Origin of the sequence: Nostoc sp. 'Peltigera membranacea cyanobiont' 213 (genome assembly GCF_002245975.1) — a bacterium.
GTDB lineage: Bacteria > Cyanobacteriota > Cyanobacteriia > Cyanobacteriales > Nostocaceae > Nostoc.
The window spans coordinates 1-57,671 of sequence record NZ_NOLI01000025.1; the positions used below are offsets into that span (position 1 = coordinate 1).

The following is a 57,671-nucleotide window of genomic DNA, read 5'->3' on the forward strand; positions in this document are numbered from 1 at the left end:
GCCCCCTGCCCCCTGCCCCCAGATCCCAACAGTCGCCGGGTTTCATTAGCAGCAGCTTGCATTGCTCGTTCTGGATTTATCCGACCGGATAGTGCAGCGCTGAGATAACGCTGCAAAATATCTGATGTCTGGGCATATTGGGCAACTGGCGAACGTAAAACTGCATTGTCTACAACCTCCAGTAACTGCGGATAGTGAGGGTATTTGGCAACAATCTCTGGGTCTGTAAATAAATCCCGGCGGCTTGGCACATAGCCTGCACTCAAAATGAATCGGCGTTGTGCTTCCCGACTGGTAAAGTACTGAATTGCTTTCCAAGCTTCTTCAGGATGTTTAGAAGATTTAGAAATTCCTATACCCCAACCTCCTAAACAAGCTGCACCAGTTTTACCGGGAGCATGAACCATCGGTTTGATTGCAATTTTGCCTTTGATTGGCGAATTCTTTGTTTGGGCTAAAGGCCATGCATAGGGCCAACTACGTAAAAACGCTACTTGACCACTTTGGAACAAGCGCCGGGTGTCTTCTTCCTGGTAGGTTGTGACTCCAGGAGGAGAAACACCCCGACTGATGGTACTTTGCAAAAACTCAATGGCTTGTAATGTTTCTGGTCTATCCAGCCCAACCTCCAACGTTTGGGGATTAACCCAGAAGCCACCAAAGCCATTAAGGACTTCCACAAACATTGCCACAAGTCCTTCATATTGTCGTCCCTGCCAAACATAGCCCCAATTCACTTGGTCTTTCTTCTGCAAGGCTTGAGAAATTCGGAGCAAATCCTCAAAGGTTTCTGGTGGTTTGAATCCTGCTTCTTTAATTAAATCTTCGCGGTAGTAGAGCATTCCCACGTCAGAACGCACGGGAATGCGGTACAACTTGTTCTGGTAACGTCCGCCTTCTACATCCTTGGGTGAAAATACTGCCAACTCTTCCTTAGAAATGCGAGCGTCTAGGGGTAGCAACCATCCAGCAGCAGCAAACTTAGGTGTCCAGATAACGTCCATGTTCACCAAGTCATAAGGGGATTCACCTAAGATAAAAGATGAGGTGTACAGGTCTTCGAGCAAATTTGTGGCATTCGGCCCTTCAACCAAGTTAATGCGAATACCTGGGTTCTCAGCCTCAAAGTCTCTAATCAAACCCTGCTTCCAAGGCTGGGCATCAGGGGCAGTAATCAACATATTCAGGGTAACTGGTCGTTGCGAGAGTGCTACCCAATTGAACAATACGATCCCCAAAAGAATTGCTAGAAAAATCCCTATATGCAAAAAGCTTTGTTTTTGAATGAATTTTTGTAGCTTGTTGATTGGGTTTTGATACAACATTATCAATAATGTAGCGATCGCTATTGGTAATAATTATCTAGTTATCTCTGAAGGCAACTGTATTTACTGCCTGTTTGCGAAGCGTAGCCATTCCTACGACTTAATTTTTTCCGATTTTCTTCTTAGTTTATCCTCTCCTGGTATTAACAAGAAGAGATAAAGCAGTATTTAATGTTTCTATGCTGACAGTTTTAACAGATTGTAATAATTAAACCTCCCATGACAAAATGTCACGCGATTCCTGTTTCAACGCTCTGTGAGCTATTTTTTTAAATAGGAATATGGCTTGCCTAACTGATGAGGGACTTCCAACAAATAAATTACCCCACAAGAAGTAGTTGAATATTTTTTTATTTGGAAGTCCCTGACTGGAAGTCACCAGCGTGCAGCTTGCAGAAATCAATCAGGATTTTTATATTCCTGCAAAGCTCCTAATTTACGAATTCCCGGCCAAATCATGGCCGTAGCAATCACCACTACAATTGTGCCAATTCCACCACCGACAACGGAAATCACTGGGCCAAATAAAGCTGCTGTCAAGCCTGATTCAAAGCCTCCTAATTCATTCGAGGCACTAATAAACACGCTATTAATAGCAGCAACCCGACCACGCAAACGATCCGGTGTTCTAATTTGAACTAATGTATGGCGAATCACAACGCTAATACTATCTAGTGCGCCACCAAGGGTCAGCATTAACATAGACAGCCAAAATGAACGAGAAAGTCCAAAGATGATTGTGACAACCCCAAAGCCAACCACTGACCACAATAAGGCTGGGCCTGCTTTGCGTAACGGTGGTAAATACGCCAGGGAAATGGCCATAGTCAAAGCACCGATAGAGTGGGCTGCTTGTAAGTATCCCAATTCCACTGGCCCCACGTGGAGAATATCTTTGGCAAAGATGGGTAGCAATGCGATCGCACCACCCAACAATACAGCAAACATATCCAATGTGATAGCTGCTAAAATCAACTGATTCTGCCAGACAAATTTAGCACCAGCTGACAGCGCTTTAAGTGAGATTGGCTCAGTTGTGCGGATGGCTTTTTGCTCTTTAATCCCTACTGTTAAAAGAAAACACAGCAACGCGGCGATCGCTGCTACTACATATACTCCTGTAGCACTTCCCAGCAAAGCGATGCCGAATCCCCCGAAGGCTGGGCCAATAACAGCAGCTAACTGAAAGCTACTACTATTCCAAGTTGCCGCATTGGTAAACGCACTGATAGGTATCAACTGCCACATTAAGGCATCACTAGCAGGTCTGAGGAATGCCCTAGCGACACCTGTTAATACCAAGCAGGCGTAAATTAGAAAAATTGCACCTTGAGTATAAGAAAGCACTGCCAAAGCCAGCGAACAGAGAGCTAGCAGCATCACTGACAGTAACATGATGAGTTTGCGCTCGCGGCGATCGGCCACATGTCCGGTAATCAAGGTGAGAGCTATCATCGGCAAGACTTGCGCTAGTCCTACACCACCTAGAACGATCGCTGAGTTAGTCCGCTCGTAGAGTTCCCAGCCGATAGCTACAGTTTGCATTTGCGACCCCACGGACAGCACCAGCCGTCCAATGGTAAATAGCCGATAGTCTCGAAACTTAAAGGCTGCAAAGGGATCGTGCTGTGCAACCTCAGAGTTATGGGGATTTGAGTTCCGTTTGCTCGAAGACATTTTTTAGTAGAGTTAAGCCTTCTTCAATGTTAGAAATTTGCTCTTCTGTCAAACCTTTTAACAGGTCGGTAATATGAGCGCGAGTTTGATCTTGGGATTGCTTGAGATGATGCCTTCCATCTTCAGTTAAATTGAGCAGCACTCGCCGCCGCTCTTGAGGATGAGAGCAACGTTTCACGAAGTCGCGTTGTACTAAGCGTTCTACGGTTGCTGATGCTGTGGCAGAAGTGACACCTAAATGCTCTGCGAGGTCAGATAATGAAGCACCTGGATTGCGATTGATAAATGCTAGCGATCGCAACTGAGGTATAGATAAAAAGGCGGCACTATGGGCACGCATATCCGCTCGGATAAACCGCATCATTAATGGAACTGTTTCCATTACTCTAGCGGCACATTCTTCGGAAGTTGCACCTTGAGCAGGTTTATCCAAGGTCATGGGCTTGTTGTTCTCCTGATTACATGGCCACCCGGGGATAAAGTTTTCCACCAATGATGGCCAAAATTATGAATGTTAATAAGAGAATTGTACAATCCAGACCAAAGCCATAGACACTACTGCCATTCAGCAGCATCGTGCTGCGTAAGCCATCAACCTCATAAGTCAAGGGATTTAAATGGGAAATGAATTTTAACCAACTGGGCATCAACGAAATCGGATAGATGGCATTGCTTGCAAAAAATAACGGCATGGTTAACAATTGCCCAATACCCGTCATCCTTTCTCGGCTTTTCACTAAACAGCCAATAATTAATGAAAAAATGCAAAATGTTCCCGCGCCCAGTATGACTACTACAAGTACTTGGAGAATAGCTAGGGGATGAAGATTTAATTTTACACCTAATAAAAATGCCAATCCGTAAATCAATAGTACTTGAGATAAGCACCGCACCCCACACGCCAGAGCTTTGCCCAATACCATCGCCACGCGAGGTGTCGGACTAGCTAAAAACTTATGGACAATGCCTAAATCTCGCTCCCAGATTAGCGTCATTCCACCACTAAAAATTGCCACAAACAGAATACTCTGAGCCAAAATACCAGCAGAAATGAAGTCCAGATATGGTAAGTTACCTGTAGGAATCGCGTGAGTGCGGGCGAAAACTTGCCCAAAGATCAATAGCCATAAGGCTGGTTGCACAGCCCGAACTACTAAATCAGTAGGATCGTGGCGGAGTTTACGGATTTCTAATTCCGCGATCGCTAAGGTTTTCGTAACTAGCTCTTTAATTGCAGAGATGAAATTTACTCGCCCAGTGGGCGGTGCTTTAACCCAACCGTTGAGCAGTCCGTCTGGTTCTTGCTGTGTCACGGTAGTTGACTCCTGATGTTAACTGATCGCCTGTATAGTGAATAAAGACATCATCCAAAGTTGCGTTTGGTCGATCTAAAGAAGCTTTTAAGTCGCTTGGTGTGCCTGTAATTACGACTTCACCTTGCTGCATAATCGCCACTCGGTTACATAAACTGTCTGCTTCTTCTAAAAAGTGGGTTGTTAAAAATATAGTTGTGCCGTAATCAGCACAGAGTTGTAGCACAAGTTGCCATACTTGAGTCCGGGCGATGGGATCTAGTCCGACAGTCGGCTCATCAAGAAAGAGAATTTGGGGTTGATGTAAAACTGATAGGGCGATTTCTAGCTTGCGGATCATCCCACCAGAGTAGTTGCGTACCAAGCGCTTTGCTGCATCTTGCAAACCCATGTATTCTAGAATTTCATAGATACGGCGATCGCGTCCTTTGGCTGGTATTCCATAAAGCTTGGCGAAGATTAAGAGATTTTCGTAACCCGTGAGACTACCATCAGCAGAGAGCGCTTGGGGTACATAGCCGATAGCCCGTCTCACAGGATTGGGTTGACGAGTCACGTCATAGCCAGCTAAGGTTGCTTTCCCTGCACTCAGAGGTAGCAAAGTTGTCAACATCTTAATAACTGTACTTTTTCCTGCCCCATTAGGCCCAAGCAGCCCAAATACTTCACCCTGTTCCACAGATATACTCAGGTTATTAACAGCCGTTAACTTCCCAAAACGGCGTGTGAGTCCCTGAGTTTCCAAAATCAACGGTCTTGACTCGCTAGGAGATTCTGACCGATTTATTTTTCCAGTCAGTATTGTCACAAGTTTGATGCACTTCCATTAATTAGTTAAACTAACTATTAGTTTCTCAATATATATCCTGGAAGTCAATAGACTTGTTACAAAAATCTCAATCAGAGTCAAAATAATTGATGAGGACTGACGCAAAACTACCTCTCTCTGCGTGTTTTGAGCTTTGCGAGTTAGCGGGCGATCGCATTAGTGAACGCTTGCAACAGCACGCTGAAAGCCCTTCGGAGCAAAACAGCAGTTTTTTGAGCAAGATCAATAAAGTCACACTGAGATCGTAAAAAAACCCAATATTGGAGGCCGATCGCATTCTATGGAATCATAGAATGCGATCGCGATCGCCAAATCTAACGCACAGTTTCCCGCAAAGCCTCAGCATCTACAGGTTTGATTAGGTAAACTAACAGTAGATTCCAAACAATTGCTGCAATCAAAGGTAGTTTGCGAATTAGTTTCACAACTTTGGGTACAGAACTACTCTCAATCTCTGCAATTTTCATGTTGTAACCCGCACAGCGTTGTAGACGTGGGAAAAACTTCGGATGTTCAGTATTCAACATCACAGGAAAAGCTCGTCCAGCAGTTTCATTGGTGTTACGGACAACTTCGCGGTCAAATTCTGTCGCATCAAGTCCCAATGAGGTGTAAAAACCAGCCCGTTCATGAACTGTCAGGGTGTGGGTAGCAAATACCGATAACAAGAAAAAGCGACTCCACAGCCTAGCTTTCCAGTTGTTCCACAGTTGCGGTTGAGAACGTAAAAGCGCCTTGAATATATCTCCGTGGCGGTTTTCGTCCTGACACCAACTCTCAAAATATTGGAAGATAGGGTAAAACTGGTTTTCTGGGTACTTTTCTAGATGTCTGTAGATAATAATGTAACGCCAGTAGCCGATTTTTTCTGATAAGTAAACGGTGTAGAGTACCCACTCAATTGGGAAAAATGTATAGGTGCGGGTTTTAGTAACATTCCCTAAATCTAGGGAGAGTTTAAAATCGCCCATTGCTTTGTTGAGAAATCCGGCGTGGCGAGCTTCATCACGCGCCATCAGTTGAAATATTTCCGCTAGCAGTGGACTGCGATTTTTCAGCTTGCGGGATAATTCTTTGAATAGCAAGAAGCCAGAAAATTCTGAAATGCAAGAGCGTTCCAAATACTCAATAAATGCCTGCCTTGCTTCACCCTCAATGTGTTCCCAAGACTGGTTAAACACCTCATCCCGAACAAAATGATGACGGTTGTAGTCTGTCTGCATTTCTGTCAGCATTGCCTTTAACTCCGTCTCCTGGGCAGATAAATCCAGGTTGGCCGCAGTTTCAAAATCTGTAGTGTAAAACCGGGGGGTAAGTACAGTTTCTTTGCTGGGGGTTTTAATTTCTGGCTTGGGTAGGGTATTAACCATGTGCAATACGGTAAGCAAGTAAATAGTCCTATAGTTATCAAGTTATAATAAATATGATTCTTTTGCTATGCCTTTTTACAATCCTTCAGTAAAGCAAGAAATGCCCTATATACTAGATCCGCTAAAGCATAAAAGGACTTTAGTTGAAAAAATTTATTAAGTTTTTAAACTTCTCCAAGTCAAATAAATTTATAACTACAGAGTCCTTTAGTAGATAAAATTACCTTTACTGAAAGGCAGTAGATTGTTCCTCTGCAATTTCTTATTTTGCTTGTTTAGCAACAGCAATGAGTTTTGATTGTGTTCTCTAGAACGATTCATTCTATGTGATTTCATCTTGCAGATCGTCAATGTATTCCCGCAGATACTCTGCAATCCGATCTTGTACCTCAATAGGTAAAGACTCCATCATTTCGATCGCAGTAATAATTGCTGCTGACGACATGGTGAATTGCTCTCACGCAACGCTTTGCTTTTAAAGCTAACTATAATTGACTTTAAGTAAGTCGGTGAGAAGAAACCAAAGTACGTTAAGTAATGTAAAAAATATTGAGATTAGTTTGTAGTGAGGACTTTAGTCCTCATTTGAGGGCTTCAGCCCTCACTACAAACCTTGAATTATTCCGCAGCTAAGTAAGTCGGTGAGAAAAATTCAATGGGGACTTTGATTCCAGTTTCCCCTTATTAAGGGGGGTTAGGGGGGATCGCTAAGTGTCTAAAATCACGGCAAAATACTTTTCAAACATCCTCTTACAACTACCAAAATCGGCATAACACATCAAGCACGGAATTAAACCGTATTTTTGTGTGTTTTACAACCCCATAACCGTGCGATAATGGGCTTCAATTTGCGCGACAGTTTGAGACTTACGCTTTGTCTCCCATTGACTGCGGTTAAATAATTCTTGTCGCAATTCATCAACGTTAATTGTTGTGACTTTCCGATCGGCAACAATTTGCTTACCATTCACCCAAACACTATCAACAACATTAGTAGGACGACCTAAAACTAATAAGCCAATGGGATCTGTACGAGGAAGTAATGATAAATTAGTGAGGTCATAAAGTACTAAATCTGCTTGTTTACCTATAGTAATAGAACCGAGTTTGTCTGCAACATTGAATCCTTTTGCACCTCCTAAAGATGCCATTTCTACTGATTGTCGGGGTGTAATCCAATGCTTATAATCTATGTCTGTAACGTTATGTAAAATAGAACCAATTTTTATCGCTTCTAACAAATCTTGGGAGTCGTTACTAGAAGCACCATCGCAACCAAAAGTTACATTTACTCCAGCCTGACGATATTTTAAAATTGGGGCAATGCCACTGCCTAAACGTAAATTACTTAAGGGATTGTGAACAACTGTAGATTTAGTTTCAGCGAGGATGGCGATATCATTATCATTTAACCAAACACAATGGGCAAGTGTTGTGCGATCGCTCAAAAACCCGATTTTTTTTAAATGTTCCACAGCAGTACAACCATACTTCTCTTGGGCGAGTTTTTCCTGTGCCCTGGTTTCGAGTAAATGGGAGTGACGACAAAGATTATAGCGATCGCTTAACTCAGTACATCCCACAAATAAAGCATCAGTACATAGTTGTATCCCCGTTGGTGCAACTAAAATATTTATACCCTCATCCGGGCGATGAAATTGTCTCACCGCCTCTTCGATAATTTCTAATGTTGCCGCAGTTGAGCGAAAATAAGGTTCATGAGTTTTTGCTGATTCCCCAGATGGGATACCTGCGCTGAGGGATTCATCTTGAATTAAGGGGGCGATAAAGGCGCGAATTCCAACTTCTCGGTAAGCGCGAGTTGCAATGGCGATCGTTTCTAACTCAAGTCCGGGAATTAATACCAGGTGATCTACTACACTCGTCCCGCCGGAAAGCAAAGTTTCTACCGCAGTACCCAAGGCGCTGAGATAAACCTCTTCAGGATCGAGGGGCGCAAAATCATATAATTCCGCCAACCACAATTCTAAAGGCAAAGCTGACATAATTCCTCGTTGCCACATCTCTGATGAGTGAGTGTGGGCGTTGAAAAAACCAGGTAGCAAAAGCTTATTTTTGCCATTTATGACAGTTCCGATTACTGGTAGATTAGGGGCAATGGCTGCGATCGCACCATCTACAATCTGTACATCTACCGTTGCATAATCATCACTGGCGGCAATTAAAACATTCTGGATAGTGAAATTTATCATATTTAACCTTAATTAAGTAATTGTATTTTGAACTGAATTTCAAGTTACAAGATAGAAAATGTTGTAGGATATGGCAATTTTATGAATCAACCTTTTCGGACATTGGGAGTCTCACCAAATGCGTGGACAGTGAATGATGCGATCGCAGATATAACTCGTCCTCAAAAGACCTCACAACCCGTTATTTTATCAACAGATACTAAAACTCTGCGCCTAGACTTGGCAAAAGCTGCCATCCTCGTCATTGATATGCAAAACGACTTCTGTCACCCTGATGGCTGGTTAGCGCATATTGGCGTGGATGTAACTCCGGCGCGTCAGCCTATTGAACCTTTAAATAACTTACTTCCAGAACTCCGTGAGGCGGGTGTGCCAGTAATTTGGGTAAATTGGGGGAATCGTCCCGACTTGCTCAATATTAGTGCTAGTTCGCGTCATGTCTATAACCCTACAGGGGCAGGTGTAGGATTAGGCGATCCACTGCCAAGCAATGGTGCTAGAGTACTGATGGCAGGTAGTTGGGCCGCAGCAGTAGTAGACGAACTAGAACAGATATCTGAAGATATTTGTGTAGAAAAATACCGGATGAGTGGGTTCTGGGATACACCATTAGATAGTATCTTGCGGAATCTGGGAAAAACAACATTATTTTTTGCTGGTGTTAATGCCGATCAGTGTGTGCTAACCACCTTATGTGATGCCAACTTCTTAGGATATGACTGCGTGTTAGTTAAGGATTGTACCGCTACTACTTCTCCTGAATATTGTTGGCTAGCGACGTTGTATAATGTCAAACAATGCTTCGGTTTTGTCACTGACTCCCAAGGAATTTTAACAGCGCTGCAAAAGAGTGAGGAGTAATTCGATTTTATATTTTAGATTTTCCTGCAATCCCAAATTCAAAATTGACTGACTAAGGAATATTTAGTGTTTAGTAATTAGTAATTCGATCGAATAGAATATACAACTCAATATTCAAGGCTGGGATTTTAGAAATTTTCATACCCATCGATAACCTTAGAGGGAATAAGTAAATGTACGCTAGTCGTTGTGTAATTCCGGTTATCAAATCTCCCAAAGATTACCAAGTATATCGCATCAGTCCCGACGACTCTAATCGATTAGCTATTATCTTTGATTCGATCAATGCTAATACTTCCTTGACTTGCTGTATAGAAATTTTTGATGTTGGAGGACAAACGCCGCCAAATCGCCATCAGTGGGCGGTGGAAATGTTTTTTGTCCTCAAAGGGGAAGCGATCGCTATGTGTGACGGCAAGAGTGCCACGATCAAAACTGGAGATAGTTTATTAGTGCCTCCCACCGGGACTCATTTGATTAAAAATACTGGTTCGACTCGCTTGTATACGCTAACTGTTATGGTTCCCAATGAAGATTTTTCGGAATTGATTCGCAGTGGTATTCCGTCGGAGTTAGATGCAGAAGATATGGCAGTACTGGGGAGACTAAATGCTTTAATGCCTTGCTAAGGGCTTTCCAAAAAATAAATTATTCATTTGTGGGATGGGCATCTTGCCCGTCCCTTGTATTTCTGGGCGGGCAGGATGCCCGCCCCACAAGAATCATCCCTTAATTCAGCAACGCCAGAATTAATTACAAGGGTTCAACGCCTGTAGAAACGGGATGAATACAACCTAAAAACAGTAAGCGTTCTAGAAGCCTTACCAAGGTACAGAAAACCGAGTGTTTTTTTACACCAATAAATGCATCGTTGATGCATTTATTGGTGTGATGGGCCATGGAAATTGGTGGATCTAATATTTTAAGGTTCAAGCAGCACTATTTTGTCAATTCCAATGTTACATTTTGTATCCTGAGATACAAAAAGAATGTTTTATTAGTTACAAAATTTTATCAAAATGCTCTAGACACTTGACCATACTTTAAGCAATCATTGTATTGAACAATACTAGAGCTTTGGTATATAGCTGTTCTGTTGCCTAGCGGTTTAGGAATAATACTTTTGAAGTTAATCGCTTGGCTTCAGATTTAGTTACCTATTTCGAGATGCCAAAGTATAAAGCCAAGTATCTTATCTTAAGGAGAGTTTAAAATGTCTCAGCAAAGTTTTGTCGAATACTACGAAAGTTTTTTAGCGCAACCAGGCAATTCTCAGTTGCGTGAGGCTTTGGATGCTACTGAATCAGGCGAGTTTGCAAGAATTGCTGTTGAGCAAGGCCAGTCTAATGGTTTTGAATTTAACGCTGATGACGTTAAATCTGTAATGGTTTCTGCTGAAAGAAAGGTTCTCGGTTTGTCAACTGCTTCTCCATCTGTGAATATCCGATCTATTAATAGCGTTAACGGTATTAAAGCAAGACCAGCTAACCGAGAATTATCAGAAAATGAGTTAGAAAGTGTAGCTGGAGGAATGGCTTCATCCACAGTTAAAGAGACAGTTATGTGCTGCTGGTAGCCTTGTTTTCAGGCTTTTAGTGTCACTACGAATTGAATGTAGGGACTGAGGGCGTTGCTAAATAAAGATATGTTTTCGGCTGACAAAAGAACAGAATAATATTTGAGATAGTGCAGTAAAATCGAAGAGAATTTCTCAGTATTTTTTGCCTTTCGAATAGCATAGTGTTTTCTGATATTGACGAGCCAAATATCTCAAATGAGTATTTCTTCTCCGTTTATCTTGGCATATTATATGTCCAAGTGACAATTGGATGGCTATCAGAATTCACCTCAATTCATATTAATATTTTCATGCAACGCCTATCTGATAAATAAATATTAAGGCACTTCCAAAGAAACAAATGAAGATGCCTAAATTTTGTTTAAAAAAGTAGCATTAACAAACAACACCAGTCTGATAAAAAGTTAGTTCTAAATTCATCTTTTTTCGTGCAACGCTAACCTTTTACTAGAATGGTTTTGATATCGCAATTTTCCAAATTACTAGTCATGACTTAATATGCTATGTGCTTAATAGGACATACTGCAAATCACTGAAATACATTAAATAGAAAGTATTTATTAGTACTCACAGTAATGGTTGGAGAACGAAACAAGCGAATGTGGCAAAATCTGAATGCTCCTAAGCTGAATCTTAATGGCACGTTTCGGGCTGAAAAACCCAATTCTACTTGGGAGAAGCTACAAGAACTTCTGACTGTTTTTGGCATCACGCGGGTTGCAGACATTACTGGTCTTGACTGCATTGGTATTCCTGTCGCTCAAGCGATTCGTCCTAACGGAAAAGCCTTTTCTGGTTCTCAAGGCAAGGGAATTTCCCTTCTGCTGGCAACGATCTCGGCGGCAATGGAATCTGTGGAGTCTTATCATGCAGAAAACCTCCCAGAACCAGAGATGGTTGCTTCCTATAAAGAAGTCTGCCGACATCACCAGGCAATCGATCCTAGCGTTTTAGAGCCAGGTAAGCGATCGCAGTCTTATCATCCCGATCTGCCGTTAGATTGGATTTGTGGAACCGATCTATTTACGGGCGAACCTGTTTACGTACCGCAGGCATATCTTGATTTAGACACCACAACTGAAAAACGCGATACTCATCTGTTCGGCACTTCTAGCAATGGACTAGCATCAGGAAACCATTTACTAGAAGCGATCGCTCATGGATTGTTTGAAGTCATTGAGCGCGAAGCTGAGTGGCGTTGGTGGCGTTTTCCTCTGGAGGAACGGATTAACTGCTTGGTTGATAGTCAAACCATCCAGTCTCCTCTGCTGCAATCTTTACTCTATCAAGTCAGACTTGCTGGGGCGACAGCCGTAATTACTGACTTAACCTCGACTATCGGGATACCTACTTATAAATGCTTGATTAGTGACAGCGAAAACTGGCATGGACGACCCACAGCAGCAGGCTGGGGATGCCACAGTTCCAAAGAAATAGCCTTAGCACGGGCAATCACTGAAGCGGCTCAGTCACGAGTAACGGTTATTGCGGGTAGTCGAGATGACATTCATCCAGATAGTTATGCCCTGGGACGCATCAGGCTGCCAGGTAGCCCAGCGATGAAGTCTAGCAGCAAAAGACCGATCGCCACCCTGATTGATTTTGAAACTCAGCCTGAACTGGCCTTTACCCCAACCTTTGCAGAAGAAATTCAACAAATTCTCGATTGTCTGAGCGATCGGGGATTTAATCAAGCTGTTTTCGTCAATCATACACGACCGGAGTATGGCATTCCAGTAGTGCATGTCATTGTACCGGGTATGCATCTCCCTTCGTCTTTGTAAAATTTAATATGCACTCAAATTCTTTGGAACCTAGTCAAATTCTCGTCTTTCTTGGCCCTACCCTATCCGTTACCCAAGCCAGTCAAATTTTACCGGCCCGTTACCTTGCTCCTGTGCGTTGTGGCGATATTCTTGCTTGTCTGCGGTTACAGCCGCGTGTAATTGCCATTATTGACGGTTTTTTTGACCAAAGCGCTTCAGTTTGGCACAAGGAGATTCTCTGGGCATTAGAAGCAGGCGTGCGACTATTTGGGGCCAGTAGCATGGGCGCACTCCGAGCCACCGAACTGGAAGCCTTTGGTATGGAGGGATTTGGAGCTATTTTTGCAGCCTACCGAGATGGACGGTACATCGGGGATGATGAAGTGGCGATTTTACATAGCAACCCTGAATCCCAGTTCCAACCCTTGACTGATGCCTTAGTAAACATCCGCGCCACAGTTAACTTGGCGGTAGACAAAAACATTATTGATGTGGCGATCGCTAATTTAATTATCAATTGTGCCAAACGGCAGTTCTTCACTCAACGACATTTGAGGCAAGCAGTGGCTGATGCTGAGGTGCGGGGGGGCGATCGCCAGGTTTTAGCCCAGTTTTGGGATTTTGTGCAAAATGGCGGCTATGTGGATCAAAAACAGTTAGATGCCGTTGGACTGCTAAAACATCTGGCTACTATGGTTGGAGAAAGCGATCGCACTGCTGCCAATAACCAAGTAAAATTTCAACTCAACAAGTCCATTTTTATCGAGGAACTTCAAGCCAGAGTTGCTATTCGTCCATTACGGACAACATATTCCTGGCTGCCTCTGGCCGAAAAAGTATCCCAGGAAGCCAGATTTTTAGGTAGGGTTTATATTCAATTGCGTAATCTTGCGGGGCTACTGCGTTGGTGTGATGCTGTAGCCCAACAAAAGAACCTGCAACCGTCGGAAGCTGATTTAGCTGACGTTTACAATTCTCAAATATTGGGGTTGAGTTCTCTTAATGAACTAGAGTTAGAGCCAGCCCTGCTTGAACGTTTAGGTCGGATTCAGGCTTTGCTCAAACTTCATAGCGGACATGATGCCTTTGCCAAACAGGTAGAGCAACTGCATGAATTCATCCTGACAATTGTTGATAAAGATATCTCCTTTGCGAAGGAAGAGAATAGTGCCGAACAAATAACAGTTAGCGCATTAGCGAGTTGTGAACGGAGGTTATACCGTCAGGTTGCTATCCTCTGGGCTTTAGCCGAACAGACAAACAGCCAATCTGAAGCGAGTTTGAGAATTAGTATTACTCAAAAAATTACGCAACATTTTTTCCAACAAAGGGGAGTTACTAACGAGGCTGAATTTCCAGCTTGGCTATCAAGTAACTCCTTCACTGAAGCTGAATTTTCTCAGATGATGGAAGCGATCGCGCGGCTAGAGGGATTTGTGAATGTACCCCGATGGTGGGGGCGAGGCATGAGCAATTATTTTTCAGTCAGTGAGTGCTTTCTTCCCGATGCTTTGAGGCTGTCTGGATTTTATCCAATTTTAAGCAAAATAGTTCAGTTGGCTGAAGGAACACAAAGCGATCCTGGGGAAGCCGAACTGAGAAAGTGGTATCAGGGAAATGCCTTTCCACAGGAATGTGACATTACCCAAGTGGCTTTTTGGCTAGATTTTAGCGAACCAGAAGAATTTGTGAAAAAACTGCAAACCCGCCTGTAAATAAAGCTTATGTTTAGCGCTAACTTTGATTTTGAGAAATTAATTCAACCTATCGATACCGTAACCTTCTTTAAAGAATACTGGGAGCGGCAATGCCTTGTTGTTTCAAGGGGAGACACAGATTACTATTCAGGTCTGTTTTCTATGAAGGATCTTGACTCACTGATTCGCTTTACTGGCATTCGCTATTCTGACTTTAAGGTATCGAAATTGGGAGAGGATTTGTCCAATCAAGCGGATAAATCAGGGGGGAAAGGCTCTATCGATCCCAATGCATCTCCTAGTATTTATCAATTTTATGATGCCTATAATCAAGGCAATACTTTGTGTCTTTTTCATCTGCAACAGCACTGGGAAGCGATCGCCACACTTTGCAGAAATCTGGAACAATATCTTAATCATCCCGCGAATGTCAATCTTTACCTAACCCCTAAAACTGCTCAAGGATTTCCTCCCCACTTTGATACACACGATGTTTTTGTTCTCCAGCTTTCTGGAACTAAACTCTGGCGCACATATAATTCTTACTGGGATTTGCCAATGCCAGAAGATGCTCGGCGATTACCACAAGAAGTACTGCGGGAACAACTGAACGCACCCACTCATGAAGTTGAACTCAAGCCAGGTGACTTGTTATATATCCCGCGTGGTTTTGTGCATGAAGCTAAGACTTTGGATACTTCCTCACTTCATCTTACCGTAGGTATTCCTGTTTATCGCTGGGTTGACTTGATTCAGGAAGCTCTCACATCGATTGTGCAGCAAAATGTCGAATTTCGCAAAGCAGTTCCCGTTAGCTTTTTGCGTGAGGATGATGCCAAGACGCAGACCAAAAATCAATTGACAGATTTACTCAAAACCTTTGCTAGTAGCGCCGACATTGACGATGCGGTTGAACGGCTGACGATTAAGTTTATTGGCTCACTGTCTCCACTAGCAGATAGCCATTTCAGTAAATTGGACGAATTGCAACAGATTGACTTGGATACCCTCGTTGTTAAACGCCAAGGAATGATTTGTACAACTGTCACCAAAGGGGATGCAGTGATGATTCAATTTCCTCAAAATAGAGTTGAAGCGCCAGCCTATGTAGAGCCAGCTTTCCGCTTCATTGCTGAGTCAAAAGCTGCATTTCCCATCAAATCATTGCCCGATTTTGCCAGCGACAATAGCAAAATCGTGTTGGTGCGCCGTTTGCTCAAAGAAGGATTGTTAACGATTGTTTGAAAATTTCCGAGTTAGATGCTTATTAAATTGGCATTTTAACTTATATTCAGGTGATGCAATATTACCGTTTATATCTCTCTAATAGTCAATTCTTATTGCTATTTTCTGCAAGTGTCACATCTTCATATATTTCTGCGATCGCACAACGAAAATCAACGCTAGCTAAATGCACTTCTTGTTCTTTTTCATAAGGGTAAAGTACCCACTGTCCTTGTTCATTGCGACGGAAGCATTCTACACTAATTCGATCTGGTGAAATTAGCACATATTCTTGTAGCGATTCTAAGTGTCGGTAACTAGCAAATTTCTTCCCTCTGTCATAACCTTCTGTTGACTCAGAAAGCACTTCAATAATTAAGGAAGGATAGCACTTAAAATATTCAAATTCTTTATCTCGTGTATCGCAAGTAACCATCATATCAGGATAAAAATAGCGATTTATGACATCAATTTGTGCTTTCATGTCTGCTATATAAACACGGCAACCACTACCACGGAGATGGTTTCGCAGCAGTACAAACAAGTTTCCTACTACAGTAACATGAGCATCACTTGCCCCTGCCATTGCGTAAACTTGTCCATCAATATACTCGTGTTTGATTTCACTAAATTTCTCGCCTTCTAAGTATTCTTCTGGGGAGATATAGTACTCACTTTGGCTAATGACCATTTTAGTACCTTAGTAGTTTTATCAAACATTTTAACCTATAGAACAAATCTAATGAGCAACAGCACCACCAGATGGTTTCACCTTTTTCAAGAATAAAACGGCAAGTCCACTGAGTAACAATGCAATGCCAATAAAATAGAAACAATCGTTAAAAGCCATCACAAATGCTTCCCGGCGGACAATGTTAGATATGGATGCGATCGCCTGATTTTGAGCAGTACTCAAATCTTCTCCTTTGCTAACAAAATACTGTGTCAATTGCTCAATTCGTTGTTGAGTTTCTGGATTATATAAAGATACTCCATCACCCAATCTATTCGAGTGAAATTGCTCTCTATTAGTTAATAAAGTTGCTAAAGATGCAATTCCTATAGAACCGCCCATATTCCGCATCATATTAAATAAACCACTCGCTGAACCGGCTTCTTTTGGACTCAACCCAGCAGTGGCAATAGAACTAAGTGGTACCATAATTAGGGGTTGTCCCATTGCACGCACAAATTGCGACCATCGTAATTGCTCTAATCCAGTTTCATTGGTCATTCCAGAGTTCATAAATGCACTGATGGAAAACAAAGTCACACCAACAGCCACCATTAAACGCACATCAATACGTTGCATCAATCTGGGTATTAAAGGAATAATAAATAGTTGGGGAATTCCAGCCCAAATTAAGACTTCACCAATTTGCAGCGCACTATATTTTTGAATTTGAGCAAGATACAATGGTAAAATATAAATTGAACCATACAATCCTACCCCTAGCGACACATTAACAATACTGGCTAAACCAAAGTTACGCCGAAGTACAAGTCGCAAATTTATAAATGGTTGTTTACGAGTTAATTCTATGAAAAAAAATAGCGCTATAAAAATTGCTGCTACTATACTTAAACGCACAATCAACGCTGAACTAAACCAATCTTTGCGGCTACCTTCTTCTAAAACAACTTGCAGGGAACCTAACCCAATCGCCATCGCCATAATTCCCCACCAATCACCTTGCTTCAGTAAATTAATTTGGGGTAGTTCTTGCTTAATTCCGTACCAAACGCCAGCTAGCATTAATACCCCTGGAATTACATTTATATAAAAGTTGTATTCCCAACCAAAATTTTCTGTTAACCAACCTCCTATTGTCGGGCCAATTGAAGGGGCAAAAACTGCACTAAAACCAAATGCAGCCAGTCCCACTGATTGCTTAGATTGGGGTAAAGTCGTTAATACAACTGTCATAGCGGTGGGAATTAATACTCCTCCACTAAAACCTTGTAAAGCGCGAAATAAAATCATGGAATTTAAATCCCACGCCCAAGCGCAGCATATAGAAAAGAAAATAAATAGCGCAGTATTCACTAACAGATAACGTCGTAAAGAAAAAACTCTTGATAACCATCCTGTTAGAGGAATAACTACAATTTCTGCTACGAGATAGGCGGTAGAAATCCAAGAACCTTCTTCTAGAGTTGCTCCTAAACTTGCTTGAATCTGTTGCAGCGAAGCATTAGTTATTTGAATATCTAATACCGCCATAAATGCACCAAGCATACTAGCTAATACACCAATCCAGGTTCTTAGCGGGACAAGTTCTGGTGGTGCTTGCTGACGAATTACACCTGTATTAGCCATAGTGTTGTTCCAGTTCCAAGGTTAAGTAACAAAATTATTATTAAATCTTATACCATGTCTTGGCAATTTTTATCCTAAGCTTTATGACTTATTACAATGCCTTTTTGCTCATAAATTGGACGCATTATTTGCCTTAAAGCAGGCAACTGTCTGCTAAAAACTATAGAGCCTAAAATACAAGCTATGCCATCAATAATTAAAGTGTTGGTAGCACCAATATGACTTGCTAATATACCACCTAATAAATTACCTATGGGAATCATCCCCAAAAATGACATTGTGTATAAGCTCATCAATCGCCCACGTTTGTCATCCTCAACAATTGTTTGTAAAAATGTGTTGCTAGCAGCAATTTGCAGAATAGTACCTAAGCCAACAAATAACATTGTAAATAAAGAGAGTGGTAAAAATCGGGAGAAAGAAAAGGCAATTAGACCAGTTCCTAAAATTGCTGGAGCTAAGGCAATCAAATTACCAATTCCTAAGATTGTTTGACGCGTAGCTAGATAAATACCACCAGTTAAGGCTCCAACTCCAGATGCCGCCATTAAAAACCCCAAGGTTTCTGCACCACCTTTGAGAACTTGTTCTGCAATAACTGGTACTAAAATAGTATTTTGTAGCCCCATAAGGCTAACTAAAGTTGATAGCAACAAAATCGAGCGAATTGGTGGAAAGCTAAAGGCATATACAAATCCCTCTTTGACTTTTTGCAAGGGATTCCCGTCAGATACCACATATTTCCAAGGTTTAACTTTCATTGCCAATAAAGCGGCGATGACAGCAATATAACTCAAACCATCTATTAAAAAACAATAGCCAGTTCCAACGCTGGCAATTAATAAACCTCCGATCGCAGGGCCAATCAATCGCGCACCGTTGATCGTGGTAGAGTTAATGGCGATCGCATTGGCTAAATCTTCTCTGCGTTCAACCAGTTCTGGCACAAATGCTTGGCGGGCTGGCGCATCTAAGGCGTTAATAAATCCTTGACACAAGCTCAAGGCGATAATGTGCCATACCTGAATCACACCAGTCAGCGCCAGCACTGCTAATGTTAACGATTGAATCATTGCCAAGACTTGTGTACCAATTAAGGTATGATACCGAGAAAATCGATCTACAAATACTCCACCAAAAGGAGCTAAAAAAAAGCTAGGAATTTGACTCGAAAATCCTACAACTCCTAGCATTAATGGGGAATTTGTCAAGTCATAAACTAGCCAAATCGTCGCAAGTTGCGTCATCCATGTCCCAATTAGGGAAATACCTTGTCCGGCAAAAAACAACTGGTAGTTTTTTGACCTCAACGCAGGTAATAGCGGTTTTTTCATGTTGGGTTTCTTTTATACCAATCTCCTCTCACAAATATCATTTCACCTCATCTTTATACGCCTCTCTATAGATGTAGGAGAATGTCATAGGCAGAAAGAGGTTTTTTATCTGTTTTTAACAATATAAGAAAGCAGTTGTTGCTGGAGGAACACTACACTTATCTGTGGGACGCTCTGTTACCACCCTCAGAAGGCAGGTTTAAGTCCCCAGTCCCCAGTCCCCAGTCCCCAGTCCCCAGTCCCTCTTTCATACTTGGCTGTGAAACTAGTTTCATCAGGACTGCCTTCTGCCTCCTTCACGCAATTTGACATTACTTGACTTCCACAGCAACTTCCGCAGACATCCCCGGAGTAATCCGCGATTCGTACCCTTGAATGCTCTTTTGGTCAAAAACTACTTTTACTGGGATGCGTTGGACAACTTTGGTAAAGTTACCTGTAGCATTATCCGGTGGCAATAGGGCAAATTGAGCGCCGGAAGCTGGCGAAAGACTATCAACACGACCAATAAAGGTGTGATGAGGGAAAGAATCCAGCTTGATTTCTACTGGTTCTCCTGGGCGCATTTTTTCTAATTGGGTTTCTTTAAAGTTCGCAATTACCCAATAGTTGTTATCGACGATCGCCATTAATGGTGTTCCCGATGCTACTCGGTTGCCAACTTCTACGTTTTTTCTACCAACTCGTCCGGCACTGGGGGCGGTAACGTTGACGTAGGATAGTTGCAATTGTGCATCTTTAAGCGATGCTTCTGATTGCGCGATCGCCGCTTTTGCTGCTTCGTATTGACTGCGTTTTACTGTTGTATCTTGTCCGCCTGCGGTAGCTTGTTGCAAGCCTCCCTTGGATGCTGCCAATTTAGCTTGGGCGTTGGTGACATTTTCTTGCGCCTGCGCTAATTGAGACTGGGCTTTGGCGACACCAACTTTGGCAGAGGCTAATTTAGCTTGGGCTTGTTCTACTCCCTGAATAGCGGCGTTTTTCTGGGCTGTAGCCACATCATAAGCTGCTTTAGCTGTGTCTAATTGCTGACGAGCGATCGCCCCTGATTGATACAATTGGTTGTAGCGATTGTAATCTGCTTGGGCATTTTTCAAATTCGCATTTGTTTGTGCTACCTGTGCTTGGGCGGCGGGAATCCCTGCTTGGGCTAGTCTGACTTCAGCTTGGGCAGCTGGTATCCCCGCTTGGGCTTCTTGTACTGCTGCTCGGGCTGTGGAAATTGCTGCTACCGCACCACTAACATCTCCTTGCGCTTGAGTTGTCTTACCAGTGGTAGTTTGTGAAGTTAAGGCAATATTTGCTTGGGCAGCTTGGGCCTGTCCCCGCGCATTTTCTAAAGCTGCTGCTGCTTGTTGTACCTTACTTTCATAGTCTCGTGGATCTAATTTGACTAATAATTGTCCAGGCTGCACCAGTTGGTTGTCATTTACAAGTACCTCACTCACTGTTCCGGGAATGCGGGTACTAACTTGGTGAATGTTTCCTGCAACAGTGGCGTTGTCTGTTTCCTGGTGGGTGGAGGCGTATTGCCAATAGTGATAACCAAAAGTACCTGCGGCGATCGCACCCACGCCTAATCCTGCCAAAATCAAACCAGTCGGTTTTTTCCGTTTTGGTTTCGCTGGAACTTCTTTCTCGATCTCAGGAGTCACAACAGGTGCTTCTGCTGTTGCGGATGTCTCTGTGGTTAGAATTTCTAAAGTCTCTGAATCAGGAATCACTTCTTTTTCTAAAACTGGGGTTTTGTGTCCGTTGCGTCCGTTAAAAGTATTAGCACCCATGATTGTTACCTCGCTTCCTCGTCGTTCAATAATTTGATTGATAATCGTTTATTTAGAATGCGTAATATTTCCTGAAAAAAATCTTATTTCCTTAGTATGCGTAATATTATCTCAAAACAAATCTTTACTGCACCTCCCCCAGTCGGGTGATTATGAGATCATCTTTAGGAAAGATTAGCGATCGCCCGGTTCAAGATTTGGGAAAATATTTCCCGATCTGCAAAGGAAACACCATCCATCGCTTCATCACGAATTGCTGCGGCGATTGGCGGTAAGATAGCTTCTAGTTCCTTACCTGCATCCGTTAGCCAGATTCGCCAGATGCGGCGATCGTTGGTGTCGCGTTCTCGACGCACCAAGCCGCGTTCCTCCATCCGATCTAGCACACCGGTTAAAGTCCCTCCCACTTGTTTTAGTTTGTCTCCAATACTAGAAGTAGGTAAACCGTCTTCTTGCCACAAACAGCACAATACTAGCCAGTGAAATGGTGTAAGTCCAAAGGGTTCTAGCCTCTCAGTAAACTTGCGTCCGAGCAGTTGTGAGACTAATTTGATTCTATAGCCCAAATTGTATGGTGCCAGATTTTGCTGCCACGACTCTAAAGCTGGGGAATGATTTGATGTAGAAACCATTTAGCAAAATACTTAGTGTACGTACTATTTTACATAAATTAGTCTTTTTTAGCAATAGTTGCTTTGTATCTGTCTTAGGGGGTAAATTGAATCAATTGATCCTCTTGAACAGTACCGATGATGCGGTGAGGTCTAGATAATCTAGGGGATCGATCGGCATAGATCCAAGCATAGCTCAAAGCTGGTATTTGCGAAATAGAGGCTACTGGTTGGACATGAATAGGAAGATAGAACTCAAACAGAACTTGGGTTTTCTGATCTATTTGGACATAGTAGGTAGGATGAGATTGGATAATTGAGGCGATCGCAGGTTGTTGTAAAAAAGTTCTCAAAACTGGGTTATAGTCACTTAACAGCCCGATGCTACCCGTCATCGCTAAGGCTAGCCAACAGGGAATTAACCAACCTGCAATCCAGTAACGCGCTGTGAGAAACTTTTTGCCAAAGTGGTAACGACTAATCCACACCACAGGTAAAATTAACCAACCTAAGCCCATAACCAAGGTAATAGTCGCAAACCTGCGAATATCAGAACTCCCCCAACAAAGAATGCCAATACTGCTTATAACAAGCAAAATACCAAGGCAACCAAAGCCGTAGCTGAGATTCCGAGGAAGATTCCTTATTGCATTACCTTTTTCAATAGATAATTTTGGGTGAATTCCTGTCTGATAAATATTGCCTAGCCAATTTAAACCCACAGATGCAAATAAAGCGATGAACGGATAAAGACAAAGACTATAGTGAGGGAAACGAGTGGTAAAAATACTAAGTTCACAAAATAAGACAACTGGAAAACCAACTAATATTAACTGGTAGCGATAAATAGGACGACGGAGAATCAGAACTAAACCTAAAATCCCGAAAAAAGCCCAAGGAAAAGATTTTAAGGGGATATTCCACATATAGAATAGTGGACTATTATGATTTTGATTCTCAGAACCTAACTGCACAACAAACTTGAGTAACTCCTCAAAACTCCGATTTCCGTAGTGCAACCAACTTAACCATAGCCAAATGCAAGTGGGTATTAAACCTACGAAAAAACCTAAATACAAAATTGGATTACTAAGATGACGATGACGGTGATGTTCCCAAATTAAATAAGGGAATAAAGCTATAATTGGTAAAAAAATCATAAAGCTTCTAACTAAGAAGCCTAAACTTAAACTTAACCCAGCTATAAAACTCCAGAAGTAGCGATATTTAGGGTGTATTTCCGTTTTGATTAAAGATAAAATAGCTAAAAGTACTAAGAAAATCATCGGGACATCAGGTGTACTTAAGCGAGAGTATTGTAGCCAGAGAAATTCAACACTTAAAATTGCAGCAGCTAGCCAAGCCAAATTTTTGCCTAGCATAATTTTGCCTATTTCATATACAAGCCATAAGCTAAAAATGCTAGCAATCATACTAGGAATACGCGCACTAGTATCACTCATCCCAAACAGGTTAAAAAAACTAGCAATTAACCAATAAGGGCCGGGGGTTTTATGATGTGCCCTTTCCCAAGGAGTTATCCAATTACCAGAATCAAACATCAAACGGGCACGCGAAGCATAAAGTGCTTCATCATGTGCCATCAGGCTATTGTGTCCAGAAGTAAATAGTAATAAGGGCAGTATCCAAACTAACAAACTCAAATAGGGTAACGATCCGACTAGGCGGATTTGTCGCCAAATATGCTGCAAAAAGTGTAATTTATAGAACATTGAATTGATAAAATTGAATGCCGCTATCTAGACTCGTTTATGTGTCCTACTGTTATTAAAATATGTTACATAGTGATTGTTGAAAAATACCTGGAATTACCGCAATTTTCCGAAAAAGTACTCCAAAAGAGAGATTTATGCAATTAAGACCGAATCAACGCCTGAAATTAGACGACAAAGACGATAAGCTGTTCTATGCCTATCCCCGCTTCGTCACTCATGTCGATGAAGGATTTATTCAACAGCTAACGGATTTATATCGCGATCGCCTCAAACCCAACACCCGCATTTTTGATATGATGAGCAGCTGGGTATCTCATCTGCCAGAAGAGATGCAGTTTGACCATGTGGAAGGACACGGACTAAATAGTGAGGAGTTAGCACGAAATAGTCGCTTAAATCATTACTTTGTGCAAAATCTTAACGAAAATCCGCAGCTACCTTTAGCAGATGGAGATTTTGACGCTGTTCTCAATTGCGTATCTGTTCAGTATGTGCAATATCCAGAAGCAGTATTTTCTGAAATTTACCGCATATTGAAACCTGGTGGTGTGGCAATTATCAGCTTTTCTAACCGGATGTTTTTTGAAAAGGCAATTCAAGCTTGGCGAGAGGCTTCAGAAGCACAGCGAGTGGAATTAGTCAAAGAGTACTTCGCCTCAGTTCCAGGATTTACAACCCCAGAAGTTATAGCTAATAAGTCAACATTACCGAATTTTTTACAGTGGTTGGGTGCAGCTGGAGGAGATCCATTTTATGCTGTCATAGCTTACCGTAGTTAGGCCAAATAGTCACTAGTACAACTTGACGGAAGGAAATCCCGCGACCATTTCAGATAAGGGGCTTAATACCATTTCTTTGCGAAGCTGGGCCAAATTCTCCTTTGCTTCTTATTTCTTTCTTTCTTTGTGCCCTTTGCGTCCTTTGCGGTTCGTTCCTCATATAGTTCGGCGCACCTTCAGACAGAAATGGTATAAGCTCCTTGTCTAAAAAACCATTGTGAATTGTATATTTATAGCGTGTATAGATGAATTATTGGCTAATGAAATCAGAGCCAGAAGCCTACAGCATTGCTGACCTTCAACAGCAAAGCCAGACTATCTGGGACGGTGTTCGCAATTATCAAGCTCGCAACTTTTTGCGCCTTATGCAGGAAGGAGACTTAGCTTTTTTCTACCATTCCAATACTAATTTTCCAGGTATTGCTGGGTTAATGCGTGTCGTCAAAAAAGATATTGCTGACCCGACTCAGTTTGAGCCAAAAAGTAAATACTACGACCCGAAATCAACTTCCGAATCCCCTCGTTGGCAAACAGTTGTAGTAGAATTTGTTGAGACTTTTTCTAATCCTATTTTGCTATCAATACTCAAAGAAAAGTTTAACGCTGAAGAGTTAATCTTAGTAAGACAAGGAAATCGGTTATCGGTGATGCCTGTTCCTGAAGCAGTAGCTTTGAAGATTCTGGTGATGAAAAACTTCTAAGTCAATAGATGTAAATCATTCGTAAGAATTCAGCACCCAGGAGTCTGAAGCCAGAATATATAAGAATCATATTTGATTTTTGAAAAAATATAAGTATTTGTAGTATTTGTAAGGTGTGTTAGACGGAACGTCGTAACGCACCATCCCAAGCTAATTTCATCTTGCTTATTTAACGCGAACTCACACCCATTGCACAGGATCTAATTGATAGTAACGTTGCAATTGCTCATAAAGTGCCGGATGCTTGGATAATAATTGGTAAGGTTTCTCAAAGAATGTCTCAGTCGCTACGGCAAAAAATTCTGCGGGATTTGTAGCACCATAGCTATCCATTACCGTGTTTACACCTTGTGAAACATCATTACAAAGTTGCTGATATGCTTCTGTCATCACCTGCGCCCAAATCGGATAATCTGAGTTGCGTTGCAGTATCGGAACTCCTTCAGCTTTGCCATCTTCTTGATCTAACTGATGGGCGAATTCATGAAGCACAACATTACGTCCATCTCTCCAATTATTAGTGTCTTGTTTCACCTGTTCCCAAGATAGTACTAATTGGTCAGTTGTCCACGATTCACCCAATCTTGCCACGCGCCTTTCTTCAACAACATAATTTCCAACGGAAGTTGTTTCTTTCACAAAATAAGCATTGGGATATACCAGAATTGAACGAAGTCTGGGAAAGTAATGTCCACGTTCATTTAGTAGGAGTAAACAGGCGACAGCAGCCAAGGTTAGTTTCATTTCCTCTGTCACTTGTAATCCTCTACAGCCAATAAATTGTTTTTCTGCTAGAAATACTTGAATATGTCCCTGAAGTCGTCTAATTTCATCGGGAGAAAGACAAAGGTAAATGGGAAGATTATTCTCAATAATTGCATTCCAAAGTGGCGGAAAAGGACGATGTTTGAGACGGTTTCTTCGCCTTTTGACTAAAATGGGATTGATTAAAATCCCAGTGATAATTAGCCCAATGATGAGAAAGGCAACTATTGCTTTAATCATTGACTTTGGCTCTACCGTACTTGTTATGCTAATAAATTCACAGTCTTTAAGAGGGAACAGGGGAAAGAGGCAATATTAAGAAATAATCTGATAAATAAGCTTGATTTCCCATGTCTAGCAAGCTTTTTGAGATTTTATCAGCTAAATTTAGCTTACTAGGTACTGAAGAACCTTGACTTTTGATTAAAATACTTATCTTAAAGTACTTTTAGTAAAAAAACATTCCATTGTAGGGTAGCACAGCTAGCTGTGTTAGCCTAGCGCGTACCTCATTAAAATGAAATCGCTATATGTGATGTTTTATTTTTTGCAAGTCCCTATATGTCGTCAAAGTCTAGAATATTCTTTGCGGCTAGCGATCGTCATCGGTTAATATGACTAATTGCGCTCTGGCTTCAGTTTTCACGTATTCAGTAATGTTTGACCTGTAAATTGTAATTATGCTAACCAGTGTTGACCGTTTATTATTTGTCCGGCGAGTCCCGATTTTTAAGGAATTGCGGGATGATTTTATTGTGCGGCTCACTTCAGTGATGAACGAACTGTCATTTCCAGCTAATTACACCATCTTTCGCCAGGGAGAAGAAGGGCGATCGCTCTATATTGTCGTGTCAGGGAGGGTTAAAGTTCACATCGGCAATAAACAACTTGCAGAGGTGGATCGGGGGAAATATTTTGGTGAGATGGCAGTATTTGATACTCAAACTCGTTCCGCCACTGCAACGACTTTGGAACCTTGCGAGTTTTTGGAACTGACGCAAGAGCAATTGTATGATGCGATCGAAGAAACTCCTGAAATTGCGGTGAATATCATTCGTGAATTATCCCGTCTGATTCGCAAGTTGAATGACGACATGAATATAACTGCATCAGGTCGTCATTAGTTATAGCAAAAATTGCAATTACTGCCAGCAACGAATTATGAGAGTAGTGATAAAGGTTTTGCTCAATTGGTGAAGGAACGTTTCTCAAAATGCTACTTTCACACATTCTTTAAGAAACTGTTGCGGAATTTCTCCACTTTCTCCCCAATGCAGATGCACATAAGAGGCGTGAACATTTGCAGGGAAACCCCATCCTTCGCATCCCATATTTTCGTCACAGTCGTAGCGAGAAGTTGCAAATAGCGGCTGAGTGGGAGTTATCGTTAAATGGGAACGATGAAACTCATGTCCGTAAACAGTTGTACCTGTCTTTACTAACAGATTATCTCGCAAAGCGACTGCACGACGATAGCCCAAAGTTAAACGCCCACCCATGACAGCAGATGTCGGTAAAACTCCCGCCATCGACCAAGATTTTCCCTCAAAATCGATAATTTGCTCGCATAAATACATTAATCCTCCGCATTCTGCGATCGCAGGCATTCCTTTCAAAATGGCTGTTTTCACTCCATCGCGAACGCTAGTATTTTCTGCTAGTTGCTGGGCAAAAACTTCTGGGAAACCTCCCCCAAAATACATTCCCTGCACATCTTTTGGGATTGCAGCATCTTCTAAAGGACTCCAGAAAACCAGTTCTGCGCCAAGCTGTTGCAGCAAATCGAGATTGTCTTGGTAGTAAAAATTAAAAGCGCGATCGCGGGCGACTGCAATTCTGATGGAGGATGGTGGATGAGGTAAAGAAGGGGGATGAGGCAGAGGTTTTGATTTTAACAGGGGTAATAAATGTTGCCAATCGAAGCAGTTATCTCCTAAATCGGCGAGGCGATCGATTAAAGCGTTGAGTTCGGGGAGTTCTGCTGTGGGAACTAAACCCAAATGGCGATCGGGAATTGTGATGTTATCTTGACGGCGCAGTACGCCGAGAATAGGTAATTGTAAGGGTTCTAGGGAATCTTTGAGAAGAGAGAGGTGGCGATCGCTTCCCACGCGATTTAATACTATCCCAGCTATTTTAATTCTCGGATCAAAAGATTGGTAGCCGTGAGCGATCGCAGCCACAGAACCAGACAAACGACTACAATCAAGCACCAACACCACAGGTAAATTTAACAGCCGCGCGATGTGTGCCGTACTAGCAAAATCAGTTAATTTTTGTTTTTCTTGCCCATGCCCCATGCCCAATGCCCCATGCCCAATTCCATCAAATAATCCCATCACCCCTTCTACTAGGGCATATTCACTCAATTGACTATGATGGGCAAAACATTGCTGAATGTAGGTTTCAGAAGTCAGCACCGGGTCTAAATTACGACAAGGAAGACCAGTGACGTGTTGATGAAACATCGGATCGATGTAGTCTGGGCCTACCTTAAAAGATTGTACCGAGCGATCGCGACGACGTAAAGATGCTAAAAGGGTAAGCGTGACTGTTGTCTTGCCCACCCCACTACGTTCTCCAGCAATGATTACAGACATGGATAATTGTTGATTCTTTAAACTAAATAGTCAGCTATATTAGCGGTATTAAATTAAATCAAAGTCAAGCAAAACATTAAATTATTTTTTTATCAAAACTACTGCTTTTATGTTATTGAGTAATGATTTTTTTATCAAGACGTTCAGCCAGCCATAATTTAATAATAGAATCAGATGTCACTCCTAAACGCTTGGCTTCATATTCTAAGGCTTCAATCATCCAAATGGGAAAGTCAATATTAACTCTTTTTTGCTCATAACCTGGACGATGTGCATTAGATAAGTCTATAAACTCAGTAATATCTTCTCCATTGTCGAACTTAGCATCAAATTCTTCAGCTTTCATAAATATTTACCTCCTCAGCACGAGAGCGACGAACGGAAATAATTCTTATTTTATCACTACGATAAGTAATGACTGCTGACCAATATTTTCCAGCAATCTTGCCAATAACTAGAAACCGAGGCTCATCTGTTGTTTGTGCAGGGATTTCAATAAAATTTGCATCTATCCAAAGTTTCTGTGCTTCAATAAAATCAATACCATGTTTAGTTTTATTAGTTTCACTTTTGTTAAGATCAAATTCAAACTCCATAATTTTTTTTAAAAGATACAAAATATTTTAATAACAATCTTCCCTATTTTATAAATTAAATTTTCCTAGCGATTCATATTCACTTTAATAATTAAAAAAATTCCCCCTTCCCGCATTGGGACGGGGGTAAGGGGGTTAGGGCTAAATTAATTCGCTAATTTGAAAATACTCGCTGTCACTCCCAGACTTTCTTCAAAAAGTGACTCGCGGCCCCAGCGTTGCACCTGCTGACTTAGCAATGCTTCCGCCTTTTGTTCCGAAAGTGAAGTCACCTGTTGAAACAGACCGGCAGATTGGGCACCACCATGTGTTTCCATCCGCATACAACCACCAGTTTCCGAGCAAATGACTGTACCACAATCTGCCTGGGGATTTGTCGAACTGAGGCGCAAGGCAATCAAGTCACCAACAATATCGCCCACATCAGCAACTGGAACTCCTGCTAATTCGGCTTCTACTTGTCGCTGATCTTGAGAAATGAAATGGATGCGAGTGATGTCATAATCACCACTTTCCTTTTCATAAGAAGCTGGCTGCCATTGCAGGCGACTTGCCAGCCAACCCAGAAATAGCAAAGCTTGGGCGGGGTTGCCTTTTTCGTAATCAATCGTAACGCGGTCAATTTCTTTGAGGGCGGCGCGACGCTTAGGAGAATCGTAGGCTTCAGCTGTCAATTCCTGCCATGATGCGAGGCGACGCCAGTTCAAATCAGCCAAAGGTATACCCGTTTCTACCAATTCCTCTAGGTGGAGTAAATCACTCTCTGGCTCGTTAAAGTTGCAAGAATCGACAATGACGTTATTGCAGATTGTGGCTAGGCGCTTGAATAGACCGTTGTTAGGGTCTGGTGTTGCCTTCCACCAGAGAAACTTCGGTAAGCCGCCAATCAACAATGCTGGAATCATGCCACCGATGCGTTCTAAGGCAGCAGCAGTTCCACTGAGAGTAATGTATTCGCAGCAAATCAGTGTGCTTGACGATTGCTTTTGAATGGGGCAATAGGCAGAAACTTGAGCCTTAACTCCTTCATCTTCGCCAGCAATAGGAAATAGCGCAATGATGCGGCAGGGGTTGCGGAGAGCGATTTCATCAGCAATTCTGGGGCTGCCACTATTTAACCCAGCAGCAGGATGTTCTCCTACAGTCCCACCTCGCTGACCTTTAGAGAATTCTTCTCGTAATATAGTCAGAGTTTCTAGTGTTGCTGTTCCGGTTTCAGGCAGACGGTGTTTATTTTGTACTTCCCGCAATGCTGCTGCCATCTGTGGCCCTAAAATCCCATCAATTGGGCCGCTATAAAACCCTAAAGCAGCCAACAAATACTGAGTTTCTTCTGGTTCGTAGACCACTAAAGTAAATGTTGTTGCCCTAGTAGCACTGGGAAGTCCACCGTCCTCGCCAGTTATCCCATAGCTTTGCCAAATTTGATTGAGTTCGGCATCTATTTCGTTAAGCGAAATATCTTTCGGTGCCTGGAGGGAAAAAATTGTAGAAGTTTGGGTAGGCATAGTAGTTTTGGATTTTGTCGTTTGTCGTTTGTCATTTGTCATTTGCCATTCGTCATTTGTTTTTGCTAGTGACTAATGACCAATGACTAATGACTAATATTTAGAGTCTGCGCCAGCGACGGCCATCTTGGTTAATTAAGAATTCTGCTTCTGCTGGTTCCCAAGTACCGGCTTCGTATTGGGGAATAGTCTTTGGATCGGTGGGTGCATCCCAAACGGAAAGGGCTGGTGTTACTACTTGCCAAGCTGCTTCTACTTCGTCCGCTCGTGTAAACAATGTTTGATCGCCCATCATACAATCAAGGAATAAGCGATCGTAGGCATCGGATGTTGCTTGGATGCCAAAGGAACCATAACTAAAGTCCATATCAACGGAACGGGTGCGGAATTCTGCCCCTGGCATTTTCACATCAAAACGCAGGGAAATACCTTCATTTGGCTGAATCCGCATCGTCAAAATGTTGGCGTTTGTTTGTTGGGCGGCAGATTGGAACATCCGGGATGGAACTTCGCGGAAGTGAATGGAAATCTCACTCACTTTTTTCGGCATCCGCTTTCCGGTACGCAAGTAGAAAGGAACACCTTTCCAGCGCCAGTTGTCTACCAAAAACTTCATCGCTACATAAGTGGGTGTGGTGGAGTTGGGGTTAACACCTGGTTCTGTCCGATATCCTGGCGCTTCTTGACCTTTCATCCAGCCGGCACTGTACTGACCTCGGACTGCTGACCGCGACAGATTGTGAACATCAGCTAAACGAGTAGCACGGAGTATCTTCACTTTTTCTGTGCGAATGCTGTCGGCATCCATTGCGTTTGGCGCTTCCATCGCTGTTAAGCAGTAAAGTTGCATGAGGTGATTTTGCAACATATCCCTCAGTGCGCCAGCGCTTTCATAGTAGCCAGCCCGGTCTTCCACGCCTACGGTTTCTGCTACGGTAATTTGCACGTGGTCAACAAATTGACGATTCCACAAGGGTTCAAAAATTGCATTGGCAAAGCGAAACACCAGCAAATTCTGGACTGTTTCTTTACCCAAGTAGTGGTCAATCCGGTAGACTTGATTTTCTTTGCAATATTTCTGTACCACTTGGTTAAGACTTTGGGCAGAAGCCAAGTCTCGACCAAAGGGTTTTTCAATTACTAGACGATGTTTGTAGGGATCTTCTAGCATCCCGCCGCTTCCTAGCTGCTTAATCGCTTCGGGAAAGAATGAGGGCGCAACGGAGAGGTAGAACATGCGATTACCTCGCGTGCCCCGTTTTTCGTCTAATTCACTCAGTAAGGTTTTTAGTTTTTGGTAGCCTTCGGGGTTGTCTATATCCCCAGGACTGTAGAACAGACCTTGAGAGAAATCTTGCCAGAGTTCCCCTAAATCGACATCAGGATGTGCCTCTTCCATGCCTTTCTGCATTTGTTCGCGGAAGTATTCATGGCTCCATTCTCGTCGTGCTACACCGACAATGGTAGTTTCTGGAGGAATACGCCGTTCTCGCCGCAATTTATAAAGTGCTGGCACTAGTTTGCGCCAGGTGAGATCGCCAGAAGCGCCAAAGATAACTATAATCTGGGGTTCAGCCATCCCTTGTTGTTGCAGGCCAACGCGCAAGGGATTTTCTAGCAGACTAACCATAGGAATTTTGGATTTTGGATTTTGGATTTTGAGATTGGGATTGGGTACTGGGGATTGGGTACTGGGGATTGGGTACTGGGTTTTGGGTTTGGGTTTTGGGTTTTAGGTTTTGGAAAATAGTATTTTTAATCTTATTCCCCAGTCCCTACACTGGTGACAATACCTTGATCTTGTCTTCTAAAGAGTTCATCAAGGACTGGAAGGGCTGGATGAATTTGTCAATACCTTCATCTAACAGTTCATCCATGACGGCATCGAGATCGATGTTGATGTCGGGATCTTTGAGGTTTTCGATCAGGGTGTAAGCTTTATCTACATCTGTTTCTAAGCGATCGCTCACGTTACAATGATCGGCACAAGCTTTAATAGTTGCTGGTGGTACGGTGTTAACGGTATCTTGGCCTACCAACTCTTCGATATACATCACGTCGTTGTAGTTGGGGTCTTTGGTGCTGGTACTAGCCCAAAGTAGCCTTTGTACTGTGGCTCCTTTTGCTGCCAACTCTTGCCAACGCTCACTTCTAACGATCTTCTTGTATTCTTGGTATGCTACCTTGGCGTTAGCGATCGCTACTTTCCCTTTCACAGCTTTTAACTTTGCTTCCACGGCAATATCATCAACGCCTTTTTTCAACTTAGCATCTATTTTGGCATCAATGTTGCTATCGATCCGGCTGAGGAAGAAGCTAGCGACTGAAGCAATTCTACTGATGTCTTTACCTTCAGCCAGCCGTTTTTCTAAGCCCCGAATATAAGCCCAAGCTGTGTTTATGTAGCTTTCTACAGAGAACAACAATGTAATATTAACATTCATCCCTTCGGATATTACTTGCTCTACTGCTGGCAAACCAGTTTCTGTACCGGGAATTTTAATCATCAGATTTTCCCGACCAATTTCTTGGAAATATCGCCGAGCTTCGGTTATGGTTGCTTCAGTATCATGGGCAATGGTTGGTGGGACTTCAATACTCACATAACCATCTAGTCTATTCGAGGCTTCATAAACTGGGCGTAAAATATCACAAGCGTTACGGATGTCTGCAAAAACGAGGGATTCGTAAATTTTGTCTATGGGTAAGCCAGTCCGAACTCCGGCTTCTATATCAGCATCATAAATGACATTACCTGCGATCGCTTTTTCAAAGATAGCTGGGTTAGAAGTAATCCCAGATATACCTTGATTTTCAACCATGTCTTTGAGTTCACCTGATTGAATAATGTCACGGGTCAAATTATCCATCCAGATACTTTGACCGTATTGCTTAATTTCTAGTAGATGATTGGTAGCCATAGGTAGTTTATTTCACTCCTGTATAGTGATGTTTCTAAGTAAAGTTGGCAAAACGCATTTATGCTTACTTTTGAATTGTGGCGTTGCCAATCACTTATCGCATCGGCCAGCTGAGATAATCCTTAATCGATCTTCAAAAAGCGCTACTTTGCATCCCCAATCCTAAATCACCATGATTAACGTTTAATTAATGGCAGATGAGAGGACAGCACCAAAGAAATAAAACATCTAAAACCCTTACGTAACAGTAACTACGAATTACGAATTACGAATTACGAATTATTTTCTAGTGTCCGTTCTGAATAAAAGACTCCACCTTTGCTACATCTTCTTTGCTACCAATAATTAAAGGTGTACGCTGATGCAGTTTTTTCGGTACTACATCCAAGATATTTACCAATCCTGTAGTAGCACGACCACCTGCTTGTTCAATCAAAAAGGCTAGAGGAGCGGTTTCATAAAGCAAGCGCAATTTCCCTTCAGGGTTTTGAATTGTACCTGGGTAAAGAAATACGCCACCTTGAACCAAAATTCTATGGATATCGCTCACCATTGCGCCGCTATAACGAGCGCTGTACCCTTCTGTGCGATGAACGTAGCGGATGTATTCTCGAATTGATTCTTCCCACTGCCAGAAGTTACCTTCATTTACGCTGTAAACGGAACCGTGGTTAGGAATCCGAATATTTTCTTCTGTGAGAATAAACTCTCCTAAGCTGGGATCGAGGACAAAGGAATGAACGCCCTTACCTATAGTATAAACCAGCATCGTGCAAGGGCCATACAGAATGTATCCAGCAGCGAGTTGCTTCCGTCCGTTGGTGAGGAGGTCGGTTGCCTTACCATCGCTATCATTTCCTTCTTGTTGGCGAATGGCAAAAATCGAACCCAAGCTGAGATTATTATCTGTGTTGGATGAGCCATCAATTGGGTCATACAGTAAGGTATAGCGACCAATAGGGCAATTTTCGGGGATATAGTAAGGATTTTCCATTTCCTCAGAAGCGAGGCGACAGACTAAGCCGCTTTGCTTAAACACTGAGATAAACACATCATTGGCGTAGACATCCATCTTTTTGACGGATTCTCCTTGGACATTAACTTCCCCAGTAAAACCAAGAACGCCTTCCATTAAACCAGCGCGACTCATGCGCCGTGCAACCAGTTTACCTGCCAAGGCGATGCGATTCATCAGCGCACTTAAATCTTGTGCATCTGGCGAAAAACTCTGAAGTTGCTGTAAAACGTGACGGGATAAGGTTGTACAATCACGATCTAGAGCTAAGTCTGTAATTTCATTGATAGACGAGTCTAAGGATTCTGGCGTTCTAGCCATTTTGATGTCCTCCGCAGCCACTAGCTGTTAATTGGGTTTTAGTTGTGTATGGCAACTTATGGTTGCTGCTTCTATCTTAGGAAGGTAATTTGAGAACTTAGATACGACTTTAGATAAACTAAAGAAATGAATTTTCAGTGACTCCTGCACTCAGAGCTTAGATACGTAATATTTAGTCTAATATATTACCATAGCTAGTCAGTATTTTATTTAAGTCAAGCAATTATAGAAAGTAATAAGTAGGTAGGCATATTTAAATATAAAAATAAACCTGCGATTGTCCCCGATGGGTTTTTAAGTTTGGGTGTAGAACGTTTTGTTGGAGAAAATGAGCGTTCTAGTTATGTACTTTGGGAAGAAGATGGTATTTCCCCAAAATTCTTGTTAGAAATTGTTTCCCAAACTTGCAATTTTGAATAGGAACAAAAGAAAGTAGATTATGCCTAGTTAGGCATTTTGCAACAGGAAGTCTGAGTTAGTTATGATATTATAAAAAGTCTTGGGCGATTAGCACAGTGGTAGCGCACATCCTTCACACGGATGGGGTCACTGGTTCAAATCCAGTATCGCCCACTTATTGACAGTAAGGTTTTCAGCTAACTAACTAATATCTCCTTCAGTCAAGTATGCCATTTTATGCCATTTTCTGAAAAGAGACTTTATTAAGTTATGTAAAATGTTGAGTAATTATTGACACTATAGTTTTCACTGAGTAAGGTTGATACAGCTTGTAAGTAATAAATAACTCTTGGGTTGAGTGTGATTAAGTTCATGCCCCTTGTGTTATTGCCAATAAAACTGGTCTGTTGGGTATCTCAGGAAACCACAGCAACAGTTTGACTAATTATGTTCGATCAAATTATTAATAAAGGATAGTAGCTAATGAGTAATTTTGACTTGTTTGCAAGAAGTGTTGTTGAAGATATGACTAAAACTGAGTATGAATATATTAGTAGTACAATAGAAGAAAAACTAGACTTAAATGGTTTTTTAATTCATAGAATATATTTCTATCAAAAAAGTAGTTTATATAAGGAAGCGCTCAATAATTTTTGTCGCGGAGGTGAGGGGTCTGATATTTCTGCAACTCAATTTAATCAACTAGCACTACACTTTCGTAGTGAGAGGTGGAAAATATTTTATGAGTTTGGTTTGTGGTGTGTAAATACTTATAAGGATAACCCACATTACTTTCATGAAAAAGCAGGAGTTGAGTTTGTTTGTAAAGCAATTGGTTGTTTAACAGCAAGTGATTCTCCTATTAAACTTACTGCTCAAGAAAAAAACTATGCTACATTCAGATTAATACTTAATGTATACAATATGAGTCCTAAAATGGCTGATTATACAGTAGCAAGATTTTTACGTATGATGGAAGAAATAAATGAATTAAACTCACTAAGCAACCCTATCCATTAAATAATCTACACCCTCCTCTTCATCGTAGTAAGTATTATTACTCTCTCTTCTCTTCCAGGCATAGGCAGCTAATGCCAAGCTCATAACTGTATCTGTAGGTAAACCTTTGTCATCCAATTTATAAAATCTCAATTCAGTTTTAAGTTGCTTTAAGCGGTCTTGCTCATCATAAGGAATAACAAGCTTACCTTTCTCTACAATCCCTGCGAGGTTAGATAGCATAAAAGTTTTGTGATTGTGTTTATTATTCTTAGCAGGTTTTTTAGTAGAGTTAATTGGAGTACACATTAATACCTCTTCAGGTGTAAGCTCCTTCTCTATAGTCTCTTTCAAATACTGACCAGCTAGAGCAGTGGCATCATAATACAAATCACCTGGGAATTGGTTTAACCTTCTTCTAATCCTTTCAATGGTTCCATCTTGGTCAAACAAGGGAGTCTTACTAATCCTCTCAAAAGCTACTACTCTCAATTCTCTATCAATAAATTGAAGTGTAGTAAGTACAGTTGAGTCACCATTAGTATCACCAGCTACGTCTACTCCAGTAAAAAATAAAGAGTTAGGCCCCCCTTTAGGCAAGTAAGGAAAATCAGGATGAGTGCCATTTTCAGGTAAACAGAATCCTGTAACAGGGTCATCAACTGGGAAGAAGCAGGTATGCCTTTCTCCTTTTTCTATTGCTAAATCAAGATAGTTACCAGCAAAGAATGTAGAACCATAGTTAGCAAACTTGCCATAAACCTCCTCCCTTATTTGAGCCTGGGTCATATTGACCATGTTGGCTTGAATAGTTTCAGGGGGATTGACAGGATTATCAAACTGAGAAAACTCTGCGATCACAACTGAGTTATCTTTTTTAAGTCTTCTTTCTTTAAACTCAGCCCATAACTTTCTAAAGTAAATAGCTCCCTGCCCTGCAGTTTCTCCTTCCCCTTGAGGGGTAGATATAAAGTATTTACGTCCAGAAACTTCTGTTCCTCGGACATTAAGTATCTTCATCCTTAAATGTTCTAAGGCATACTCAGACGCTGACTCATCTAGTGTGGCTATGTCTAGATAGAAACCTAGAATAAATCTTCCTCTCTGAACAGTAGCTTGAAACCAAATAATACTATTTAAACAAGTTTCTACAAAAGGTTGCTGTCCATCAGAGATATGCTTAATGAAGCCTATACTAGTCAGGAAAGGACTATCATTAACTAGGTTGATTATTTCATCCTTTACTAACTTTGCTTGCTTCAGAGAGGGCGCACAGTTAATGGATTGAAACCTTTTACTATAGTCACCATAGAAGACAGAAGTAGTAGGACGCTTTCTATAAAATAAAAACCATAAATGCATAAGAGCAGTAACAAAAGTTTTACCACTTCTACTACCTGCCTTTAATATTCCTTCTTGAGCATTAACAGATTGCCTTAACCATTGTCTTTGCTTAGGGTGTCCTTTAACTAGTTCACCTGTTTCAGGGTGTAAACGTTCAATTTCATTTAAGTATAAGTTTACCTTTTCCCCTAAAAAGTATTTAACAAATAACACAGGGTCATTTGCTCCAGCTAAGAACTGTTGTCTTAAGGTTTCTGACTTTAATATACCTTCTAAATCTGATGGGATAGCACTCATTAGTCATCATCCCCTAATTCATATTCAACTTCTATATCAGCAGGTTTAAGTGCTAATAGGTCATCTAATCTAGCATCAGTATTAGCAGATAAGTAACCTCTAACCATATCTTGAATTAACACTTTAGGGTCAACACTTATTTGTTCATATAAAGACTGAAGAATAGATTCATTCTCATTCTTATCACGTAATTCTTTTCTAGTTTTTAAAGTAGAGTTAATCTGAGCTTGATGAGTTTGAATAACTTTAGATATATCAGTGATAGCTTTACTTAAACCATTAATATTATTAGTTAAAACTTCTAGTTCTCGTGGTTCTCTGCGCTCAGAACCAGATAGTAAATTAACAGCAGTTTCATACCTTTCCATTATATTTGATTGATGCTCAATTAGTCTGCCAAGCATAGCATCACTGAGCATTAAGCTATCATCTAATAAAGTTTCTTTATTATAATCAGTAGCTAATAATTCTTTTCTTTCTTTACTTGATAGTGACTTTATAGCTCTCATATCTTGATATTTAATTAATTTAGAATTTAAACCATGAGTAATCTTAGCTTTAGCTGCTTTACCTCCATGAGCTGCACAGCATTTATAACCAAGCATTACATTATTTTTACATTGTGTATTATCTTTTTTAATAATAGAACATCTAACTGGTTCCTCTCTTTTACCTGATAGATATCTATGCTTATAAACTGCACTTTCTTTATATGAAGACAAAAGATATCCTCCAACTATTTATAATTAAAGGATATCATATTAATATTTAACATAAATAGGATAATTACACCCTTACTTACTACTTATAATTATTTTAATTTCCTTAACATCTAACTCAATTTCAGTTAATTTATCAATTATTCTAATGTGGTCAGTATTTGTGTCACGTTCTAGAGTTATTAGATTTTTTTTTATCTCTTCTGAGTTAGAGTTAATAGCTTTAATAAAACTTTCTTGAGTGGATAAATAAGATTTTAAACCTGGTACTACACTTGTTAATACTAGTTGAGTAACTTTCTTACCTAAAATGAATATACCAAAACCAACAATAGATAAGGTTACTAATACTGTTAAAGCATTACTAGTAACAGAGCTTAAACCTATTTCATATATATCTTGCTGGATATCATGTTTATTAACTTGTTGAGTTTCAATTATTTTATTTAACTTTTCTGTAGTATTTACTGTCATTAATAAACTCCTAACTCATGAACTAAATCTACTAACGCTTGAATTTCTTCATCAGTGGTAGGTTGATTATCAATTACATATTGGGTTTGATTATCAGAAAAACTTCCTAAACTTGAGTCATACTCAGGAAACATTAAGTAGTAATCTTGTATTTCTTGTTCTAATTCAAAAGCATTAGCTAAAGCTTCTTGTTCAAGTGAATACTCAAAGTATCTAGCTAAAGCATTGTCAATCCATTCTTGATTAGGTAAAGTAGCAGTTAAAGTTACAATACCAAGATTAGAGCAGCTAATAAGATAGTGTTTATCATTATCAAATTCATCTACTTCATAACATGGTGCTTCTGGGGTTCCAGTCCAAACAAAATAAATACTCATAAATTTAAGCTGATTTAAAAAACATAATTGGATAACCAGTAGTAATTTCAGTTAAAGCATCAATTGGTGCAGTGGTAGGCAATGTGGCGTTTGCATAAGTTAAATTATTTCTATAGCCATAAGTTGTAGTCGTAACTCCAAAAGTACCACGACCTAAATAAAAGCTAAATGGGGGATTAGAAGTCTCAGCACTAAGAGATGAAGTTCCACTATTAATGTTAAGAGCTTTCCAATACCAGCCAGGTGTCAAAGTAATAGAAGTAGGGTTATAACCTTTTTGCCCAGCAGTAGTAGCTAAAGTAATTTCAGTACTACTTGTTATTAAAGTGTCAGGTAAGAAATAAGTAGAACCAGTAGAATAAATACCAAATCTAAATAAACCTGTACTAGTAGTAAGAGTTTGATTAAAAGCTAAAGTACCAAGAGTTATAGTTCTACATATTTGAAAAGGATAGTAACTTACTGTATTAGTAGTCATTGTGGTGGTAAGTGCAGTATAGGCATCAAACAAAATAGTATCTGTATACCAATTAGCTTGTATATAGCCAGGGTGTAAAGCACTTTCACTAATTATTTGTTCACTATTATTTAACTTAATAATGTTTGAACCACTTCTATTTAAAGTAGGTCCACCTTTACCTACTTTAAATGAATCCTGAGTAGTACCTTTAATATCAAAATAAGAAGCCATATATTTTATTATCTTTATTTATAAAAAGTCATTAGGGTAATTTTTAATTACCCTAATGTTAATGTCACATAATAGTTAAATTATTAAGCAGGATTGCTGTAATAAACTAGGACTCTTGCAGCTCCAGCAGTAGAAGTAGAAGCAGCATAAGTAATAATCAAAGATTCCGAAGAACCATTAGCAGCTAAACTAGGAACAGTAATATAAGAGTCACCAGCAGTACCATATAGATCAACAGCATTACTTCCTAAATACTTAGAAGTAGTACCTGAAACACCTATGGTCATGGTGGCAGTTCCAGTTGCCCAAGCTGTATCAATAACTACTTCAACTCTACTAACAACAGCGTTAGCAGGTAGAGTAAACATTGTCACAGAAGATGCACTGTTAAAGGCTAAAGAGGTTGTATCAACTAGTTGGCCATTTGAACTACCACCACCTGAAGGAGTTGTCCAACTAGCATTACCACTACCATCAGTCGTAAGTACTTGAGAAGGTGAACCAGCACTGGTAGGTAGGGTTAAGGTATAGTTAGCTGTCATACCTGAGCTAGGTCTAGCTAGGGTAATCTTCCAATCTGCGCCACTAGCAGCAGCATCACTATTAATAACTAAACCAATATCATTAGTTGATTCAAACTGAGATGCAGTTACTTTTGTAAAAGCAGAATCAGCAGAGTTTTTAACTTGTAAATCACCAGTAGCATTCTTTAATCTAACACCTGCTTTTTCAATTTGCAAAGAAGGTTGAGAAGTTGCTTTTAAATCTAAAATCTGAGCCATAATATTTATTAATTAATTTTATTATTATTTACTTTCAATTATAATGTATCCACTGCCTTGACTTGCTCCAGCACCAGGAGTTATTAATAAATTAATTGGTGTAGCTGAAGTATATTTGTAAGCAGGATTAATGGAATATTCACCTGTTTCACCCAAGAAAACTTGAGTGTTGTTAGCCAACCTGTTTGTTACTACTGAATCCCCTATTGAAATAGAAGCACCAGTTCCATTAAAAGGAACTAGTATCACTACAGTTACAGTTAAAATTATTTCATTTATATCTGTAGTGTAAATTAATCTTGATGTTACATCTGCATAAGTAAAATATATATCTTTTTCAGATGTATCAACTGTGTCATTTGAACCTAAAGCTAACACATCCCAATCAACACTATCTGAGAAAGGTGTTTGAGTTGTAGTTTTATTTGCTCTGTAAGAAGAACCTAAATAACTAACGGCTTGATTCTTTCTATATGTTTTAGTATTTAACCAATCTCCTGCCCATATTACTGATAAACCATTTACGAAAATAGTTTCATTAGTAACTTTATCAGGAGTAATTTCTATTGCCATTAAAGAATAATCTCCATACTATTATTCATATTAATTACTATGTAATTGTCCAGTTAGTAGAAGTTCAGTATTAGCTTCTAAACCAGTAATTACTATTTTTATAAGAGAAGTATTAATTAAAGAATAACTTTTTACTATTGCATTATCTGTTAATTCTAGACTGACATCTTCCCATTCAATATCTACAAGTTCTTGTAATTTGAAAGTAATATTAGCAGAAGCTACTATTGAAATATCTAATCTCTTATAATTAATAACTGGTATTGAAGCTTCATAATTACCTGTTTGTAATATAGAAGGAATACCATAATCTGAGTTAGTAAAATCTTTAACAATTAAAGATACAGTATCTTCTAAATCAGTTGCATAGTAATCTAAGTAACTAATAGTAAACTGTCCTGCTGAAGTCCATGCTCCATTAGTTGCAGTTCTTTCAATAAGAGCAGCTTTATTTTCTAGTTCATAAGCTCTATCAACTTGCTTTAATTCAATAGAAGATAATCTCTTCTGATCGCCTATAGCTAAAGCTTTATCTTCTTCTCTAGCAATCTCTTCTAACTTAGCATTCTTTTCAGCTTCAATAATTGCAAGTCTTTCTGCTAATGTTAATTGTCCAGATGTATTAGCAGTTTGGGTAGAAGAAACTTGTAACTTTTCTTTCCAAAAAGCAGAAGCAGTTATCTCATTAAGAATATGTATCCTTAAATAAGCAAGAATTAATGTTTCATAGTTAGATTTACAAGCAGTGGTTAATGCTTCATTCTTTTGAATATCTAAACCAGCAGCAGTTTGTAATTTAACTACAGGGTCAGATACTAAAAAGTATTTAACTCCAGCAGCTATAGTACTAAAAGCATCTGAATGATTAGCAGTTAGTATTGTTAAATCAGTTACTAATAATTCAGAGTCACTAGCTTCATCATTTATTACTACCTCTAATACAGGATTACCTGTACCCACATTTCTTTCAGCTAGAGTATAAAACTCTTGTGACTCACCTAAAGTAGTTCCTACTAATCTTATTCTGGTAGAATCATTATAAACCGTTAAATCAGTATTAAAAGTAGAATTCGCATTTATTAGACTAGTTAAATTTGCAGTTACATTTCCAACAGTGGCAGCAGTAGCTACAAAAGAAATAGTAACATTATTATAAGTAACAGAAAATCTATTACCAATAGTTACTTGACTAGGGTTTAAATAAGTTATTTGAGCTGTTGCATCTATTATAGTTGTGCTAGGTAAAGGACCTATGTCTACTAATCCTTTACTAACTAAATCTACAATAGAAGCAGACGTAGTTTTCTTTAAAGTATCCTCATCATATTGAGCACCATAGACATCAGATATTTGAGGTCTAAGGTAAGTGCTTTCAAATAAATCCCAACTAATTGATGTACTCATATTAATATTTATATATAACTAAACATTATCTTGAAAGTTAGCCATTAATTTGTAGCCAACCTTTTCCACATTCATATACAATCCGCCTTTAAAAGTTTTAGATAAAAAATCAGGTTGCAATAATAGTTTTAATTCAGATTTAAAATAGTAACCATTTCTTTTTAGTAATTCTCTATTCTTTTCTTTATTACTAATTAATTTAAAACTAATCTTTTCACTAACTGTACCTGCTTCTTCATCTACTATTAAATCAGAATAGGCAATAGCTGCATCAATACCACCAAGACTAGTAGGATCTAAATAACCAACCAAGCCAGTTTTATAAATAAGGCTACCAGTTCTAATTCCTCTTCTAATATTATTAACTTCTTTAGTTTGAAAGAGTGTAGTACCTGTAGCAGAGTCAGTGGCATTTATATCATAAACTCTATAATCTTGATTAGGTAAAATTTTAGTGGTAACTGCTGTTATTAAATCTCCATCTTCTGATGTGGTATAGCCTTTAATAATTTTAGTAGTAAATACTCTCTTTTCTTTTCTAATAGCAACAGCTAACTTGGACCAAAACTCAGGGTCACTCTTCAATTGTTTTAATAAGTTATCAATATAGCTAAGAACTTTAGTTGTCTTTTCAGAAACAATAGCTATTCCAAATAAACCTATACTATTATTATACAAAAGATAATTAGCTTTGTAGTTTCTTAGTAGAGCGTAATTACCTTCTGGTATTACCTTATCTGTTTTAGTGTTGCCATATATTATTGTATAAAGGTTATCTATAATATCTGGACTTAAATTAATTTGAAGTAAGCCTGAGTTTAAGTCATCCATTAGTTATGTAAAATTAAAATCAAAAGTTCCATTGAGAGAAGAAATAGTAGTAATAGAAGCAGGTTGAGCAGAAAGTTGTATAACTAATACTCCCTCTTCTAAAATACTATTCTGACCTACTTTAAATAATTGTCTATTATTCTTTAAATCTAAGAAAGGTATATCAAATCTCAATTCATAAGAATTAAGTTTATTCCCATTAGGAACTTGAGGATACCAGTAATAAGGTATTGTAGTAACTAGTAAAACGTCAGCAGGGGTAGTAGAAACAGAACCTGTAGGTAATGTTGGTAATTCTATTCCTGGGCTAATCTGAGGGCGTTTAATGCCTTCTAATAAATAACCAGGTAAAGCCCAAGCTCTTTGAGTTTTCTGAATTACTCTAGGACCATTAGAAGAATTCTCTACTTCTTTAAATCTAACAGCAGCATCATCAATAAAATAGTTAATACCAGAAGTAATATTACCTTTGTAATCAACAGCTAGTATTCCACTAAACTGAGATATTAAATGTGATAAAGAATTCCTCCTTGCCATTAACTCATAGTGTTCAATGGATGTAATTAAACTCATACTGTTATACCTGCTATATCTAAAAGTTTTTGAAGGACTGCAATATCTATATCTATTCTGCTTGAATCCCCACCTGAAAGAAACCAAAGCCTACCAGCAGGAAGATTGCTTTCTATATCAAAGTTACCACTGGTAATAATTTCATAGGTCTTAACACCAGAAGCTATAACATTTTCTATAGGTAGAGTAGAGTTATCAAACTGTAAAGCATCAACAGTATATGTTTCAAAGTTACTAACTGATCTAATATTATTAGAATATTGCCAAAACTTTAAGCAAGTAGATTTACAGTAATTAATTAACTCTTGTAGGAATGCACTAAACTTAACTCTAAAGTAATATACAACTACATCTAATCCTCTAGCATCTGCTTCTGTTTGAAATTGAATTAATTCAGCAGAAGTAGGTAAAGGAATAATTCTATTATTTATATAATCTTCTAAGTAATTAAAATCAAGAGGAACTTCTCTTACTGTAGCTGCACTAGATTTAATTTGACTTTCTAAAAATATTCCACTAGAAGGCAATGTATAAGGCATTAACTTCCATTTATCTACATTGGTTCCAGTAAAGTTTACTAGGCCAAAAGCAGAGCTAGCTATAGTATCTGAGAATGTTACATTACCAATATCAAATGCTGCAGGAGAATAAGTAGTCCAGTAGGCATCAGTATAAGTTGGACTGTAACTATTATTTACATTTACTCCATTATTTAATTGAGTAACAATAGATTTGATTGTACCTTTAACATAAGGAAAGCCAACAATGTAAGGTCTCAAAGTTGTATTGTCTACTACACCTGAAGTTATTTCTAAAGACCTAACTCCTTTCATTGATATAGGAGATTCACAAGTACCATAACAAATTGTTCCACCACCTGAAGTAATATCTATTACTTCAAAGTAACCAAAGTTTAAAGGTGCAAGAGCATTTGTTCTATACTGTAAAGGTAATAAAATCATTGAACTACCATTAAAATATTTAGCAACATTATTTTGGTAGAACCAAGTTTTTACAATACAAGTTTTAGAAACACCACTTTTGGTAATAGTAACTACTTCTACCTCATGTCCTTTCAAAGGTCTACTAACTACAAAAGAACTTAAATCATAACTAGAGGATTTAAAGTCAATTGATTTTACTTTAGTAGGGAAAGGAGAATCATTAGTAAAACAACTATCAATATTAGCTTGAGCATTGTTAGGTGTATAAGTACCTAATAAACTAGGATTAGTAGAAGAAGAATAGTTTGAAATATTATTTAAAGCTGTAACAAAAGTAGGATTAGTAACACTATTAATACTAGAATTAGTAGTACCTATTTGTCTCCAATCATAAAACTTATTAGGACCTGTAGCTGTTTGAACTAATTGATTTAAAGCTGTGATAATTTTGTTATATTCAAACGAGGAAGTATAATTAATTCCATCATAAGAAGAACGTATCTTAAAATTACTAGGATAGAACCAATTAAATAAACCAGCTTCAGGTGTTGCAGGATCTGCTGTTGCATAAGGAGGGGGTATTAAAACTGAATCTATATCTACAGCACTATCAAATAATAGTTCACATTTAATAGGTCCGCCATACAAAGCAGCTATACTTCCAACAGGTAAACTTGTAACAAGATTTGCAGATACATCAGCTACTTCAAATAGAACTGAAGGTATATAAGGAAGTAGTGATATTTCTCTAGTACTTCCTGCTGTAGTAGCTCTTTTAATTCCTGGGTCTGGAGTTGCTGAATCGTATCTACCTTGTGTAAAAGCTCCACTTAATGTACTACCATCTATAGTTCCAGAGTTTAAATTACCAGTAAATTTTACTTGGTACTCATCAGTGCCTAATAATTTATTTTTGGTTACAACTGTAGAGCTTAATGGATTTGAATAAGGTCTTTTAACAGATTTACACCAGTGATAATAAGTTCTATAAGTAGCAGCCCATAATCTCATTAAACCAAAAGGATTAATATTATTTCTAACTAATCCTCCAGCTACCCACATATCTATTAAGTCATTAAAGTTAGCTGGATTACCTGCTTGATTTGATAGTCCTACTGAACAACCAGGGGTAAAACTAGTGGTGGTATTACCATTTGATAAAGGGGTATTACCTGTTGTTAATATAAAGTCTTCTGAATTGGGATATCTTTTTATAAATTGAATTACTTTATTTTTATGTAAAGGATTAGCCATTTGTTTCTTAAATATTATTTATAAGGGGATATCTAACAACCCCCTTAATTATTAACTCTTATACAGTAGGAGTTGTATAGGAAGTAGCATTCAATTGAAGTACAGCAGCAGCACCACGATGGTTTGCAGCATAACCCCAGCCTTCACTCATAACAGTATTTTCCAAAGCAAAGGTAGACTTAACATCAGTTTGAAGTCCAGCCAAGGAAGCTACTTGAGGTTGACGGCTTAGTAAAGGTGTGCGATTAGCTCCACCATCTGCACCAATACAAACTGCATATCCAATAGGAGCAATAGGAGTTTTAATAACAGGAACATTACTAACAAATCCAACCAAACCTTCAAAAGGAGATAGTTGACGTTGGCGTTCACCATTAGCACCATCAGTATTGATTTGAAGGTTACGTCCTAACTGATTTTCAGCAGGCACAAATCCTGTCAAACTTTCAAGCGTATAGTCATAATCTGATACCCAGATTTCAAGGTTACGGAAACCATGATGACGTACTTTGTCAATTAACTTAGTACGGATTTCAGTAGGTGTAGGAGCACCAGCAGAAGCTACAGCATTGTAATGTTGTAAGTCTCCAGCTTGGAAGGTATAACCATTAATAGCAGGAGAAGCTGTGCTTGTATCACTGTTATAAAAGGGTAAGCTGGTCGTTTGATACTTGTTAGTAGAATCAATGATTACTCGGTTAGCATTGCTAAACAAAGCTTGACGCAAAGAAGAGAACCTAGACTTTTGAAAGCTGGTCAGTTTAGATTGAACATAAGCTGCAACTTCTTCTGAAGTCATCAATTGAACAGCTCTCTTGGTCAAAGTCAAAGCAGTGAAGTATTCTTGGAAAGGAATTTCTTGCGTGTAATCATAGACAGTTTCTCTAGAAGTAGGTCTAGCTGCTTCTGTATAACTTTCTAAATCTTCACCATCATATACCTTTACAACTTTCTGAGGAGTAGAAACATTCTCTACTAGTGGACCAAAGAAGCGGGTGTTCATATCTGTATAGAACTGCAAATCTTGGTCTAGTTCACGAAGAATACTAACAACTGAAATATTATCAACTGTTACTAGTTCAGCATCATTAGAATTTAATTCACCAAAAAAGGTCGTGTTATAAGTCATATACTTTTAAATAGTTTAATTAATAATATTAAAGTGAAATTTTAACTTTGTTAGCGGTAAGAGCAACACCAACTTTATTGGTTCCAGTACCAGCTACAATACCCGCAGCTCCAGCAAATACTGCTGTGCCAGGTGTAAGAGCCAAGGAGGTACCTTTGTTTTCAATAATGCAATTACTTTCAACTGCAACAGTTGTACCAGCTTTGCGGGAATGTCTAGCTACTCCAACAGGAATAGTAGAAGCGGTTGCAAGGATAGCTAGACCACTTGAGTTAATAGAAACTACTGAACCTTCTGCAATGTCTACTGCTGCAACTAGGTTAACAATGGAACCATCTAAGTTAGCAGAAGAAATGAAACGATATAGTACTACGTTGTAAGCTACATTTAACATAATTTTATTTATAAATAATTAGGAGATTAATAACCTTTCCAGGCTTTAAGTTTACGTTCTACTTTGTCAGGTTGAGGATTTACTGAAACACCAGGTTTAGGAGTAATATTAGAGTTACCTGCTGTCTTAGAAGTTATCCCTTGTAAAGCTGCTTGAATCTTAGGAACTAAAGTAGTCTTTAAATCTGATTCAAAAGCTAATTGTTTAGCAAGGATGTCTGACTCTATTTCTTCTTGAGTACTACCAGAGGGCTGGATTCCTAGAAGCTTTACCATTCTCTGAAAATCAGGTTTAGTTTTAGCTATGGCTGCTTCATAATCAATAACGGGTACAGCTACTTCTAAACCTAAATCTAATTCTTCAGAGACAATATTTTCTTGAGAAGTATCTTGAGAATCACTCATACTTTAAATTACTTTTTAACTTTACCAGGAGCAGCTTTCTTAGCTGAAAACTTGGGAGCTACTTTACCTGCTGCTTTTTCTTTAGCTTTAGGATCAACTGGTTTCTTGAAATCAACTTTAGCTGGAGCAGCTTTCTTTTTAATAGGTAATGCCATTTGTTTATATTATTATTTATTAATTGTATTATCTGGGTTATCTATATTATTTAAACTTTGATCTATTGAAGCTGATGTATCTATTATATTAGATTTTGCTTCATTACTGTCAATTGCTTTATCAGAGAATAACGTACCATCATCTGCATTAGGTGCGTCTTTTGAATCAACTAGAGCAGCAGAGAATTGAATATTTAATCCCTTTTCACTATCTAATTGTTCAAGTTCCTTAATAGCTTCTTCTTCTGATAGTCCTTCAACTTGAATAAGGTATCTCTTTCTACTAATAAGTTTATTCTTTACTGCTTCAATTTGCAACTTTTTGTCTTCTACATTCCTTGGCATAACATCAGGAAGTTCTACTCTATAGGTAATATTAATTCCTAATTGTTCAAAGATAGTAGAGATAGCAGCTATTAAATAACTAGCTCTATTTAAAGTCGCACGTTGTAAGGGTTCATAAAGAACTGCAAGGGAGGATGAACTACTAGCTGATCTAGCATTCTGTAACTCAAGTACCATTACCCCGCAGAGGCTGTAAATATCTTGAAGGATAATTAATCTTTGTCTTTCAAGGTATGAAGAATCAACTGGTTGTAGATAACCAATTTTAGGGGTAATACCTGACTCAGCAGCAGCAGCACTAATAGGTAAATGTAGAATTGATGCTCCATCATTTGTAAAAGCTGTCTGAAACTCAGCAGACCCAGTAGGTGAATCAATTGCATCAGGTCTATTACCATTGGTGCGTCCAATAATGGCAGGGGCGCTTGTTCCAATCGTATAAATCTGCGGCTTACAATGCTTACCATTTAGATTAATTCTGCTACGAATATCATTATATTCAAGCTGTAAATGAATTAATCTTTCTACTGGAGATCTAGACTCCTTACCACTTAAAGAATCAACTACTCTAATAATAGGAAGACGATCACCCATTTCAATAGGTTCAGAATTTCCTACTTTTACAAAGTATTTATAATCAGGTAGATTAAGTAAATCTAAATCACTTTCACTTTCTGGAGTATTAACTCCTAAGTAATGTTCAACCTCAATGACTTTATAATTATTTTCACTGGCAATATAGAATTCTCTTTGTTCTTTTAAGTAAACAACTTTAAGAGGATCAGTGGGATCTACTTTTACTTCTGTTACATCCAGGGCTTTAATATGCCTTAATGTGCCATTGGATATATCAATAAAGCTTTCTCCATATAGCGGCACCTCTAAATACAAATCATTTAGTAAGCTGTATAATTTTAACTCACTTAGTTTAGTATCAAGCTGAATTTGTTCGTCAGAGTTTGTTGCTAAGAATTTAATTCTCTTTTCAAACCCATCTCCTAACAAAAATGACTTAAGCTGTTCTACTACTAACTGAATCAACCTTATAGGCAACTCCTTACTAGTGGTAGGGTTAATACCTTCAAAGGCATCTGATAATTCTTGTTTTGTAGCCATTTAAAATCTTATTATTAATTTATTTATATTACTATTTTAACTCTATTAAAAGTGGGATAAAGTCATTTGTAGAAATAGATATTAGTAGGGTTAAAAATTATGTGTAAATACAGGGTACTGGGAAAGGGCATCCCACCCCCCGGCAGTCTTTATTTCTATAACCTCTAACACCCTATATCATTGGCTTAAAAAATATAAGCTACGACTCCCTAAATTTATTTATTTTAAATGCTTAAGTAAGAAGGTTATAAGGATGCTCTTAACATTAATAGATAAGACACTTATATAAGGTTAGTACTACACTATCACTACATACATACAACTAAGTCTTTAGACTCTCTTATTCCCTAAGATTACTCATGTTGTCATAGAGGTTGTACATAACAGTCACTGATGACTAAGCTACAGACACTTCTTACAACACTCAAGAAAGCTTTAATAAGGGTGTGTGTTGCGATCGCACTCTAAGAACGCTTCAGTAGAAAGGTTACAGTAGCTCTTGTACACTACTATATGGTTACTCACTGCATATAACCTCACACTACTTAGTCTCTCTCTACTACATAGTACACACACAGTACACTACCACTAGTACCTAGCACACACAGTGGTAGGTAGCTACAGCACACAGTACTGGTGATGTATTAGTGTTATATATAACAATATAATTATTATTTAATTATTTAATTATTCTACTGTTGTAGATGTGTACACCATAGTATAGTACTGGGGTGTGGTAGGTGGTGGTATACCCTGTACCCTATAGGTGGGTGTGTATGAGTATCTAGGTATGTAGATAGCTACTACTGTGTATACATAGGGGTATAAGAGGGTATGGATATATACATATAGATTAGTTTCGGACCCCCTTTCAGGAGTCCTTATACTGTAGTATCCCTAAGTTTAGGCACCTTAAATAGTTAGCGATCGCAGCTCAAGATGGCTTAATACAGGTATCTATTACTTAGCGATCGCAACTAAGAGAACTTATATATAGCTGGCTTAAACGCTTCAGTTGGGAAGTAAATAAAATTAAGAACTTTTCTAACTATTTAAAAGCTTCAGTAAGGGAGTTCATAAGTCCTTTCAGGACACTTCTTTTTACGGATACAGAACTCTTTAATACAGCTTTCTTAATTAAGATTGCTACACTTTACGCACCTGATAATGGAAGAAATCTATATGCAGGATGCTACAACTTTTCTTAGCTTTAGTGAACTTGACTTAAATATCCTTGAATTTTGGTTATCCTGGCGCTGAATAAAACTTGAATAACTGCTCTCTACTAATGAAACTTGTCCAAAGGCTTTAGTTAAGAGACTTAAATTTAAATAACTTCCTACAGTTATGAGACCATTACAGTTTCTAAAGGTATATACTCTCCTCTGAAGTTACCTTATGGTTTTAAAGAAGGTGAATATGTATTAGTCTTCTTCTCTCTATATAGTATTGATTGAGGCGGCTGAATTTTCAGTTAATTAAATTATTTAAACTGCTCAATTAATACAGCTTTAGCTATGGCCATTAATAATTTAATAGAATATAATGGAGGTATAAGCGAACACAAATACTAAAACTTATGAAACTAGATAAAATTACTTCAATAAGATTATTTGCAGGTCACAATTCTAAACTTGAAAAAGTAGCTGAGTTTGAAGGACTTGATAAAAGTGACATCCTCAGAAAGGCAGTTCAGGTTTATTTAGATCAGTATGAAAGTCACCCTTTCTCTTCTTCTTTAACTTAATCTATAAAGAAACCAGCTCTAATAAAAGGGCTGGCTAAATAAATTACTCAAATAAATTTTAAAATAATACTTATTACAATTATATGACAACTTTAAATATTTCAATCCAATCTCAGATTAAGAATGCAGTTGAATCAGAAGTAGAATTCTCAGTTAACTTTGATGATGCTTGGCAGTGGTTAGAATATTCTAGAAAGGATGCTGCTAAAAGAGTATTGGTTGCTAACTTTGAAAGTAATATAGATTATTTGACGGTCCACAATAAAGTGGAGCGTCAGATTACTGAAGATATACATTTAACAGGAGATTGCTTTAAGCAGTTAGCTATGTTATCTGGAACTGCTAAAGGTAAAGAGGTGCGACTTTACTTTATTAAGTGTGAAAAGGAACTTAAGGAAATTAAGTCTTTACCTAAGCCACCTGTTGATATTGTATTTATGTTAGAAGAGGCAGCTACTGCTATTAGAGAAGCTAGGCTACAGGTTGCTGCTGCTGAAAGTAAAGTGGCTGAACTAGAACCCAAAGCTGATGCCTTTAATATTCTTTGTGGGTGTAATAAAGAAATTACGATTGGTGAATTAAGTAAGGTAATGGGAGTGAAAGAGCTGGGTCCTATAAATATCTTTAAGTTCTTGAGAAAAGGTGGAATACTTACCATGAAGAACTTACCCATGCAGAAGTACTTACATTTATTTAATGTGGTAGAGAAATATGACTCTTATAGAAATACTTACTACCTTGTACCTTTAGTTAATTCTATGGGCCAGGAATATATTATTGGATTAGTATTGGAAGCTGGCTACCCTATTACTTCTAAGTTAATTAATGATGTGAAGGTTGCTTCTAAGGCTGAGAAAGCTATGCTAGCTTCTTTAGATAGTAAAGCTGCTTAAGTAAGAAATGAAGGGGTGAGTAACTATTGTCATCCCTTCTCAAATATTATATTTGATACCGGAATTTATTATTTTAAATTATTTATAAATATGCGTCAGACTACCTCTTCAGAGTTCAGGGATATTATTTTGCGTACTTATCCTGGGATTGATAAAAGTGTTTCTTATTGGAGATTCATGCAGTATTTACTGTTTGGCAGAAAAGATAAAGTTAATGGATGTCCTGTGATAAGTCAGCACCAGGTAGCTAAGGCTGAGGGTAAACTGGAAATAGCAAAGGAATCCACTAACTACAATGCAGCTAAATTCTTACTATCTTTTCAGAGTATAGTAATGGGTGAAGATGCCTTTCAATGGTCTGCCTGGAGTTTTAAAGAAGGTTTAGCAAGAACAGCTTTAGTAAAGTTTACACCAGAAGTTGAGCAAGCACTAGAGTTGGAGAGATATAACTTTATGAATACAGAAACAAGAGTATATTTTGAAACAGGTGATAAGTATAGCCCTAGATTGGAGAAACTAAGTCGTGATTTAATTAAAGCTGAGGCTAATACTTACCTTGACCTATGTGCTCCTGAGGCTAGAGAGTTAGCTGAGTATTTAAATGACCTGCCTGTTAACAGCTTCACTAAAGTAATTGAGGCTAATCTAAATGAAACTTTAGTGAAGGCATTTAATATAGAAGACCCAGAACTTAGTAGATTACAGGTTGAGATATTGGCTACCATTAGGGATGTATTAAAACCATTCTACAAGGGTTCTGATAAGGGTAAAACAGTTAGAATATTTCCTTTCAACTATTCTATCCCTATGTTAACTAAGGGACTGAGAAAGACATTAACAAAGGGGTGGGTGGAATTTGATTTAACAAGCTGTCAACTTGCGATCGCAGCTAAAATGTGGGAGATAGAAGAGATTCAAGAATTCTTAAGGAGTGGTGAAAGTATTTGGATTAGCTTAATAAATCATTATGGGCTTGATGGTTTAAATATGAAGTATAATGACAATCCTCGATATGAGCTTATTAAGGAAGACTTAAAAGATTCACTCTACAGTCTCATGTATGGGATGGTTAAAAAGAATTTAATTGCTGACCTCACTGAAGATTTAGAACGCTTTGGGATTGTGGATGGGGGTAAAACTTATATGACCCACCCTATAATTAAAATTCTTTATCAATCTAGAGAACAAAGGATGAAAGAATTAAATGATTATGATAGTGTTCAGACTGTCTTTGGGAAAGTGATTCACCTTAGGGGTTCTAAGCTTTCTGACGGATCACCAGATGATTTAAGGAAGGAATATATCAGGAGTGTAATGGCACAGCAAGCGCAGGCTATAGAGTTATATCTAATGTTGCCTGTTCTGGATCTTGCTAAGACAACTAAGGATTTTATTATCACCATCTTTCAACATGATGGTTGCTCTATAAATTTTACAAACAAAAGTAAAAAGAAGAAGTGGTTAACTAGAATAGTTGGTGCTGTACAGGCAAGAGCTGATGAGCTTGGTATTCTGACTGGGCTTGAATATGTAGAACTGTAAGCTGAACTTATCTTCACTGCCCCTGCGGGGCGTTAGTAATGGGTGATAGAATTAGGGGTTATCTTGAAAAAGGTAGCCCCTTTAAATGTTGGGTGGTATAAAAATCCCCTTAAGTAAACTATTTGTATATTATCTTATTAAGTAAACGTTAAGTAATCTAAGTGTATATTATCTTATTAAGATTATCTAAGTAAATTTATATTAGTTCTCATTTATGTTAAGTCCGTAGGTAAGTTTTCCTTCCCTCCCCCTTAGCTACCTTCTTAGACACTTAACTAAGAATAGAAGTATCCTTATTTGGTAAGCATTTGGGAGTTTTGCAAATTCTAAAAAACTGCCACTTTTAAAAAATATTCCTTTGCTTTAAGCAATTAGCTAGTGATTTAAATCACGCCATAAAAGTAAATAGCTCATACCATGTGCTTGTACTTTCATCATTAAAGACATGTCATATCCCCTTGGGCTATCAAGTGATAATTCATATCTAAAAAAGTTAGACGAAATAGATGAAAGATTAAAAAGAGTATTAGAGATACAGGCGAAGCTGGTTTCAGCTATTATCACAGAAGTAAGTACTGACGAAAATAAATCAGCCTTTCCTGCTATACAAAAGGAGATAACTGATTTATTGGGAGAGTGTCCTAAAAGTTCAAATCAGTTATTCAAGGAATTGGGTAACAATAATAACCGCCCCCCTGTAACTTTTCCCCATCCTAAGCTAGAGGATAAACACTGAAATATAATTTTAAGTAAAACCACTGTTTATAGGTTTACCAAGTCTACGGCTATAATGTATACCACACTAGTCACACAGGGTAACTCCCATCTGCAGATGAGTTGTAGTTTAACTGTGTAAAGCACTAAAGGGTACGGCCCATTTCTTAAGGATGGTTGAACGTTAACTTTAGTGTGGCTAATTTATGAATATTCAGCCCCAAGCTAGGTTAACCTAGTCTTTCTTAAATTCTCTCTTAACAGTGAGTTACTAAAGAAAAACTAGGTTTGAGTTGGCATATTGTAGATATTTAAACTTCCTCTATTTCCTCTTCATCTTCTTCATTAACAATAAACACACTTTCCCAAATTCGGTTTCCCATTCTTTTTACAATCCTTTCACCAAAATGAATTTCATCTCCATCCTCTAGTGAGCACAGCATCTCAAAATATTTTATTAAAGCAGGAAGGTTCACTTCCATAATGACTCCTTTTGTTTGGTTTAAAGTTCAGGTAGCGTAGGCTTTTTAATTGAGCCTAGATAGTGCTTAAAAATTACATCAGCACTATTACCAACGATAGCTGCCACATCATGAGGAGGGATACCACTACTAATGCAGTGGCTGATAAAAGTAGACCTACAAGTATATAAAGGTCTATGCTCTATACCCAACCTTTCTAAAGTTTTCTTTCAGCAGCGTTGACTGATTAAATGGTCATCTAAAACTTTACCTGTAGGGCTAGTAAATATTAACTGCTCCTTACTTTGCCCTTTATATAAACCCTGTAATAAATTATGCAATTTATTATTCACAGGAATAATTCTGTATTTAGCAGTTTTAGTAGTTCGTCTTTCTCTATGGCTAGTGTTACCTCTAGTTCTACCCAGAGATTCATACATGTGAATTTCACGCTTCTGTAGGTCAACATCCTGCCATCTGAGACCGATCGCTTCACTAACCCGTAACCCTGTATTAAGCAGAGTTAAAATGAACCCATAATAATGTGAGTAGTATTGGTCAGTTTGTAGGGAATTTAAAATCCTGTCAACTTCATCAGTAGTGAAAGGTTTAGGCTTAGGTTTTTCAGCCACCTTAATTTCAATGTCACCAAATAAATCTTTTCTAAGTATTTTAAGAATGGTTAGGTATCTTTTTTGGGTAGAAGATTTATTACCTTTGTTCTTTAACCAAGTAATGAAATCTTTAGCTTTTACAGTAGTATCGATTACCTTTTTATAATTCCTAAGATGTCGCAGTAAATTTTCATCTGCAACATTATAGTAATCAACTAGTCGTTGCTCCAGTAGCTCAATAAGGGCAGGATAGGTTTGTTTAGGTGTAGAATTACCATTAGTAAAGTCATTAGAGGAGCTTACAATACCTTCTAACCAATACCTGTACTTAGTAAGTGTAGTATCAAGTTGATTCACCAAACAATCCTTGTAGATTATTTGAGCGCAGTACTCTAATCTAGCTTTTTCTACTTTGTCAGCCCACAAACCCCAGGTTAATGAGTATCGTTTATCTTGATATACCCACCGGATAAAGCAGCGTCCTGAGTTGTTTCTAACTGTTATAGCTTTCATAACCTATATGCCAAATTATGCCATTTGAACAAATAGGAGATGGATTAGTTAACGCAGTGAAGCGCATTGTAGCTTTTGGCACATCCTTCACACGGATGGGGTCACTGGTTCAAATCCAGTATCGCCCACTTATATATAAGAATCGGGTTTGATTTATGAAAAAATCTAAATATATGTAGGGTGTGTTAGTGATAGCGTAACGCACCTAACCATAGATCGTGGTGCATTACGAACTCCGTTCTAAGCTCGACTTTATCCATTTGCTTCGCAAAGCGATCGCTTCAGATGAAACCTTTGCGGGACAGTAGTTTTACTTTTTTAACTTCATCCATAATCTGTGACATGGAAAAAGTATTTGCTAAAAAGCCAGGGTTTTCGCCGGAGAAAGAAAACCGAGTTCTTAATTTTGGATAAAGCGGAGCTAAGAGGATGTTTGAAAAGTCCTATTGTAGGTATTAAAACGTTCTAGATCCCCCCTTTTTAAGGCAGGGCTGTTTCATTCCATTTCAAACAGGATTTGTCAAGATGCCTAGCGAGAAAATTGTAAGTAAGTGTGACGATGACATGAACATTTCGCTATAAATTTCGAGCAAATTAACCCTTTCCCTATTTCCCCCTAAAAAGGGAGAATAGGGTGAAAAGGGATAATTTAGCCTAATTACTAGTTCTCTGAAGTTTCCTGAGAGAACTTTTTATGAATGGTTTTAGTGGATTCCCCATCAGCCGCGACTGTGATGAGATAGTCCATTAAACCATCTGAAAAGGGGAGACGTAGGTGGAAAGTTCCATCGGGTTTGACTTTGACGGGATGTCCACTAATGTTTACGTTTGTATTTGGTTGGGTTGCTCCGTGAATAATTAACTCAGCATCTGCTACAAACCAAAAATCTTCGTGGGAACGATTGAAAACGCGAACGTTAGGCGAACGGGCGATGAGTAACCAACGATCGCTATCAGCAACATAACCAATTTCAACCATATAGTCGCGATCGCTCACGGGAATGGCCACAAAGCGATCGCGGGCTACTTCTTCACATTCATACTGCTGGATAAGTTGAGGACTTTGATAACTCAAGTCAATCCCAGTCACATCGTAAAGCCGCACTACTAATTGAGAACCACCTTGTTGATGCAGTGT

General features: G+C 39.0%; 56 protein-coding genes, 2 tRNA genes and 1 pseudogene (1 of these 59 running past the window's edge). 17 read left to right on the forward strand and 42 right to left on the reverse strand.

Annotation, left to right across the window (positions count from 1 at the left end; all coding sequences use genetic code 11):
• The 8 genes from CDG77_RS09910 to CDG77_RS09945 all read right to left on the reverse strand — a co-directional run.
• The coding region (locus CDG77_RS09910) for an ABC transporter substrate-binding protein (protein WP_143856991.1) at positions 1–1,325 on the reverse strand (1,325 nt) is incomplete at its 3' end.
• Positions 1,326–1,724: 399 nt separating this feature from the next.
• Positions 1,725–3,002: an MFS transporter gene (locus tag CDG77_RS09915; protein ID WP_094329227.1), complete on the reverse strand. Its 1,278-nt coding sequence runs from the start codon at positions 3,000–3,002 to the stop codon at positions 1,725–1,727.
• Complete coding sequence (locus CDG77_RS09920) at positions 2,968–3,441, reverse strand: MarR family winged helix-turn-helix transcriptional regulator (RefSeq protein ID WP_094329228.1); 474 nt, start codon at positions 3,439–3,441, stop codon at positions 2,968–2,970. Before CDG77_RS09920 ends, CDG77_RS09915 begins: the two co-directional genes overlap by 35 nt.
• Before the next feature lie 19 nt (positions 3,442–3,460).
• Positions 3,461–4,315: an ABC transporter permease gene (locus CDG77_RS09925; protein ID WP_094329229.1), complete on the reverse strand. Its 855-nt coding sequence runs from the start codon at positions 4,313–4,315 to the stop codon at positions 3,461–3,463.
• On the reverse strand, positions 4,272–5,123 hold the full coding sequence (locus tag CDG77_RS09930; protein WP_094329230.1) for an ABC transporter ATP-binding protein: 852 nt from the start codon (positions 5,121–5,123) through the stop codon (positions 4,272–4,274). The genes CDG77_RS09925 and CDG77_RS09930 overlap by 44 nt, the downstream gene beginning before the upstream one ends.
• 335 nt (positions 5,124–5,458) lie before the next feature.
• The gene (acsF, locus tag CDG77_RS09935) at positions 5,459–6,514 is read right to left on the reverse strand and encodes a magnesium-protoporphyrin IX monomethyl ester (oxidative) cyclase (protein ID WP_094329231.1); all 1,056 of its coding nucleotides are present in this window, start codon (positions 6,512–6,514) and stop codon (positions 5,459–5,461) included.
• A gap of 322 nt (positions 6,515–6,836) precedes the next feature.
• Positions 6,837–6,959, reverse strand: coding sequence for a hypothetical protein (locus CDG77_RS09940; RefSeq protein WP_308737823.1), 123 nt, complete (start codon positions 6,957–6,959; stop codon positions 6,837–6,839).
• 367 nt (positions 6,960–7,326) lie between these two features.
• Positions 7,327–8,724: an amidohydrolase gene (locus CDG77_RS09945; protein ID WP_094329279.1), complete on the reverse strand. Its 1,398-nt coding sequence runs from the start codon at positions 8,722–8,724 to the stop codon at positions 7,327–7,329.
• A gap of 84 nt (positions 8,725–8,808) precedes the next feature.
• On the opposite strand from CDG77_RS09945, the gene CDG77_RS09950 reads away from it, so the two are divergent.
• The 6 genes from CDG77_RS09950 to CDG77_RS09975 all read left to right on the forward strand — a co-directional run bounded on the left by CDG77_RS09950 (position 8,809) and on the right by CDG77_RS09975 (position 15,875).
• Complete coding sequence (locus CDG77_RS09950) at positions 8,809–9,588, forward strand: cysteine hydrolase family protein (RefSeq protein ID WP_094329232.1); 780 nt, start codon at positions 8,809–8,811, stop codon at positions 9,586–9,588.
• Between the two features lie 173 nt (positions 9,589–9,761).
• The gene (locus CDG77_RS09955; protein ID WP_094329233.1) at positions 9,762–10,217 is read left to right on the forward strand and encodes a cupin domain-containing protein; all 456 of its coding nucleotides are present in this window, start codon (positions 9,762–9,764) and stop codon (positions 10,215–10,217) included.
• A gap of 584 nt (positions 10,218–10,801) precedes the next feature.
• Positions 10,802–11,164 (forward strand): hypothetical protein, encoded by a 363-nt coding sequence (locus tag CDG77_RS09960; protein ID WP_094329234.1) that lies wholly within the window; start codon positions 10,802–10,804, stop codon positions 11,162–11,164.
• Positions 11,165–11,742: 578 nt separating this feature from the next.
• Positions 11,743–12,951, forward strand: coding sequence for a YcaO-like family protein (locus CDG77_RS09965; protein ID WP_094329235.1), 1,209 nt, complete (start codon positions 11,743–11,745; stop codon positions 12,949–12,951).
• A gap of 8 nt (positions 12,952–12,959) precedes the next feature.
• Positions 12,960–14,648 carry a TfuA-like protein gene (locus CDG77_RS09970; RefSeq protein WP_094329236.1) on the forward strand — a complete coding sequence of 563 codons (1,689 nt, stop codon included), beginning with the start codon at positions 12,960–12,962 and terminating at the stop codon, positions 14,646–14,648.
• 9 nt (positions 14,649–14,657) lie between these two features.
• The gene (locus tag CDG77_RS09975; RefSeq protein ID WP_094329237.1) at positions 14,658–15,875 is read left to right on the forward strand and encodes a cupin domain-containing protein; all 1,218 of its coding nucleotides are present in this window, start codon (positions 14,658–14,660) and stop codon (positions 15,873–15,875) included.
• Between the two features lie 85 nt (positions 15,876–15,960).
• Here the strand turns inward: CDG77_RS09975 and CDG77_RS09980 are convergent, their stop codons facing one another.
• The 7 genes from CDG77_RS09980 to CDG77_RS10005 all read right to left on the reverse strand — a co-directional run bounded on the left by CDG77_RS09980 (position 15,961) and on the right by CDG77_RS10005 (position 23,636).
• Positions 15,961–16,545: a Uma2 family endonuclease gene (locus CDG77_RS09980; RefSeq protein ID WP_094329238.1), complete on the reverse strand. Its 585-nt coding sequence runs from the start codon at positions 16,543–16,545 to the stop codon at positions 15,961–15,963.
• 48 nt (positions 16,546–16,593) lie between these two features.
• Complete coding sequence (locus CDG77_RS09985; RefSeq protein ID WP_094329239.1) at positions 16,594–18,174, reverse strand: DHA2 family efflux MFS transporter permease subunit; 1,581 nt, start codon at positions 18,172–18,174, stop codon at positions 16,594–16,596.
• 74 nt (positions 18,175–18,248) lie between these two features.
• A complete protein-coding gene (locus CDG77_RS09990) occupies positions 18,249–19,508 on the reverse strand; it encodes an MFS transporter (RefSeq protein WP_094329240.1) in 1,260 nt (419 codons plus the stop codon).
• A gap of 186 nt (positions 19,509–19,694) precedes the next feature.
• On the reverse strand, positions 19,695–19,820 hold the full coding sequence (locus CDG77_RS38475; protein ID WP_262985146.1) for a hypothetical protein: 126 nt from the start codon (positions 19,818–19,820) through the stop codon (positions 19,695–19,697).
• Positions 19,820–21,292, reverse strand: coding sequence for an HlyD family secretion protein (locus tag CDG77_RS09995; RefSeq protein ID WP_094329241.1), 1,473 nt, complete (start codon positions 21,290–21,292; stop codon positions 19,820–19,822). Before CDG77_RS09995 ends, CDG77_RS38475 begins: the two co-directional genes overlap by 1 nt.
• Positions 21,293–21,456: 164 nt before the next feature.
• Complete coding sequence (locus CDG77_RS10000) at positions 21,457–21,924, reverse strand: MarR family winged helix-turn-helix transcriptional regulator (protein WP_094329242.1); 468 nt, start codon at positions 21,922–21,924, stop codon at positions 21,457–21,459.
• A gap of 74 nt (positions 21,925–21,998) precedes the next feature.
• On the reverse strand, positions 21,999–23,636 hold the full coding sequence (locus tag CDG77_RS10005; protein WP_094329243.1) for an ArnT family glycosyltransferase: 1,638 nt from the start codon (positions 23,634–23,636) through the stop codon (positions 21,999–22,001).
• A gap of 137 nt (positions 23,637–23,773) precedes the next feature.
• Here CDG77_RS10005 and CDG77_RS10010 point away from each other — a divergent pair, with 137 nt between their 5' ends.
• Entirely contained in the window at positions 23,774–24,418 is a 645-nt protein-coding gene (locus tag CDG77_RS10010) for a class I SAM-dependent methyltransferase (protein ID WP_094329244.1), read from the forward strand.
• Between the two features lie 245 nt (positions 24,419–24,663).
• Entirely contained in the window at positions 24,664–25,119 is a 456-nt protein-coding gene (locus tag CDG77_RS10015) for an EVE domain-containing protein (RefSeq protein ID WP_094329245.1), read from the forward strand.
• A gap of 180 nt (positions 25,120–25,299) precedes the next feature.
• On the opposite strand, the gene CDG77_RS10020 is transcribed toward CDG77_RS10015, so the two are convergent.
• A complete protein-coding gene (locus CDG77_RS10020) occupies positions 25,300–26,124 on the reverse strand; it encodes a zinc-dependent peptidase (protein ID WP_094329246.1) in 825 nt (274 codons plus the stop codon).
• A gap of 440 nt (positions 26,125–26,564) precedes the next feature.
• Here CDG77_RS10020 and CDG77_RS10025 point away from each other — a divergent pair, with 440 nt between their 5' ends.
• On the forward strand, positions 26,565–27,008 hold the full coding sequence (locus CDG77_RS10025; RefSeq protein ID WP_094329247.1) for a cyclic nucleotide-binding domain-containing protein: 444 nt from the start codon (positions 26,565–26,567) through the stop codon (positions 27,006–27,008).
• An 84-nt stretch (positions 27,009–27,092) separates the two neighbouring features.
• Here the strand turns inward: CDG77_RS10025 and CDG77_RS10030 are convergent, their stop codons facing one another.
• The 7 genes from CDG77_RS10030 to fbp form a co-directional block, all read right to left on the reverse strand.
• Positions 27,093–28,484, reverse strand: a complete 1,392-nt coding sequence (locus CDG77_RS10030) for a cobyrinate a,c-diamide synthase (RefSeq protein WP_094329248.1) — start codon at positions 28,482–28,484, stop codon at positions 27,093–27,095.
• Positions 28,485–28,596: 112 nt separating this feature from the next.
• Positions 28,597–28,830, reverse strand: a complete 234-nt coding sequence (brnA, locus tag CDG77_RS10035) for a type II toxin-antitoxin system BrnA family antitoxin (RefSeq protein ID WP_094329249.1) — start codon at positions 28,828–28,830, stop codon at positions 28,597–28,599.
• The gene (locus tag CDG77_RS10040; RefSeq protein ID WP_094329250.1) at positions 28,820–29,080 is read right to left on the reverse strand and encodes a BrnT family toxin; all 261 of its coding nucleotides are present in this window, start codon (positions 29,078–29,080) and stop codon (positions 28,820–28,822) included. The genes brnA and CDG77_RS10040 overlap by 11 nt, the downstream gene beginning before the upstream one ends.
• Positions 29,081–29,226: 146 nt before the next feature.
• A complete protein-coding gene (gene opcA / locus CDG77_RS10045) occupies positions 29,227–30,588 on the reverse strand; it encodes a glucose-6-phosphate dehydrogenase assembly protein OpcA (RefSeq protein WP_094329280.1) in 1,362 nt (453 codons plus the stop codon).
• Positions 30,589–30,688: 100 nt separating this feature from the next.
• On the reverse strand, positions 30,689–32,218 hold the full coding sequence (gene zwf / locus CDG77_RS10050) for a glucose-6-phosphate dehydrogenase (protein ID WP_094329251.1): 1,530 nt from the start codon (positions 32,216–32,218) through the stop codon (positions 30,689–30,691).
• Between the two features lie 145 nt (positions 32,219–32,363).
• On the reverse strand, positions 32,364–33,509 hold the full coding sequence (gene tal, locus CDG77_RS10055; protein ID WP_094329252.1) for a transaldolase: 1,146 nt from the start codon (positions 33,507–33,509) through the stop codon (positions 32,364–32,366).
• A 286-nt stretch (positions 33,510–33,795) separates the two neighbouring features.
• Positions 33,796–34,845 carry a class 1 fructose-bisphosphatase gene (gene fbp, locus CDG77_RS10060; protein ID WP_094329253.1) on the reverse strand — a complete coding sequence of 350 codons (1,050 nt, stop codon included), beginning with the start codon at positions 34,843–34,845 and terminating at the stop codon, positions 33,796–33,798.
• Between the two features lie 264 nt (positions 34,846–35,109).
• Here fbp and CDG77_RS10065 point away from each other — a divergent pair.
• The 3 genes and pseudogenes from CDG77_RS10065 to CDG77_RS10075 form a co-directional block, all read left to right on the forward strand.
• Positions 35,110–35,262, forward strand: a pseudogene (locus CDG77_RS10065) (Uma2 family endonuclease); the annotation flags it as partial.
• A gap of 84 nt (positions 35,263–35,346) precedes the next feature.
• Positions 35,347–35,418 (forward strand) — tRNA-Val (locus CDG77_RS10070).
• Between the two features lie 309 nt (positions 35,419–35,727).
• Positions 35,728–36,264 (forward strand): hypothetical protein, encoded by a 537-nt coding sequence (locus CDG77_RS10075; RefSeq protein ID WP_094329254.1) that lies wholly within the window; start codon positions 35,728–35,730, stop codon positions 36,262–36,264.
• On the opposite strand, the gene CDG77_RS10080 is transcribed toward CDG77_RS10075, so the two are convergent.
• From CDG77_RS10080 to CDG77_RS10150, 16 genes are all read right to left on the reverse strand, one after another.
• Positions 36,244–37,884 (reverse strand): hypothetical protein, encoded by a 1,641-nt coding sequence (locus CDG77_RS10080; protein WP_094329255.1) that lies wholly within the window; start codon positions 37,882–37,884, stop codon positions 36,244–36,246. The genes CDG77_RS10075 and CDG77_RS10080 overlap by 21 nt on opposite strands.
• Positions 37,884–38,606 carry a hypothetical protein gene (locus tag CDG77_RS10085; protein WP_143856992.1) on the reverse strand — a complete coding sequence of 241 codons (723 nt, stop codon included), beginning with the start codon at positions 38,604–38,606 and terminating at the stop codon, positions 37,884–37,886. The genes CDG77_RS10080 and CDG77_RS10085 overlap by 1 nt, the downstream gene beginning before the upstream one ends.
• Positions 38,607–38,678: 72 nt before the next feature.
• Complete coding sequence (locus CDG77_RS10090) at positions 38,679–39,077, reverse strand: hypothetical protein (protein WP_094329257.1); 399 nt, start codon at positions 39,075–39,077, stop codon at positions 38,679–38,681.
• Positions 39,077–39,454: a hypothetical protein gene (locus tag CDG77_RS10095; RefSeq protein ID WP_094329258.1), complete on the reverse strand. Its 378-nt coding sequence runs from the start codon at positions 39,452–39,454 to the stop codon at positions 39,077–39,079. The genes CDG77_RS10090 and CDG77_RS10095 overlap by 1 nt, the downstream gene beginning before the upstream one ends.
• A 4-nt stretch (positions 39,455–39,458) precedes the next feature.
• Positions 39,459–40,145: a hypothetical protein gene (locus CDG77_RS10100; protein WP_094329259.1), complete on the reverse strand. Its 687-nt coding sequence runs from the start codon at positions 40,143–40,145 to the stop codon at positions 39,459–39,461.
• A gap of 83 nt (positions 40,146–40,228) precedes the next feature.
• Positions 40,229–40,927 carry a hypothetical protein gene (locus tag CDG77_RS10105; RefSeq protein WP_094329260.1) on the reverse strand — a complete coding sequence of 233 codons (699 nt, stop codon included), beginning with the start codon at positions 40,925–40,927 and terminating at the stop codon, positions 40,229–40,231.
• A 24-nt stretch (positions 40,928–40,951) separates the two neighbouring features.
• Entirely contained in the window at positions 40,952–41,500 is a 549-nt protein-coding gene (locus CDG77_RS10110; RefSeq protein WP_094329261.1) for a hypothetical protein, read from the reverse strand.
• Between the two features lie 30 nt (positions 41,501–41,530).
• Complete coding sequence (locus tag CDG77_RS10115; RefSeq protein WP_094329262.1) at positions 41,531–42,904, reverse strand: hypothetical protein; 1,374 nt, start codon at positions 42,902–42,904, stop codon at positions 41,531–41,533.
• An 18-nt stretch (positions 42,905–42,922) separates the two neighbouring features.
• Positions 42,923–43,735: a hypothetical protein gene (locus CDG77_RS10120; RefSeq protein ID WP_094329263.1), complete on the reverse strand. Its 813-nt coding sequence runs from the start codon at positions 43,733–43,735 to the stop codon at positions 42,923–42,925.
• Between the two features lie 3 nt (positions 43,736–43,738).
• A complete protein-coding gene (locus CDG77_RS10125; protein ID WP_094329264.1) occupies positions 43,739–44,308 on the reverse strand; it encodes a hypothetical protein in 570 nt (189 codons plus the stop codon).
• A complete protein-coding gene (locus tag CDG77_RS10130) occupies positions 44,305–46,506 on the reverse strand; it encodes a hypothetical protein (RefSeq protein WP_094329265.1) in 2,202 nt (733 codons plus the stop codon). Before CDG77_RS10130 ends, CDG77_RS10125 begins: the two co-directional genes overlap by 4 nt.
• A 58-nt stretch (positions 46,507–46,564) precedes the next feature.
• Positions 46,565–47,635 (reverse strand): hypothetical protein, encoded by a 1,071-nt coding sequence (locus CDG77_RS10135; protein ID WP_094329266.1) that lies wholly within the window; start codon positions 47,633–47,635, stop codon positions 46,565–46,567.
• 28 nt (positions 47,636–47,663) lie between these two features.
• Entirely contained in the window at positions 47,664–48,029 is a 366-nt protein-coding gene (locus CDG77_RS10140) for a capsid cement protein (RefSeq protein WP_094329267.1), read from the reverse strand.
• Between the two features lie 26 nt (positions 48,030–48,055).
• Positions 48,056–48,433, reverse strand: a complete 378-nt coding sequence (locus CDG77_RS10145; RefSeq protein WP_094329268.1) for a hypothetical protein — start codon at positions 48,431–48,433, stop codon at positions 48,056–48,058.
• A gap of 8 nt (positions 48,434–48,441) precedes the next feature.
• Positions 48,442–48,588 carry a hypothetical protein gene (locus CDG77_RS36380; RefSeq protein WP_190233940.1) on the reverse strand — a complete coding sequence of 49 codons (147 nt, stop codon included), beginning with the start codon at positions 48,586–48,588 and terminating at the stop codon, positions 48,442–48,444.
• Positions 48,589–48,600: 12 nt separating this feature from the next.
• On the reverse strand, positions 48,601–50,049 hold the full coding sequence (locus CDG77_RS10150; RefSeq protein ID WP_094329269.1) for a hypothetical protein: 1,449 nt from the start codon (positions 50,047–50,049) through the stop codon (positions 48,601–48,603).
• Positions 50,050–51,628: 1,579 nt separating this feature from the next.
• Here CDG77_RS10150 and CDG77_RS36385 point away from each other — a divergent pair.
• The 4 genes from CDG77_RS36385 to CDG77_RS10165 all read left to right on the forward strand — a co-directional run bounded on the left by CDG77_RS36385 (position 51,629) and on the right by CDG77_RS10165 (position 54,967).
• On the forward strand, positions 51,629–51,796 hold the full coding sequence (locus tag CDG77_RS36385; protein ID WP_190233941.1) for a hypothetical protein: 168 nt from the start codon (positions 51,629–51,631) through the stop codon (positions 51,794–51,796).
• Between the two features lie 83 nt (positions 51,797–51,879).
• Positions 51,880–52,689 (forward strand): phage antirepressor KilAC domain-containing protein, encoded by an 810-nt coding sequence (locus tag CDG77_RS10155; RefSeq protein ID WP_094329270.1) that lies wholly within the window; start codon positions 51,880–51,882, stop codon positions 52,687–52,689.
• Between the two features lie 90 nt (positions 52,690–52,779).
• On the forward strand, positions 52,780–54,231 hold the full coding sequence (locus CDG77_RS10160) for a hypothetical protein (RefSeq protein ID WP_143856993.1): 1,452 nt from the start codon (positions 52,780–52,782) through the stop codon (positions 54,229–54,231).
• Positions 54,232–54,676: 445 nt separating this feature from the next.
• The gene (locus CDG77_RS10165) at positions 54,677–54,967 is read left to right on the forward strand and encodes a hypothetical protein (protein ID WP_094329272.1); all 291 of its coding nucleotides are present in this window, start codon (positions 54,677–54,679) and stop codon (positions 54,965–54,967) included.
• 289 nt (positions 54,968–55,256) lie between these two features.
• Here the strand turns inward: CDG77_RS10165 and CDG77_RS36390 are convergent, their stop codons facing one another.
• Both CDG77_RS36390 and CDG77_RS10170 read right to left on the reverse strand, forming a co-directional pair.
• Positions 55,257–55,427, reverse strand: a complete 171-nt coding sequence (locus CDG77_RS36390) for a hypothetical protein (protein ID WP_190233942.1) — start codon at positions 55,425–55,427, stop codon at positions 55,257–55,259.
• A 209-nt stretch (positions 55,428–55,636) separates the two neighbouring features.
• Positions 55,637–56,377, reverse strand: coding sequence for a tyrosine-type recombinase/integrase (locus CDG77_RS10170; RefSeq protein ID WP_190233943.1), 741 nt, complete (start codon positions 56,375–56,377; stop codon positions 55,637–55,639).
• A 198-nt stretch (positions 56,378–56,575) separates the two neighbouring features.
• On the opposite strand from CDG77_RS10170, the gene CDG77_RS10175 reads away from it, so the two are divergent.
• Positions 56,576–56,661 (forward strand) — tRNA-Val (locus tag CDG77_RS10175).
• Between the two features lie 533 nt (positions 56,662–57,194).
• Here CDG77_RS10175 and CDG77_RS37450 read toward each other — a convergent pair.
• Positions 57,195–57,671 carry the 3' end of a DUF4912 domain-containing protein gene (locus CDG77_RS37450; RefSeq protein WP_223269760.1) on the reverse strand. 3,504 nt of this gene lie beyond the right edge of the window, so 477 of the gene's 3,981 nt are visible here — the last part of the coding sequence; its start codon lies beyond the right edge, outside the window; the stop codon is at positions 57,195–57,197.

What these genes read in the sequence shown, in the direction of transcription:
- CDG77_RS09915 (WP_094329227.1), bottom strand. Translation starts at nt 3,002, where the DNA reads ATGTCTTCGAGCAAACGGAACTCAAATCCCCATAACTCTGAGGTTGCA.
- CDG77_RS09920 (WP_094329228.1), bottom strand. Translation starts at nt 3,441, where the DNA reads ATGACCTTGGATAAACCTGCTCAAGGTGCAACTTCCGAAGAATGTGCC.
- acsF (WP_094329231.1), bottom strand. Translation starts at nt 6,514, where the DNA reads ATGGTTAATACCCTACCCAAGCCAGAAATTAAAACCCCCAGCAAAGAA.
- CDG77_RS09940 (WP_308737823.1), bottom strand. Translation starts at nt 6,959, where the DNA reads ATGTCGTCAGCAGCAATTATTACTGCGATCGAAATGATGGAGTCTTTA.
- CDG77_RS09950 (WP_094329232.1), top strand. Translation starts at nt 8,809, where the DNA reads ATGAATCAACCTTTTCGGACATTGGGAGTCTCACCAAATGCGTGGACA.
- CDG77_RS09955 (WP_094329233.1), top strand. Translation starts at nt 9,762, where the DNA reads ATGTACGCTAGTCGTTGTGTAATTCCGGTTATCAAATCTCCCAAAGAT.
- CDG77_RS09960 (WP_094329234.1), top strand. Translation starts at nt 10,802, where the DNA reads ATGTCTCAGCAAAGTTTTGTCGAATACTACGAAAGTTTTTTAGCGCAA.
- CDG77_RS09965 (WP_094329235.1), top strand. Translation starts at nt 11,743, where the DNA reads ATGGTTGGAGAACGAAACAAGCGAATGTGGCAAAATCTGAATGCTCCT.
- CDG77_RS09970 (WP_094329236.1), top strand. Translation starts at nt 12,960, where the DNA reads ATGCACTCAAATTCTTTGGAACCTAGTCAAATTCTCGTCTTTCTTGGC.
- CDG77_RS09975 (WP_094329237.1), top strand. Translation starts at nt 14,658, where the DNA reads ATGTTTAGCGCTAACTTTGATTTTGAGAAATTAATTCAACCTATCGAT.
- CDG77_RS09980 (WP_094329238.1), bottom strand. Translation starts at nt 16,545, where the DNA reads ATGGTCATTAGCCAAAGTGAGTACTATATCTCCCCAGAAGAATACTTA.
- CDG77_RS09985 (WP_094329239.1), bottom strand. Translation starts at nt 18,174, where the DNA reads ATGGCTAATACAGGTGTAATTCGTCAGCAAGCACCACCAGAACTTGTC.
- CDG77_RS09990 (WP_094329240.1), bottom strand. Translation starts at nt 19,508, where the DNA reads ATGAAAAAACCGCTATTACCTGCGTTGAGGTCAAAAAACTACCAGTTG.
- CDG77_RS38475 (WP_262985146.1), bottom strand. Translation starts at nt 19,820, where the DNA reads ATGTCAAATTGCGTGAAGGAGGCAGAAGGCAGTCCTGATGAAACTAGT.
- CDG77_RS09995 (WP_094329241.1), bottom strand. Translation starts at nt 21,292, where the DNA reads ATGGGTGCTAATACTTTTAACGGACGCAACGGACACAAAACCCCAGTT.
- CDG77_RS10000 (WP_094329242.1), bottom strand. Translation starts at nt 21,924, where the DNA reads ATGGTTTCTACATCAAATCATTCCCCAGCTTTAGAGTCGTGGCAGCAA.
- CDG77_RS10005 (WP_094329243.1), bottom strand. Translation starts at nt 23,636, where the DNA reads ATGTTCTATAAATTACACTTTTTGCAGCATATTTGGCGACAAATCCGC.
- CDG77_RS10010 (WP_094329244.1), top strand. Translation starts at nt 23,774, where the DNA reads ATGCAATTAAGACCGAATCAACGCCTGAAATTAGACGACAAAGACGAT.
- CDG77_RS10015 (WP_094329245.1), top strand. Translation starts at nt 24,664, where the DNA reads ATGAATTATTGGCTAATGAAATCAGAGCCAGAAGCCTACAGCATTGCT.
- CDG77_RS10020 (WP_094329246.1), bottom strand. Translation starts at nt 26,124, where the DNA reads ATGATTAAAGCAATAGTTGCCTTTCTCATCATTGGGCTAATTATCACT.
- CDG77_RS10025 (WP_094329247.1), top strand. Translation starts at nt 26,565, where the DNA reads ATGCTAACCAGTGTTGACCGTTTATTATTTGTCCGGCGAGTCCCGATT.
- CDG77_RS10030 (WP_094329248.1), bottom strand. Translation starts at nt 28,484, where the DNA reads ATGTCTGTAATCATTGCTGGAGAACGTAGTGGGGTGGGCAAGACAACA.
- brnA (WP_094329249.1), bottom strand. Translation starts at nt 28,830, where the DNA reads ATGAAAGCTGAAGAATTTGATGCTAAGTTCGACAATGGAGAAGATATT.
- CDG77_RS10040 (WP_094329250.1), bottom strand. Translation starts at nt 29,080, where the DNA reads ATGGAGTTTGAATTTGATCTTAACAAAAGTGAAACTAATAAAACTAAA.
- opcA (WP_094329280.1), bottom strand. Translation starts at nt 30,588, where the DNA reads ATGCCTACCCAAACTTCTACAATTTTTTCCCTCCAGGCACCGAAAGAT.
- zwf (WP_094329251.1), bottom strand. Translation starts at nt 32,218, where the DNA reads ATGGTTAGTCTGCTAGAAAATCCCTTGCGCGTTGGCCTGCAACAACAA.
- tal (WP_094329252.1), bottom strand. Translation starts at nt 33,509, where the DNA reads ATGGCTACCAATCATCTACTAGAAATTAAGCAATACGGTCAAAGTATC.
- fbp (WP_094329253.1), bottom strand. Translation starts at nt 34,845, where the DNA reads ATGGCTAGAACGCCAGAATCCTTAGACTCGTCTATCAATGAAATTACA.
- CDG77_RS10075 (WP_094329254.1), top strand. Translation starts at nt 35,728, where the DNA reads ATGAGTAATTTTGACTTGTTTGCAAGAAGTGTTGTTGAAGATATGACT.
- CDG77_RS10080 (WP_094329255.1), bottom strand. Translation starts at nt 37,884, where the DNA reads ATGAGTGCTATCCCATCAGATTTAGAAGGTATATTAAAGTCAGAAACC.
- CDG77_RS10090 (WP_094329257.1), bottom strand. Translation starts at nt 39,077, where the DNA reads ATGACAGTAAATACTACAGAAAAGTTAAATAAAATAATTGAAACTCAA.
- CDG77_RS10095 (WP_094329258.1), bottom strand. Translation starts at nt 39,454, where the DNA reads ATGAGTATTTATTTTGTTTGGACTGGAACCCCAGAAGCACCATGTTAT.
- CDG77_RS10100 (WP_094329259.1), bottom strand. Translation starts at nt 40,145, where the DNA reads ATGGCTTCTTATTTTGATATTAAAGGTACTACTCAGGATTCATTTAAA.
- CDG77_RS10105 (WP_094329260.1), bottom strand. Translation starts at nt 40,927, where the DNA reads ATGGCTCAGATTTTAGATTTAAAAGCAACTTCTCAACCTTCTTTGCAA.
- CDG77_RS10110 (WP_094329261.1), bottom strand. Translation starts at nt 41,500, where the DNA reads ATGGCAATAGAAATTACTCCTGATAAAGTTACTAATGAAACTATTTTC.
- CDG77_RS10115 (WP_094329262.1), bottom strand. Translation starts at nt 42,904, where the DNA reads ATGAGTACATCAATTAGTTGGGATTTATTTGAAAGCACTTACCTTAGA.
- CDG77_RS10120 (WP_094329263.1), bottom strand. Translation starts at nt 43,735, where the DNA reads ATGGATGACTTAAACTCAGGCTTACTTCAAATTAATTTAAGTCCAGAT.
- CDG77_RS10125 (WP_094329264.1), bottom strand. Translation starts at nt 44,308, where the DNA reads ATGAGTTTAATTACATCCATTGAACACTATGAGTTAATGGCAAGGAGG.
- CDG77_RS10130 (WP_094329265.1), bottom strand. Translation starts at nt 46,506, where the DNA reads ATGGCTAATCCTTTACATAAAAATAAAGTAATTCAATTTATAAAAAGA.
- CDG77_RS10135 (WP_094329266.1), bottom strand. Translation starts at nt 47,635, where the DNA reads ATGACTTATAACACGACCTTTTTTGGTGAATTAAATTCTAATGATGCT.
- CDG77_RS10140 (WP_094329267.1), bottom strand. Translation starts at nt 48,029, where the DNA reads ATGTTAAATGTAGCTTACAACGTAGTACTATATCGTTTCATTTCTTCT.
- CDG77_RS10145 (WP_094329268.1), bottom strand. Translation starts at nt 48,433, where the DNA reads ATGAGTGATTCTCAAGATACTTCTCAAGAAAATATTGTCTCTGAAGAA.
- CDG77_RS36380 (WP_190233940.1), bottom strand. Translation starts at nt 48,588, where the DNA reads ATGGCATTACCTATTAAAAAGAAAGCTGCTCCAGCTAAAGTTGATTTC.
- CDG77_RS10150 (WP_094329269.1), bottom strand. Translation starts at nt 50,049, where the DNA reads ATGGCTACAAAACAAGAATTATCAGATGCCTTTGAAGGTATTAACCCT.
- CDG77_RS36385 (WP_190233941.1), top strand. Translation starts at nt 51,629, where the DNA reads ATGAAACTAGATAAAATTACTTCAATAAGATTATTTGCAGGTCACAAT.
- CDG77_RS10155 (WP_094329270.1), top strand. Translation starts at nt 51,880, where the DNA reads ATGACAACTTTAAATATTTCAATCCAATCTCAGATTAAGAATGCAGTT.
- CDG77_RS10160 (WP_143856993.1), top strand. Translation starts at nt 52,780, where the DNA reads ATGCGTCAGACTACCTCTTCAGAGTTCAGGGATATTATTTTGCGTACT.
- CDG77_RS10165 (WP_094329272.1), top strand. Translation starts at nt 54,677, where the DNA reads ATGTCATATCCCCTTGGGCTATCAAGTGATAATTCATATCTAAAAAAG.
- CDG77_RS36390 (WP_190233942.1), bottom strand. Translation starts at nt 55,427, where the DNA reads ATGGAAGTGAACCTTCCTGCTTTAATAAAATATTTTGAGATGCTGTGC.